The organism is Bacillus sp. FH, assembly GCF_052216825.1.
Lineage (GTDB): Bacteria > Bacillota > Bacilli > Bacillales > Bacillaceae_G > Bacillus_A > Bacillus_A paranthracis.
The window spans coordinates 2085001-2142386 of sequence record NZ_JBQOUU010000001.1; the positions used below are offsets into that span (position 1 = coordinate 2085001).

The following is a 57386-nucleotide window of genomic DNA, read 5'->3' on the forward strand; positions in this document are numbered from 1 at the left end:
AACCCAAACATTCACTGCATCGCTGAACTTCTTACTTCTGAACAAATACAAAATGCAACGAGAGCTGGCGTGTCAGAAATTATAGAAGGAAATAAATTAACGAGCTATGTATTTACCGCTTCTCTTTTATTCCCTTCCATTTCAGGTGTACTATTTTCACTTTACGACGAAATCTCTGATAATAAATTACAACTGATGGAGCTTCCTATGTCCTGCACCGGACAAACTTTTGCGAATTGTAGCTATACTCTTTTAAAGCAAAACATTCTCTTACTAGGTATAAAGCGCGACGAACAATATATGATTAATCCAGTTCATTCCTTTGTTCTCATTGAAAGCGACATACTCATTGTTATTCACCATTAGTAAAATGACGCTCTAATTCTTGCATGAGCACTTTCCCAATATTGATATATTTTCTTTTCACATCTCCATCTGGATCTTTCGGCTCAGCAAATTGATCCATTCCACTCGTTCCAGCTGTTAAAGTATTTACATGATCATCTAGTTCGTCTTGATATACGTGCGAAAGAATATACGGCGTTCCAAGACGAACTATTACGCCGGGTACATCTAGTTCTCCATCAATTGCTGTAAATGGCACTCGTAAAAATTGATAGCCGTCTTCTTCATCGATTTTATAATCAAAGCATCCTTTATCATAATCCCAATTGCCACCAATGCTATATCCGAGTGGCTTCATTATTTCTTCTAACTTATATAACGCATATGTACGTCCTTCTAAATTTGAATGAATCAGAATCAAGTCCATCCCTCCTAGACTTTTTCTTTAGCATACCCACTCTAGTTTGAATATACTGATGGACTTTTCGATGAAATAATAAAAAGCGGCCGGATCCGGCCGCTTTTTATTATTTTAAACGCTCTTCTAATTCTGCTTTTAATTCTTCAAATCCTGGTTTACCAAGTAAAGCAAACATGTTTTTCTTGTATGCTTCTACTCCTGGTTGGTCAAATGGATTTACGCCTAATAAGTAGCCGCTCATCGCACATGCTTTTTCGAAGAAGTATACAAGGTAACCAAATGTGTACTCATTTAATTCAGGAATATTTACGATTAAGTTTGGTACTCCGCCATCGCTATGTGCAAGTAGTGTACCTTCGTATGCTTTCGTGTTTACGAAGTCTACAGTTTCACCAGCAAGGTAGTTTAATCCATCTAAATCGTTTTCTTCTGATTCGATTGTTAGTTCATGTGTAGGTTTACCTACTTTTAGAACTGTTTCAAATAAGTCACGACGACCTTCTTGAACGTATTGACCTAATGAATGTAAGTCAGTTGAGAAGTTTGCTGAAGATGGGAAAATACCTTTTTGATCTTTTCCTTCACTTTCACCAAATAACTGTTTCCACCACTCAGCGAAGTATTGAAGTGCTGGCTCATAGTTAACAAGCATTTCAATTGTTTTTCCTTTATTGTATAGAGCGTTACGAACTACTGCGTATTGGTAAGCTGGGTTTTCTTCTAGTTCTGATGTACCGAAGTCCTCACGACCAGCAGCTGCACCTTTCATCATCTCTTCAATATTTAAGCCACTCACTGCGATTGGCAATAAACCAACTGGCGTTAATACAGAGAAACGTCCTCCAACATCATCTGGAATAACGAATGTTTCGTAACCTTCATTATCAGCTAATGTTTTTAATGCACCACGCGCTTTATCTGTAGTTGCATAAATACGTTTGCGAGCTTCTTCTTTTCCATACTTTTCTTCTAATAACTTACGGAAAATACGGAATGCTAGTGCTGGCTCTGTTGTTGTACCTGATTTGGAAATAACGTTAATAGAGAAGTCTTTGCCTTCTAGTACATCCATTAAATCTTTCATATAAGTGGAGCTAATGTTTTGTCCAACAAATAGCACTTGTGGAGTTTTACGTTGTTCTTTAGAAAGTGTGTTGTAGAAAGAATGGTTTAACATTTCAATTGCTGCACGTGCTCCTAGGTAAGAACCACCGATACCTACAACAAGTAAAATGTCAGAGTCATTTTTAATTTTTTCTGCGCATTTTTGAATGCGAGCAAATTCTTCTTTGTCATATTGAAGCGGAAGGTCTACCCACCCAAGGAAATCGTTCCCAGCTCCAGTTTTTTCGTGGATTGCGTGATGTGTTACTTTCACTGCATCACGTAAATAAGTGATTTCATGTTCACCGATGAAGGATAACGCTTTAGAATAGTCGAACGTTACATGTGTACTCATCTTTTTCCCTCCAATTATGGATATGTATTTCTGTATTCACTTTAGCGAAACTGAAGTTGTAAATCAAGCGATTCACCCCTTGTAAACGTAACCAATATATATTTTTTAAAAAAAGTTCATTTTTTGCATAAAAATTCGCATTTTTCGGTATAGATGTATATACATCCTATTCCGAACATTTTTTATGTATAAAAACAACATAACTACCCCATTCTATAAAAGAGTTAATTAACTCATCGCTTGCTCATGCTTCACAATTAAGGGGGGCTTTTTCATGAGTACTTTGCAACGTATCGCATTAGTCTTTACTGTAATTGGCGCTGTAAACTGGGGATTAATTGGGTTCTTCCAGTTTGACTTAGTGGCAGCCATTTTCGGTGGACAAAACTCAGCTCTTGCACGTATTATTTACGGCATCGTCGGTATTTCTGGGCTGATCAATCTTGGTTTACTCTTTAAACCATCAGAAAATCTTGGTACTCACCCAGAAACGAACGAAATTCGCTAGTCAGTATGTCCTTACTCACCTTCGACATACGAATATGATTGCATGCAATCATATTTGCAAATATATATCATAAGAAAAAGTAAAAGAGGAACGCTCATATGCGCTCCTCTTTTACTTTGTTAACTCAGACTCTTCAATCCATTCTGTTAGCTTTTCTCGCAGCGTATTAAATCCGTCCTTAGATGGATTCGGTATAAGAATCCGTCCTTGTTTTCTTTTCGCCGCTTTTAACGATAAACTCATTTTTCTGTGTTCTTCATCAATTGAAAGTACTTTTACTTCTACTGTATCGCCGACTTTTAAAAAGTCATGAATATCCTTTACATATCCATTTGTAATTTCAGATATATGCACAAGTCCTTGTGTTTCTGCATCTAACGCTACAAATGCACCGTAATCTTGAATCCCAGTCACTTTCCCTGTTACAACCACTCCTGTTGTATATTGTTCTGACATATGAAACACTCCCATACGTTTACCATTTTCTCTACAATTGTAGATAGCAAAGCAGATGATTTATTGTTAAATATCCGATTAGTTAATACGTACCGTAAGTAAAGCTACTCAGGATACGCATACCTTATATTAGTAAATTATACCACTATGACAGAGCTCATTCAAAATTCATGAAAAAATTTCCTTAAGTAAGTATAATTCTCCAATATTAGGATAGAATACTAACACATGGCTTTCTAGTATTCCCCCCCTTTTATGGACAAAACGTATTGTGTTTTGTCCTTTTTTTATTCTCTATAAACCGTTCCATTCTCTTCGTTGCTTCCATAAGCTGTTCAAGCGATGTTGCATACGAACAACGAATAAACCCTTCGCCACTTTCGCCAAATACACTTCCAGGTACAACAGCCACTTTTTCTTCTAATAATAACTGTTCTGCAAATTCCGCTGAAGATAGTCCAGTTGAAGAGATTGAAGGAAAGACATAAAATGCTCCGCCCGGCACGTGACACGTTAATCCCATTTCATTGAAAGATGTCGTCATAAAATTACGGCGTTTCTTATAGCTATCTCTCATCCGAATTACTTCATCATTCCCGGCACGTAACGCTTCAAGTGCTGCGAACTGAGACATCGTTGGGGCACACATCATAGAATATTGGTGAATTTTGAGCATTAATTCTGAAAAATGAACAGGAGCTGCAATCATACCAAGACGCCATCCTGTCATTGCAAATCCTTTTGAAAATCCCGAAATTAAAATCGTATGCTCGCGCATATTTTTAATACTCGCGAAACTTGTATATGCTTCGTCGTATACAAGTTCTGCATAAATTTCATCAGATAATACGATTAAATTGTACTTCTCAACAATCACTGCTATTTCTTCAAGCTCGGACTTGTTTAACATTGCACCTGTTGGGTTATTTGGTGAACAAAGTAAAATTGCCTTTGTCTTCGCTGTAATAGCTGCTTCAATTTGTTCTGGTTGTACTTTAAATTCATTTTCTAAAGTAGTCGCCACAGGAACTGGAACGCCTCCAGCTAATGTCACAAGCGGGGCATAAGAAACGAAACTTGGCTCAATAATGAGTACTTCATCATCAGGATTTATAATGGCGCGCATCGCTACATCTAACGCCTGACTTGCTCCAACTGTAACAATGATTTCATCGTTTGGATCATAAGAAACTGCAAATTGTTTTTTTAGATACTTTGCTATTTCTTGACGGAGCTCCAATAATCCTGCATTTGCTGTATATGACGTATATCCTTGTTCTAAAGAACGGATACATGCTTGCCTCACATTCCAAGGTGTAACGAAATCAGGCTCTCCTACTCCAAGCGAAATAACACCTTTCATATTTGCTGCTAAATCGAAAAACTTTCGAATACCAGATGGTTGTAAAGATTCCGCTGCTCTAGATAGTTCAAATTGCTTCATGGTGTCACCACAATTCGCTTATCATCATCGTTTTTTTCATAAATAATCCCCTCATGTTTATACTTCTTCAAAATAAAATGCGTTGTCGTAGAAACGACAGATTCAATTGTTGCTAATTTCTCAGAAACAAACATCGCCACTTCTCCCATTGTCTTTCCCTCTAATGTAATAGAAAGGTCATATGTCCCTGACATTAAATACACAGATTTCACTTCTGAATAACGATAAATTTGCTCAGCAACCGCATCGAACCCAACGCCGTGCTTTGGCGTAACTTTCACATCAATCATTGCCGTTAAACCTGTATGTTCTTTCACCTTCGTCCAATCGATATGTGTTACATAATCCACGATAATCTTTTCCGCTTCTAATTTTTCAACCATTTTCTTTACTTCTTCTACTTCTATATTTAACAGCTTCGCTAATGTATCTACAGATAATCGACTACTTTTTTCAAGACAAGCTAATAATTCTAATTCTTTTTCTGTCACCATATAAATCATCCTTCCTTTTCGTTTGTGTCTAAATTATACAAATAGCCTTTCCAGTTTGAAAAGAAGATTTTTTTAGTGAATTATGTCAAAATAAAGTGAAACTTTAATCCATGGAAAGGTTCACCCCATGGATTATTAGCCCGCTCCAATCGGGCTTGATCTCCCACCTCACTTCTTTGTCTCAACCGTCTTTTTAGGTGGGAGTCTTACTGCTCGTTAAAGCGGGGTAAAGTGAAACTTTACTCAGCAGAAAAATGCGTGATAAAGCGAAAGGGGATGGAACCGTGAAACCAAAAGTTTATATTGCTGAACCAGTTCCAACATTTGTAGAAAACTATTTATCAGAACACTGTGATTATGAAAAATGGGAGCAAAATGAGAAGGTACCTCGTGATATTCTACTAGAGAAAATACAAGATAAAGATGGTTTATTAAATTTTGGATCTGCTATTAATGAAGAATTATTGGGGGCGGCTCCTAACTTAAAAGTAGTAAGCAACATTTCTGTCGGTTACGATAATTTTGATTTACAAGCGATGGCAAAGCACAATGTCATCGGAACGAATACACCATACGTACTAGATGATACAGTAGCTGACCTCGTTTTCGCTCTTATGTTATCTGCTGGTCGCCGAGTTTGTGAGCTCGACTCCTACGTAAAAAACGGTGAATGGAATGCGGAAATTGGAAAAGAGCACTTTGGGCTAGATGTACACCATCGTACAATCGGCATTATCGGTATGGGCCGAATTGGTGAAGCTGTTGCAAAACGAGCGAAATTCGGATTTGATATGGATGTTCTTTATTATAACCGTCGCCGAAAAGAAGAAGCTGAACAAAAATTCGATGCTACATATTGTGATTTACAGACGCTTCTAAAGCAGTCTGACTTTATCGTTCTTCTTACTCCATTAACAGATGAAACGTACCATCTTATCGGAGAAAAGGAATTTTCATTCATGAAAGAAACAGCTATCTTCATTAATGCTTCTCGCGGGAAAACAGTAGATGAAGAAGCGTTAATCGATGCGTTAACAGAAAAGAAAATCTTTGCAGCAGGCATCGATACTTTTACACAAGAGCCGATTCAAAAAGACAATCCGCTCTTATCCTTACAAAATGTTGTGACCTTACCACATATCGGATCTGCAACATTAAAAACTAGGCAGCAAATGGCTATGACCGCCGCTGAAAATTTAGTTGCAGCGTTACAAGGAAAAACACCGCCTAATATTGTTCGCGGGTAATACTGAATATACGAAAGGCAAGATGACATCGTCATCTTGCCTTTTTTTGTTAACATATTTTTTTCTGCCTTGGAAATGATATGAACAAAAATCAATGGAGTGACAAAAAATGAATCACGAATCTACTTGTCCTTATTTCACTTTTTCCACTCGCGGCACTACTGTTCATTACGAATTGTATGAACATGAAAATAAAACAGAACGTCCTACTTTCGTACTCGTTCACGGCTTTTTATCTTCCTCATTCAGCTACCGCCGTCTAATACCTTTATTATCGAAAGAAGGAACAGTCATTGCTCTTGATTTACCACCGTTCGGGAAGAGTGATAAGTCTCATCTATTTAAGTATTCTTATCATAATTTAGCAATGATTATAATCGATTTAATTGAACACTTATCTCTCTCAAACATTGTGTTAGTTGGACATTCTATGGGCGGCCAAATTTCACTTTACGTAAACCGTATACGTCCTGAATTAATTTCAAAGACAATTTTACTATGTAGCTCTAGCTATTTAGCACGCGCAACTTTACCTTTACTGTACTCTTCTTATTTACCGTTCTTTCATTTATACGTAAAGAATTGGATTATACGGCGCGGCATTGTTCATAACTTAATGAATGTCGTTCATGATCATTCATTAATTGACGATGAAATGAAGGCCGGTTACTCTGCTCCTTTTTATGACAACCGTATATTCCCCGCTTTAACTCGTATGATACGAGATCGTGAAGGTGACTTACCTTCAACTGAATTACAAAAAATCGAAACACCTACGCTACTCATTTGGGGTGAAAAAGATCGGGTCGTCCCTGTACATGTAGGTCATCGTCTGCACAAAGATTTACCGAATTCGAAATTTATTTCTTACGAAAATACAGGGCATTTACTACCTGAAGAAAAACCGGAACATGTTTATGAAGAAATTATCACTTTTTCTGCGCAATAATATCAAAGAGGCTGTCGGAAATTCCGACAGCCTACAATGAACAACTTCCGCCTTCTTTTATTACAAGTAATTCCACAGCTAACTTCTCACATTTTTCAAGCGCAGGTACTTCCTCAAAAGACATAAAGTATATATGTTGAATCTTCTTTGCGATGTATTTCGAATCATCAAACACACTTGCGACGTTCACAACATCGCTCGCTTCTGTTTCATAAAACTCCGGTCCCATTTGAAACGGATCCCAATTCTTCACAACCTCTATCATCTTTTCATATGTACCCATTCGCTTCCCGCCTTTTCACTTTTTAATACTTTTCTTTATCCTATCACATCAGCTATTCTATAAGAAGAGAGAGAACTTTCATAACTTAACGGTTTTACAGAAGAAGGGGGCAAACTTATGCAACTATTTCATAAAGCAGTCAATCGCCGTGGAACTCATAGTACAAAATGGGATACATATAAAAACGAAGAACTTATCCATGCGTGGATTGCTGATATGGATTTTGAAGTACCACAACCAATTCAAGCTGCTTTAAAGAAACGTATCGAGCATCCTATTTTCGGCTATACACTTCCTCCCGAAAATATTGGCGATATTATTTGTAACTGGACAAAAAAACAGTACAACTGGGATATTCAAAAAGAGTGGATTGTCTTTAGCGCCGGAATCGTTCCAGCTCTTAGTACGAGCATACAGGCCTTCACAAAGGAAAACGAATCCGTTCTCGTACAACCACCTATTTATCCCCCATTTTTCGAAATGGTCACAACAAACAATAGACAATTATGCGTAAGTCCATTACAGAAAAAAAATGATACATATGCGATAGACTTCGAGCATTTGGAAAAGCAATTTCAACAAGGCGTCAAACTTATGCTTCTTTGCAGTCCTCACAACCCGATAGGTCGTGTTTGGACGAAAGAGGAATTAACAAAGCTTGGATCTTTATGTACCAAATATAATGTAATCGTTGTCGCAGATGAAATTCATTCCGATATTATTTATGCAAATCATACACATACACCGTTCGCTTCTTTATCTGAAGAACTAGCAGCGCGCACGATTACTTGTATGGCTCCAAGTAAAACATTTAATATCGCTGGATTACAAGCATCGATTATTATCATTCCAAATGAAAAACTCCGTCAAGCCTTTACATCTATCCAATATAGACAAGGCTTCCACGGATTAAATATATTTGCCTATACAGCGATGGTAAGTGCCTATACAGAATGTAACGATTGGCTAAATGAAATTCGATTATATATAGAAGATAATGCTCAATTTGCTTGTAAATATATGAAAGATCACATACCTACTCTTTCCGTAACGAAGCCAGAAGGTAGCTTTTTATTATGGATTGATTGCTCTCGCCTACAGCTTTCTCAAGATGAGCGCACTAAATTGCTCGAAGAAAAAGGAAAAATTATTGTTGAGCCTGGTGAGAAGTACGGATTAGGCGGCGAAGAACATATTCGAATTAACATCGGCTGTCCAAGGTCTGTTTTAGAAGAAATTTTAAATAGACTGCGCCATACGTTTTCATAATAAGAAAGGAGACTGTTTGGGACAGCCTCCTTTGTCAACTTTTGTCGGTAAGTCGATATATTTTAAAAATCGCCGATATATTTTGAGTTACGGTCGATATATTCCAATAATCGCCTATATATTTTAAGTTACAGTCGATATATTCCAATAATCGCTGATATATTTTCACTTACACTACACAAAAAAGCTACCGCGCACGGTAGCTTTTACTTTTTCTTCATATCCGACGCTTTTTTTACAATAACACCACAAGCAATTCGATCACCTGATTTACCTGTCGGTTGTGTCATGCCATCATCAGCGTTTTCTGTAATAATAATAGACGCTCCATCTTTTCTATGAATCGTCGTTTTTCCTTCTTCAAGCGTTATATGCGGCGCATCAATTTCTGCTTTAATCTTTCCAGAACCATCTGCAATTACGTTCGGTAAATCACCGTTTTCTGCACCCTTCGGATTGAGTAGTCCATGCTTTTTATCATCTGGATTAAAATGATTTCCAGCTGATTCAAAACGAGGTGCTTTACACTCTCCAATTTCGTGTACATGTAGTCCGTGCGGGCCAGGTGCGAAACCTTCCCCTTTAATCGTAATTTTCACTCCGCTTGTTTGCTGAGTTACTTTTGCAGTCCCCACTTCATCACCTGAAGCATTATGTAATTTCACGTCAATTTCTTTCGGCTTTCCTTGGTCACAACCTGCCATCAGAAATAGTAAACAACAACTGAAAAAAAGCCGTTTTTTCATTTTATTCCCTCCAAAATACATTCTGCCCTTAGATTGTCCGAGCATAGAGGGAAACATACAAAAATGAGTTACTGTTTCTTTTCAGCTAACAGCTTTTCTTCAACTTTCTGTAATCGATCTGCTTCTCGTTTTGATACACGAACGAACATACGCCATGTAGCAATCGCACCGATAATAAATAGAACACAAACAATCCCTGGAATAATATATTCTGTTTTATCTTCCGGAAAGTATAAAGGCATCATAACGAACACTCCTTAATTATAGGATTCGAAAAACATCAGAATTTTCTGTTATATACACTTAAATTATAGTTGAACCTATCCATATTCTCAAGGGGCGTTCCGAAAGCGAATGATTTCTTTGACTCCTTCTCCTACTTTCCTTACTATAAACTTGAGGTGAAAAATATGAGAGAAACATTTGAAATTGGCGAAATCGTTACTGGTATTTATAAAACGGGAAAATACATTGGCGAGGTTACAAATAGCCGCCCTGGCAGTTACGTCGTAAAAGTATTAGCTGTTTTAAAACATCCGGTGCAAGGTGACTTACATAACGTAAAACAAGCTGACGTACCATTTTTCCACGAAAGACGTGCTTTAGCTTTTCGTGAACAGACGAACATTCCAGAGCAAATGGTGAAGAAATATGAAGGAGAAATTCCAGATTACACAGATTCACTCAAATTAGCATTAGAAACTCAAATGAATTCATTTTCTGAAGATGATTCACCTTTTGCGGTTCGTAGTCTAGAAACATTAGAACAGTTAAAAAAGGACTACAAACTTTAAAAAAACAAAACGACCAAATTACATACTGTGCAATTTGGTCGTTACTGTGTACTCACTTTCTTTAACACTTTTGAAAAATCAACGAGTTCCCCTAATGTTGGAGGTGCTGGTTTCACTAAATACTCTTTATCTTTTTCTACTAATTTAAAAATATTATACGTCGTCATCGCATCATCTAGCGCACAATGATGCTTACCCGTCCCTACTTTTCCATACGCTTCAATCGCTTTCCACAATCCTGTTTGATTTCTCTCACCAAAAAACTTCTTATACTCAAGTGATAAATCACGACACTGTCCTTGGAAAGGAAAATCTACTCCCGCTTTTTCACAATTATGCTTCAACACTTTCATATCCATATTTCCCCACGTAACAATGGTCGGTTTACATCTCTTTTCATATTCTGCAAGTTTTTCAACGAGTTCTGGAAACGAAATTCCTTTATCTACGACTTCTTGTTTAATCCCTAAAAACTTCTTACATCGATCCGTTAAAGAAGGAAAAGTCTTCGGCCTAACATGAGCTGAATACGTATCTTCTACCTTACAGCCAACAACCGAAACGAGTCCTACCTCAATAATCTCCGGGAAAAATCCTTTTGGTTTTTTTCTGTGCTGGGGCATCGTAAACTCAAAATCCAAAAATAAAAATTGTTGTTCATTCATACGATCCCTTCCTTATCATCTTTGTCATTCCTTTCTATTTGACACTCCTACACGAACAAGCTCGAATGCTAATTCCATTTTAAATATTCAGATTGGATGTATCTTATATATATGTCAAATGCCCGCAAATATTTTTAAAAATAAGAAAAAGTAACCTTTGCAGAAAATATAACAAAATAAACCCTTTCATTTACATCCGACATTTTTCTACTTTATAATGACGTTATGTGTGTTTCATCTAGTTAATTTTTGACACACTAAGAAAAGTGAATGAAAGGAGATGAGAGTTTTGCACGAAACAACGCAAGAGCTCGCAAACTGGCAGTATTATTTTGCTATCGCAGTCTTTTTAATTACATATGCCATTATTATTTCTGAAAAAATTAATCGCGCTGTCATCGCACTTCTTGGCGCAGCACTCATGGTAATTATGGGGGTCGTTGATTTACACAACGCCTTTACGAAACATATTGAATGGGGGACGATTACACTACTCATCGGTATGATGATTTTGGTGAACATTACGAGTAAATCGGGTGTCTTCCAATACGTTGCCATTAAAGCGGCAAAAGGAGCGCAAGGAAATCCAATTAAAATTTTAATTTCCCTTTCCTTACTTACTGCGCTTGGTTCCGCGTTTTTAGATAACGTTACAACTGTACTTCTTGTTGTTCCAGTTACTTTATCTATTACGCGCATACTGCAAGTAAATCCTGTCCCTTATTTACTTTCTGAAATTATTTTTTCAAACATTGGGGGAACAGCAACATTAATTGGTGATCCACCTAACATTATGATTGGTTCTGCCAATAAGCATTTAGATTTCAATGCTTTCTTACTAAACTTAGCGCCAATCGTAATTATTATCATTGGTGTGACAGCGACAATACTTTACTTCATGTACCGCAAACAATTAATCGCTGATCCTGTACAAGTTAAAAAATTAATGAGTTTAGATGAAAAGCAATACATTAAAGATCCAGTATTAATGAAAAAATCTTTAACAGTACTTGGACTTACAATTGTAGGTTTCATGACTCATTCCATTTTCCACGTTGATGCAGCTATCATCGCTTTAACTGGTGCTACTGTACTTATGTTAATCGGTGTGAAAGAACATGAAATTGAAGAAGTATTCGCAAGTGTAGAATGGGTAACAATCTTCTTCTTCGCAGGACTATTCGTACTCGTTGGAGGACTTATCGACATCGGTCTTATTAAAATGTTAGCTCAAAAAGTAATTGGCATAACAGGCGGAGATATTTCTTACGCATCTATCCTTATTTTATGGGTATCTGGTATCGCCTCTGCAACAATTGATAACATTCCATTCGTTGCAACAATGATTCCTCTTATTAACGATATGGCTGTCGGATTAGGTTTATCACCTGCTGACGCACAAATCGACGTATTATGGTGGGCATTAGCATTAGGTGCTTGTCTGGGCGGAAACGGAACATTAATCGGCGCTTCTGCTAACGTAATTGTCGCAGGTATCGCAAGCCGCGAAGGACATAAATTTAGCTACATGGACTTCTTAAAAGTCGGTTTCCCAATTATGATCGTTTCATTAATCATTTCTCATATTTATATTTATGTACGCTACCTTATGTAGCACAAAAAGCGCTCTGATAACCAGGGCGCTTTTTTCATTACACATATTTAAATTAAACTTACTCGTTATACCTCACCGGCTCATTTCTGATAATGAACAAGTGAATCGGCAAGAACACTGAAAATGTGATGACATGAATAATTGTAAATAATATAGAGTTCGTTCCATATCTGTCTAAAATAGCGTAGATAAGATAAATAGACAACACAATGGATACAGCTGTTGCTATTAAATATAAAATTGGTACGAAATTAAAAATGAAACATGCGACATATATGCCGAATACTTTCCATCCTGCTTCTTCTTTCAAGAAATCGGGTAATTTATCTTTCGCTAAATCACCCCATATTTTACTATTTAAAAAAGGAATAAATGCTAGAACTCCATCCGTTGCACCGTCATTTTTCGCCATCGTATACAGTGCAAAAGCCGTTAACAAATACGCAATAACTGCCCAAATCAATATAACAAGAATAAACGCAAAACTAAGAGCAAAGAAACCTGCTAGTAAGCCTTGATCTTCCATCTTATCCTCTCCTCTCTACTCTCAACATATTTCATTGCATTGCAAGTTATGTTTTAAAATTCAACCAAACTCTCTGTATAATAATAGGAGTAACATAATAAGAGAGGAGAACAACCGATGCATCCATTTGTAAAAACATTACAAGAGCATTTCATAGCTCACAAAAATCCGGAAAAAGCAGAACCGATGGCACGTTATATGAAAAATCACTTCCCATTTCTCGGTATTCAAACACCTGAAAGAAGACAATTACTAAAAGACGTCATCCAAATACATACTCTCCCAGATCCAAAAGACTTCCAAATTATCGTACGTGAGCTGTGGGATTTACCAGAACGAGAATTTCAGGCAGCCGCACTCGATATGATGCAAAAATATAAAAAGCATATAAACGAAACGCATATTCCCTTCTTAGAAGAACTTATTGTAACAAAATCTTGGTGGGACACTGTCGATAGCATCGTCCCTACATTTTTAGGCGATATTTTTTTACAACATCCCGGATTGATTTCTGCCTATATTCCAAAATGGATTGCATCAGATTTCAGGCAGCCGCACTCGATATGATGCAAAAATATAAAAAGCATATAAACGAAACGCATATTCCCTTCTTAGAAGAACTTATTGTAACAAAATCTTGGTGGGACACTGTCGATAGCATCGTCCCTACATTTTTAGGCGATATTTTTTTACAACATCCCGGATTGATTTCTGCCTATATTCCAAAATGGATTGCATCAGATAACATATGGTTACAACGCGCCGCTATTTTATTCCAGCTAAAATATAAACAAAAGATGGATGAAGAACTTCTTTTTTGGGTTATTGGACAACTACATTCTTCGAAAGAATTTTTCATTCAAAAAGCGATTGGATGGGTCCTTCGTGAATATGCAAAAACAAAGCCCGATGTCGTTTGGGAATACGTGCAAAATAACGAGCTTGCCCCGCTCAGCAGGCGTGAAGCAATTAAGCACATTAAACAAAATTACGGAATAAATAACGAAAAAATAGGCGAGACTCTATCATAGATAGACGCGTTCCTCTATTGAGATTTAAAAAAGAACGTGTTAGAATATGTTCATTATTATTAATATAAGTAGCGATGACGGACTTATAAGTACTTGCACAAAAAGCGATTCAGGGATAGTGAAAGCCTGAAGCCGCAAGGAAACGGCAGTCTCGAGCAATACGTGATAAAGTGGATGCACCTTTTGTGTATCAACTAGGGTGGAACCGCGGGCAAACGCTCGTCCCTAGGCAATTAAGCCTTGGGATGAGCGTTTTTTTATGTTTTTCAAAGCATATACTGCTCGTTTCACAAGTTACCTGAGCACGTCATCGCCAATACGTTAACTTTCAAAAGGAGGATTTTATTATGTATTCAATGGAACAAGTAGTAAACTTAGCGAAACATCGCGGTTTTGTTTTCCCTGGTTCTGAAATTTACGGTGGTCTTGCAAACACTTGGGATTACGGTCCACTTGGAATCGAATTAAAAAATAACGTTAAAAAAGCTTGGTGGAAAAAATTCATTCAAGAATCTCCATACAACGTTGGTTTAGACGCTGCTATTTTAATGAACCCAAAAACTTGGATCGCTTCTGGTCACGTTGGTAACTTCAACGATCCAATGATCGACTGTAAAAAATGTAAAGCGCGTCACCGTGCTGACAAATTAATTGAAGATGCATTAGATGCAAAAGGCATCGAAATGGTTGTTGATGGTCTTACTTTCGACCAAATGGCTGACTTAATGAAAGAACATGAAGTAAAATGTCCTGATTGCGGTAGTGAAGAATTCACTGAAATCCGTCAGTTCAACTTAATGTTCAAAACATTCCAAGGTGTTACAGAGTCTAGCACAAACGAAATCTTCCTTCGTCCTGAAACAGCACAAGGTATTTTCGTAAACTTCAAAAACGTACAACGCTCTATGCGTAAAAAACTTCCATTTGGTATTGGCCAAATCGGTAAGAGCTTCCGTAACGAAATCACGCCTGGTAACTTCACATTCCGTACACGTGAATTCGAACAAATGGAACTTGAATTCTTCTGTAAGCCTGGTGAAGATTTAGAGTGGTTCGCATTCTGGCGTGAAACTTGTAAGAACTGGTTACTTTCACTTGGTATGACTGAAGAAAGCATGCGTCTTCGTGACCACGGTGAAGAGGAATTATCTCACTACAGTAACGCAACAACTGACATTGAATTCAAATTTCCATTCGGTTGGGGCGAACTATGGGGCGTTGCATCTCGTACAGACTTCGATTTAAAACGTCACATGGAACACTCTAACGAAGACTTTAACTATATTGATCCACAAACGAATGAGCGTTACGTACCGTACTGCATCGAGCCATCTTTAGGTGCTGACCGCGTAACATTAGCGTTCTTATGTGATGCATATGAAGAAGAGCAATTAGAAAACGATTCTCGTACAGTTCTTCGTTTCCACCCTGCTTTAGCACCATACAAAGCAGCGATCTTACCATTATCTAAAAAGCTATCTGAAGGTGCTACTGAAGTATTTGCAGAACTAGCTAAAGACTTCATGGTAGACTTTGACGAAACTGGTTCTATCGGTAAACGTTACCGTCGTCAAGACGAAATCGGTACACCATTCTGTATCACTTATGACTTCGACTCAGTTGAAGACAAAGCTGTTACAGTACGTGACCGTGACACAATGGAACAAGTGCGTATGCCAATTAGCGAACTAAAAGGTTTCTTAGAGAAGAAAATCCAGTTCTAATTATAAGAAAAAGAGGCTGCTCATTAGAGCAGCCTCTTTTTTTACTTTTCACGTTTTTCTTTAATTGCTACTGTACATCTTGAAATACATAATAAATCGTCATTCTCATCAATGATACGTACATCCCAAACCATCGTTGAGTTTCCTCTATGTATCGGTGTTCCGATTGCTGTTACAATTCCATCTTTCTTTGAGCGAATATGGTTTGCATTAATTTCTAGACCGAAGCAAATACATTTCTCTTGATCAATTAAATTGTATGAACCGACGCTTGCTACTGTTTCCGCTAACGCAAGAGATGCACCACCGTGTAAAAAACCAAACGGCTGATGTGTACGTTCATCAACAGGCATCGTAGCAACTACCTTATCTTCTGTCATCTCTAACAACTCAATTCCAAGCGAATCCATTAAAGTTTTTGCCATATCGTTTCCCCTTTCTCTCACTTTAATTAAATGTATAATTTTACCTATTTACTTTCAAACTACTTATAACACTTATATAAGGAGGTTTCACCTAAATGAAACAGAAATTTTTTATACTATCGCTTATGTTCTCCTTGCTGACTATTGTACCAAATTGTGCACTAGCAGCCAAAGCATCCAACCTGACAATCGATGTTCAGACTGTCACGCAAAAAGGTAAGAAACCTTATATAGAATATCAAATCAATAGGCCTTCGTTTCATAACTTTTCCGATTCTAAGTTTCAAAATAAGCTAAATTTCTATTACAAAAAATCTACTGAAAAATTTAAAACAAAATTAGAAAAAGACGCAAAAAAATATTATAAAGAAACAGAAGGATCTAGTACACCATTTCATCCGTACGTGGCGAATGTTGATTATAAAGTCTCCTTAAATAAATCACCTTTGCTCAGCCTATATTTGAATTACTATCAATATACAGGCGGAGCACACGGTCTTTATACGTGGAAGGCTAACACATTTGATTTAAAAGAAAAAAAGTTACTACACTTAGACGATTTATTTCAACAAGAAGATACATATAAAGACGTAATTCGTGCTGAGATTGTAAGACAAATTAAACAAAATGAAAGTATTTATTTTCCTGATGCAACTGAAAAAGTCATGAGCACGAAAAAGTTTCACTTCTTTTTAGAACCGAACAATCTCGTCATTTATTTCCCTTTATATGAAATTGCGCCTTATTCAAGCGGCATTCCACAATTTCGTATTCCATATACGTTGCTAAGAGAGTATTTGAAGCCTTCTTATCAAAATATTTTAATTGACAACAAGTAAATAGTTTCGCTACGATAATGTTAACTTAAAAACAACAGGAGGTTAACATTATGAGGAGATTTCATGTTTTAGATTTAGCATTAGCCGCCATGTTCGTCGCTCTTATGGCCATTGGTGCAAATATTGTATCTTGGGCACCATTCCTGCAAGTAGCGGGCATCCCATTATCTATGCAACCATTTTTCGCAATTTTAGCAGGGCTTCTTCTTGGAAGTAGACTTGGTGCATTATCAATGACTGTTTACATGCTAGTTGGAGTAGCAGGTGCACCAATCTTCGCTAACTTCAAAGCTGGATTTGGAGCACTTTTAGATCCTACTGGTGGCTTTATTATCGCATTTATTATCGTTGCTTACGTATCAGGAAAACTCGTAGAACAAAAGGAAAAACCAACATTTCGTACATTTGCAACTGCCTCTTTCACAGGAATCATTTTAACTTATATTATCGGTACTACTTACATGTACGGGGCAGTCAATCTCTTTATGGGCGGTAATATGAGCTATAAAGCTGCTTGGATGATTATGATGTGGTTTGCAGTAAAAGATATTGCATTTACAATTATCGGTGCTATTATCGCACCTCGCATATACTATGCTGTGCGTCGTTCTGCTTATCAGCATTCTCATTCGACGATTTCTTAATAAAAAAAGAGTTATTTCAGTTTACTGAAATAACTCTTTTTTTATTAAGACTCTTGATTGGCTTGTTCTTCTAAAATTTTCTTCATCATTGCAACCATGTCATCACGTAATTCTGGGTGTTGCAGTGCCATTTCGATTGTTGTTTGAACGAATCCTAGCTTTTCACCTACATCGTAGCGCTTTCCTTCGAAATCGTAAGCAAATACACGTTGAATTTCATTTAAGCTTTGGATTGCATCTGTTAACTGAATTTCGCCACCAGCACCAACATGTTGCTGATCTAAGAACATGAAGATTTCAGGTGTTAAAACGTAACGTCCCATAATTGCTAAGTTTGAAGGTGCTGTACCTGCTGCTGGTTTCTCAACGAAATTGCGAACTTGGTAACGACGTCCTTCCTGCTCTAACGGATCGATAATTCCGTAACGGTGTGTTTCATTTTCTGGAACCGTTTGTACGCCAATAACAGAAGAAAGCGTTTTATCATATTCTTCAATTAATTGACGTAAACATGGTTTTTCAGCTTGAACGATATCATCACCTAATAAAACAGCGAATGGCTCATCACCAATGAATTTACGCGCACACCAAACAGCGTGACCTAATCCTTTTGGTTCTTTTTGACGAATGTAGTGAATGTCTACCATTTTTGAAGAAGCCTGTACTTTTTCAAGTAACTCATACTTTTTCTTTTCTAATAAGTTTTGCTCTAACTCAAATGCATTATCAAAATGATCTTCAATAGAACGCTTCGTTTTACCAGTAACGATAATAATATCTTCGATTCCTGATTTTACTGCTTCTTCTACAATGTATTGGATAGTTGGTTTATCAACAATCGGTAACATTTCTTTCGGCATCGCTTTCGTTGCTGGTAAAAAACGTGTTCCTAATCCAGCTGCTGGGATTATCGCTTTTCTTACTTTTTTCATCACAAAATACCCTCTCTCCTGTCGGAATCAATAGCAATCATTTCCTACATAAAACAAAAGGGAGATTTCGCTCCCTTTTGTTCCTTACTACTTAAAATTACTTTATATTATAAACGATTCATAATATCTTCTTTAATAGTAAGTAACTTTTGTTCACTATTTTGTAAAGAACTATCTTTTACACCAAAGTAGAACTTAATCTTCGGTTCAGTTCCAGATGGACGTAGGCAGAACCATGAACCATCCTCTAATTGATATTTTAACACATTTGATTTCGGTAAGTGAATCTCTTCTTTATGTCCATCTTGTAAAGATGTAACGATGCTTGCTTTATAGTCTTCAACTGCCACGACTGTTAAGCCCGCTACTTCTTTCGGAGGATTTTCACGGAATGTTGCCATCATCTCTTGGATTTTTTCCGCTCCATCTTTTCCTTTTAGCGTTAACGATACAAGATCTTCACGGAAGAAACCGTACTTCTCAAACACTTCTAATAGACCATCGTATAACGTTTTACCTTGTGATTTGTAGTACGCAGCTACTTCACATGCAAATAGAACAGATTGTACTGCATCTTTATCACGGCAGAATGGGCGGATTAAATAACCATAGCTTTCCTCATAACCGAATTGGAATTCATATTGTCCGCTTTCTTCATACTGTCTAATTTTCTCACCGATAAATTTAAATCCAGTTAACGTATCAACTGTATCTAAACCGTATGCTTTCGCGATTGTACGACCAATTTCAGACGTTACGATTGTTTTTAATACGACACCGTTCTCTGGAAGCGTTCCGTTTTCTTTCTTTTGTGATAGTAAATAATCAAGCATTAATGCACCTGTTTGGTTACCAGTTAATACTTGGAACTCACCATCGTGATTACGAACTGCTACACCAAGGCGATCTGCGTCAGGATCTGTTGCGATTAATACATCCGCTCCTACCTTTTCACCGTCACGAATTGCATATTCAAATGCTGCATGCTCTTCTGGGTTCGGTGATTTTACTGTAGAGAAGTTCGGATCTGGTAACTCTTGCTCTTTTACAACTGTTACATCTGTAAATCCAACTTCTTTTAAACCACGGCGTACAGAAATATTTGATGTTCCGTGTAGTGGTGTGAAGACGATTTTTAAATCTTTGCCGGCCTTTTCCACCATTTCTTTATTAATAATGACATTGTTCAATTCTGCAGCATATGCATCATCGACTTCTTGTCCAATAATATGTAATAAACCGTCAGCTTTTAATTGCTCCACATTAGCAACCTCAACTGTTAACTCGTCTTCTACTGCGTTTACGTAGCTAATTAATTCATCAGCTTCTTTCGGAGGCAACTGTCCACCATCTTCACCGTATACTTTATAACCGTTATATTCAGGCGGATTATGACTTGCAGTAAGAACGATTCCACTCACTGTATGTAAATGACGAACTGCGAAAGAAAGCACTGGCGTTGGACGTAAGCTTTCAAACACATATGTTGTAATGCCGTGTGCACCTAGTGTAGCAGCAACTTCCATTGCGAACTCAGGTGACTTATGACGAGAATCATATGCTACAACAACACCGCGTTTTTTCGCTTCCTCACCTAACTTTTCGATAAAGCTTGCTAATCCTTTTGTCGCTTTACGAACTGTATATACGTTTAAACGGTTCGTACCAGCACCAAGTTCACCACGCATACCACCTGTGCCAAACTCTAGATTTTTATAAAAGCTATCCTCGATTTTCTTCTCATCTTGCTTCATATTTTCTAGCTGTTCTTTTAATTCTGCATCTAATTGTGCGTAAGAAAGCCAGCGATTAAATTCTTGTTTCCAATTCATTCTTCTCTCTCCTCTCGCTCGTCATACCTTTATTATATGAAAAAAACATGCTGTATCTCAATATTTTATAAAATCTAGCAGGATTTTACTAGGAATATTTGTATACACTATTGTTAAATACTCCACTAAAGGGAATGAGGATTATGCGCGAATGGGGCTTGTCAGAAGAGCTCAAAATACAAACAAAGCAAATGATTGAAATTGCTGAAAAAGAACTATCGATTATGAGGAGCGCAATCGATAAAGAAGACGAATGTATTTTATGCAAAATGGAAGATATTCATCATATGTTAGCAAATGTACAAACATTGGCAGCTACATACTATATTCAAGCATATTTATCACCTTATACGGAAAGTTCATCTTTTATTACGACAGCTATCCAACATTTAAGCGCCCGAAAACATGGCGCTCTTATCGTTGTGGAACGAAACGAGACGCTTGAAGCTTTCATTCAAACTGGAACGACATTAAACGCTCATTTAACCGCACCATTACTCGAATCAATATTTTATCCAGGTAACCCTCTTCATGATGGAGCCGTTCTCGTTAAAAATAATCATATTGTCTCAGCTGCCAATATTCTTCCGCTCACGAAAAACACAGAAGTTGATCCTGAACTAGGAACACGTCACAGAGCTGCAATTGGCTTATCAGAAAAAAGCGATGCCCTTATTTTAGTTGTCTCTGAAGAAACGGGCCGCACTTCCTTTGCTTTAAACGGAACGTTATATACGATTTCTTTATAAAGTGAAATTACACCGGCCGTAACACCACATATATCAATAAAAAAGGCTGTTCCAAAATGTAGGAACAGCCCTCTCTTACGATCTTATTCTTCGCCGAAACGTTCAACAAGCGTTGCAAGTGTACGTACCATTGCACCTGTTGCTCCAGCTGGACCTAAATCATGCGCTCCTGATGATTCAGATGTTCCAGCGATGTCTAAGTGTACCCAAGGTGTATCTTCAGCAAATTCACCCAGGAATGTACCAGCCATAACCGCATGTCCTTCGCGGCCTGGTGAGTTATTTAAATCAGCAAACTTACTGTTTCTCACGCGTTCTTTATCACGATCAAAAATCGGTAATTGCCAAATCGATTCATCTGTTTCCATAGATGCTTCTAGCACTTGCTCAAACAACTCTTCATTGTTTGTCATTGCACCTGTCGTATGATTTCCAAGTGCAACAATTACACCACCTGTTAATGTCGCAACATCAATTAAATAGTTTGCACCTAATTTTTTCGCATACGTAATACCGTCAGCTAATGCTAAGCGACCTTCTGCATCTGTATTTAATACTTCAATTGTTTTTCCGCTCATAGATGTGATTACATCGTCTGGCTTAAATGCGGTACCACTTACAACGTTATCCGTTGATGGAATAACAGCGATCACATTTTGCTCTGGGCGAAGTTCACCGATAATTTCCATCGCACCTAGTACAGCAGCAGCACCGCCCATATCACCTTTCATACCGACCATGCCTTCACGTGGTTTTAAAGAATAACCGCCTGTATCGTATGTGATTCCTTTTCCAACGAATCCAATAACATCTGTCCACTCTTCTTTTCCTTTATAAATAAGAGCGATCATTTTTGGTGGCTCTACACTACCTTGGTTTACTGCAAGTAACGCACCCATACCAAGCTCTTCCATCTCTTCTTTCTCAAGAACTTTATAATCCATATCATACTTCTCAGCTAACTCAACAGCATACTCAGCAAGCTTTGTTGCTGTTAATACGTTTGGCGGCATATTTACAAGTGTACGAGCTGAATTTGTTGCACGTCCATGTACGTAGCCAACTGTTAATGCCGCTTCAATTTCCTGTGCATCTTCCGCTGTAATAGCCGTAAACTTCTCTAACTCTACACGATCCTTTTTATCTGATTTATACGTTTGTAACTCATATGTACCAAGGCCTTGTACTTCTGCCGCAATATGAGCGACATCAATCGCGTCTAATTTCTCTGTTACGAAAGAATCAAGTAAGATTGCTGCATCTTGTACTTTTGCTGCTTGCAGTGTTTTAAACGTCTTACCAAGAGCCGAACGTAATGTTTCTGTCGTATAAGATTCTTTCTTACCTAAACCAACGAAATAATAACGTTTCACATCTGTTTTTCCTAAACTATGTACTTTTGAAATAGCTTTCTTCTTCGTAGAAAGTTCTTTCTCTTCTAATAAAACTTGTAATTGTCCTTCAAACGCTTTGTCCAGTTCTTGTACAAAACTACTCGTTTGCTCTTCTTCAAATAAGGCAACAATCACCGCTTCATGGCTTGCTAATTCTTTTTGTACGTAAAACATGTTCAGACCCCCTAAATTTCTCTACTCTATCTTTATTATAACTTTATTTTCGATAAAATGCGACAATTCTAACTTCTGTTATACCCTATATAAAATAAAAAAAGTCTAGCGTACTTACCACTAGACTATCTTTGTTTTAAATATTGACCACGAAACACTTGCATCGTCTCATCTTGGTTTAACATCGTTAACTCTTCTTCTGAAAACTTACCATTTCCTATCTTAACTACATATACATTTACTTTTTTCTTACCCCATTGGCTATAAACATCTTTCACTGTATCATAGTACAAATCAAGACGGTTTCCTTTTATTGCACCGCCCTTATCAGCTACTACACCATACCCATAACCTGGTACGAATAAGATTGTTCCAATTGGGAATACGCGTAAGTCTGCTGCAATTGTGGAATATAAATCCCTTTTCGCCTTAACACCTGAATATGTAATACCATACTCCGGATGTCCCGGCCTCTTACCAGTTGACTCAATTCCCGACGTATAACCTGTTGCAGTCATTTCAATTGAACGATATTTAGACCAGTCGTTTGCCTGCTCTAAAGCATTTATCACTTCTTTACTCGGAGCAACATTTCTCTTAACTTCTGCTGCATGTACTTCTTTTGCACTCGTTCCCTCATATTTCTTTACAATCTCTAATAAAGAAACTCCTGTGAAAGCATTCCATGTTACGCATAATGCAATTGCAAGTAAACAAGTCATCATAATGCGAATACAATATCGTTTTAACATTTTTATATGCCACACTCCTTCATCGTTAATCATTCCCTATACGATGAAAGAATATGCAAAAAAATAATCTCCAATTGCATTGGAGATTAAAACATTTGATATCCGCTTTTCCGAAGTTTCTTAATAACGATTCCCGCTAAAGCAGCACCAATCAATCCAGTAGATAAAATAAACACATCTGCTTGTCCTAAATGCGATACACTTGTCCCAAATGAAGAGAATGTTTCTTTTGGCTTTGAAAAATAATCCCACATACTCGCCTTATTAATAATAAGCATACAAACAATCGGATATACAATAACCATTACCCATGTCGCTCGCAATATCATGTTGAGTAAAAATCCAATTCCAAAAAACAAAATGAAAAATAACATCATTGAAATAAGTAATACCGGTATACTCACTCTTTCTCCCTCTCCTTCGTATGTGCCGTAAATACGTGATAGGCTGTATAACCAAACTGCTCTCCTGGATTTAATGTTTTGTCCATTTCAAGATGTAATTCTGATTGTCTTTCTAACAAATATGTAATAAGTACAGACGTATTTGGATCGTCCGCAATCGTATCTGGATGTAGAAACGCTACTTCAGACAATTCCTTCTCCTGTACAATAATCTCTTCCCCTTCAGGCTCCAAAAGGAAAATAATCATATTATCACTAATCTCATTGCGAATTACGCCCGATCTAACACCAATGATCCCCTTCACATGAGCGACAATACCTGTCTCTTCTAACACTTCACGTTTCACAGCTTCATCAACGGTCTCACCTTCATTTACAAAACCAGCCGGTAAAGACCATTTCCCCTTTAACCCACTGTATTTCTTCTTAACGAATAACCACCTGCCATCTTTTGTAGCTACTAGGCCACTGACAGCTAACCATACTTTTCCTCGCTTCTCCATGATGTCATACCCTCCTCTATTAGAACGGACAGAATATTCTTTCTTTTTATATATTATACTATATTTTTTAAATGAAAAAAGCAGAAACAGCTCTTAGCCGTTTCTGCTTTTTCTACTATATATTAAAAGAATTTTAATTTACCTTTTTTAAGAACTAATAAAGGTCCACCTAATAAGAATAGGTAACGGTTATCAATCACTTTCTTCATGAAGGAAGCTTTCCAACCTGTTAACTTTTTGCCCATAACAACGCCCATTGCATCGTCATGACCTAAAGAACATACAGATCCTTTATTGTCGAATACGAATTTCTTCATTTCGCCTTTACCACGAACTAACACAGTTAAGTTGTGCGCAATGTTGTAACCTTGTTGAATTGCGATTTGTGCTGTTGGTGGGTATGGACGGTTAATTTCTTCGTTAATGATTAACGCTGCGTCACCAACCATGAATACATCTTCGTATCCTGGAGCGTGCATGTACTCATCAACTTTTACACGTCCGCGCATTGCTTCAAAGCCAGACTCTTCCACAATACCGTTACCACGAACACCTGCAGCCCAAACTACTGTTTCAGACTTAATTAATTCAGTATCATCACCGTTTGCAACAATAATACCTTCTTCAGTTGCTTCTTTAATTGCTGTACCGATGCGGAATTCTACACCTTTTTTCTCAAGTTGTTTCACAGCGTATTCTACTAATGCTGGATCGAAACCTGGAAGTGCTGTTGGAGCAGCTTCTACACAGATAATACGTGCTTTTTCACGTGGTACATTGTACTGTTTGCAAAGTTCCGGAACACGGTTTGCAAGCTCACCTACGTACTCGATACCAGTAAATCCAGCACCACCAACAACGATTGTTACTAACTCATCGCGCTTTTCATCTGCATATTTAGCGAAGCTAGCTTCCATATGCTCACGAATTTGACGAGTTGCATTAATGTTAGCGATTGAGAATGCATGCTCTTTTAATCCTGTAATTCCGAATGTTTCTGATTCGAAACCAAGACCGATTACTAAGTAGTCATATTCTAACTCGCCGTCTTTTAAGATAATGCGTTTTTCAGCTGCTTTAATTTCTACTACTGTATCTTGTACAAAGTTCACTTTATTTGTATCAATAACGTCTTGAATATCTAGACAGATTTTTTCATCTTGTAATGTACCAGCTGCGCTCTCGTGTAACCAAGTCGCTTGGTAGTGATAGCTGTTGTTGTTTACTAACGTAATTTCAGCTTCATTTACAGATAATGCTTTTTGCAGACGAACAGTCGTAATCATCCCGCCATAACCTGCACCTAAAACTACGATTTTTGGAGTCTTCACCAAATCACAACCCTTTTCTTTATATAATAGTAATGAAAAATAATACCAAGTACTAAAAACTCTATTTGTCAAGAATGTGGAATTTATCACATTCTATATCATAACAAAACGCATTCAAAAAATCGTACGAATTTTGTCATAGAAATTTAACATAATACTTCCCTATATTAGTCGGTTTTATTCCAGAATTCAAGCGTCTGGAGAATTATCAATATTTTAAAATAACATAGCGTTTTCAAGGGTTTTTCAGCCTTTTTTTCATGTATTTTCCTTTCTGTATATTTTATACAATGTAAAAAACATCTATGCGAAAACTTACACACAATTCAGTCGTTTTCAGAAGTATTATGCACTCAAATATGCTATCATTTATTTGAAAGTGTCATCATTTGCAGGATTTTCGTGTACATATGAACAATATATGAAATCAATATCAAAATTCCATCTATAGGGGGAATGAAAGTGGCAGAAAATCAAAAAGTTTACGACATAACAATTATTGGTGGTGGGCCAACAGGACTATTCACAGCATTTTATGGTGGTATGAGACAAGCAAGTGTAAAAATTATTGAAAGCTTACCTCAGCTTGGAGGACAATTATCCGCGCTCTACCCTGAAAAATACATTTATGATGTAGCCGGATTCCCGAAAGTGCGCGCACAAGAATTAGTTGATAACTTAAAAGAGCAAATGAAGAAATTTGATCCAACCGTTTGTTTAGAAGAAGCTGTTGATACGCTTGAGAAACAAGCTGACGGTATATTTAAACTTGTTACGAATAAGCAAACTCACTATTCTAAATCAGTTATTATTACTGCTGGCAATGGTGCTTTCCAACCACGCCGCTTAGAATTAGAAGGAACAGCAAAGTATGAAAAGAAAAACTTACATTATTTCGTTGATGATATGAATAAATTTGCTGGTAAGCGCGTCGTAGTATTTGGCGGCGGCGATTCAGCTGTTGACTGGACAATGATGTTAGAGCCGATCGCTGACAAAGTTACAATCGTTCATCGCCGTGATAAATTCCGCGCGCATGAACATAGCGTAGAAAGCTTAATGAACTCTCGTGCAGAAGTAAGCACACCGTACGTCCCAGTAGAACTCATTGGTGATGACAAAATTGAACAAGTCGTTCTTCAGCATGTAAAAACGGAAGAAAAAATTATCATCGATGTTGATGACGTAATCGTAAACTACGGCTTCGTTTCTTCCCTTGGCCCAATTAAAAACTGGGGCTTAGATATACAAAAAAATAGCATTCTCGTGAACTCGAAAATGGAAACAAATATTCCTGGCATTTACGCTGCTGGTGACATTTGTACATATGAAGGAAAAGTAAAACTCATTGCTTGCGGCTTCGGTGAAGCACCAACAGCAGTAAACAATGCGAAAGCTTACTTCGATCCAAACGCAAAACTCCAACCGATGCACAGCTCTAGTATGTTTTAATATACAAAAATAAAGCTCCTTCCACGCATGGAAGGAGCTTTTCCTTTTATATCAGAAAACAAAAGCAAAATGAATCCGATACAAAATCGAACTCATTTTGCTTTTCATCTAAAAAGAATTATTGTTTTCTTCTTCTACCTAATACAAATAATACTCCGCCAACTAAGAATGAAATTCCCGCACCAACTGACATCATCCACGGAGACGCTGCCCCTGTTTTCGGTAATTCTCTCTCTACTTTTACTTGCGGCTCTTTAATTAATTTTTCCAATCTTACTTCCGGTTTCTCCAGCTTTACTTCTGGTTTCTTCGGATCTTCCAGTTTCACCTCTGGTTCTTTCGGATCTTCCGGTTTCACCTCTGGTTCTTTCGGATCTTCCGGTTTCACTTCTGGTTCTTTCGGATCTTCCGGTTTCACTTCTGGTTCTTTCGGATCTTCCGGCTTCACTTCTGGTTCTTTCGGATCTTCCGGTTTCACTTCTGGTTCTTTCGGATCCTCTGGTTTCACTTCTGGTTCTTTCGGATCTTCCGGTTTCACTTCTGGTTCTTTCGGATCTTCCGGCTTCACTTCTGGTTCTTTCGGATCCTCTGGTTTCACTTCTGGTTCTTTCGGATCTTCCGGTTTTACTTCTGGTTCTTTCGGATCCTCTGGTTTCACTTCTGGTTCTTTCGGATCTTCCGGTTTCACTTCTGGTTCTTTCGGATCTTCCGGTTTCACCTCTGGTTCTTTCGGATCTTCCGGTTTCACTTCTGGTTCTTTCGGATCTTCCGGTTTCACCTCTGGTTCTTTCGGATCTTCCGGTTTCACTTCTGGTTCTTCCGGTATCTTAAAATCTTCTTTTGTTTTCGGTAAAATTGTAATTGTAGGCTCAAGTGGCGGATTTATTCCATCATCCACTACCGCTCTATTTGTTATCCCTTTACTTGGTGCTTCTTTTACCTTCGCTTTAAAAACAATACTACGTTCTTTCATATCCACAATGTCTAGATATTTCACGATTACTTTTCCAAACTCCACTTTTAACTCTACTGGATTTGGCTCAGCACCTTCAAATCTAAGACTATCTTGCACGTATTCTAAACCAGCTGGAATTTCATCTTCTACCTTCACCTCGGCTACTTTACCGTTTTCTACCATATTTTTAAAGCTAATTCGGTATTCTACTTCTTCTCCTAGCTTCGGTTCTTTATTACTTACTGTCTTCGTTGCTTTTAACTGACCATCTTTATATTCTGGCTTTATTGTCGCTGTCGGTTCTATAACTAGATGGTTCGGATCATCCACATGAATAATCGCTTTATTTGTTATTTCCCCTCCAACTTTTACTGTTTCTTTTACCTTTACTTTAAAGATGATACTTCTTTCTTTCGTATCCATGATGTCTGGATACTTCGCTGTTACTTTTCCATTCTCTACTTTAAGCTCTGTTGGTACAGGCTTATCACCTATAGCCTCTAGACTATCTTTCACATATTCTAAACCGGCTGGAATTTCATCTTCAATTTTCACATCAACTAACTTCCCGCCATCTACTGTGCCGTTAAAAGTAATTCGATATTCAATTTCTTCTCCTAGCTTCGGTTCATGATTACTTACTTCTTTCCTTGCCTCTAGTTTCCCATCTTTATATTGCGGTGTGATTGGTATAAGTGACTCAACTGGCGGAGTCGTCGGATTATTATCATCAACAATCGCCTTGTTTACAATCTCTTTTCCTACTTGTACCGTCTCTTGTACTCTCACTTTAAAGATGATACTTCTTTTTTTCGTATCCGTAATTTCTGAATACTTTGCTGTTACTTTTCCATTCTCTACTTTAAGTTCCACTGGATGTGGTTCCGGCCCATCAGACTTTATACTATCTTGTACGTATTCTAAACCGGCTGGAATTTCATCTTCTACCTTTACCTCGGCTACTTTACCGTTTTCTACCGTATTTTCAAAGCTAATTCGATATTCTACTTCTTCTCCTAACTTCGGTTCATGATTACTTACTGTTTTTTCTGCTTGTAATGCACCATCTTTATATTGAGGCTGAATAGAGATATTCGGTTGCTCTGGTGGATTTATTGTATCTTCCACAATCGCCTTGTTCACAATCTCTTCGCCTACTTTAGCTTTTTCTTTCACTTTCACTTTAAAGACGATACTTCTTTCTTTCGTATCCGTAATTTCTGGATATTCCGCAAGGACGATTCCATTTTTCACTTTCACATACAACGGTTTCGGATTCTCTCCCTCGGCTCTTTCACTACCTTCTACAAACTCTAAGCCCGTTGGTAATTCATCCTTAATCTTCACCTTCGCTACTTTTCCATGCTCTACTACGTTACGGAAAGTAATTCGATACTCTACTTCTTCTCCTAATTTTGGAGCTGGATTATTTACTGTTTTCTCAGCTTTTAGTTTTCCATCTTTATACTCCGGCGTAATAATTGCTTCTGGTTTTTGCGGAGGATTCTTCGGATTATCATCATCCACAATTGCCGTATTCACAATTTTCTTACCGACTTTTGCTACTTCCGTTACTTTCACTTTAAAGATAATACTACGCTCAGCTGTATCAGTGATATTCTCATACTTCGCTGTAATTTTCCCAGCTTCTTCTTTTAACTCTACTGGATTTGGTTCATTACCTTCTGATTTTAAACTATCCTTCACATACTCTAAACCAGTTGGTAATTGATCCTCAATTTTCACCTCTGCTAGCTTTCCGTTTTCTACCGTATTTTTAAAACGAATTTGATACTCTACTTCTTCTCCTAGCTTTGGATCCTTTTTACTTACCTTTTTATCGGCTTTAACTTTACCGTCTTTATGTTGCGGTGTAATATCTACTTCTGGTCGCTCTGGTGGATTTTTTGTATCATCAACAATTGCTTTATTTACAATTGCTTTGTCCACTTCAACTGAATCTTTCACCTTCACTTTAAAGATAATACTTCTTTCTTTCGTGTCAGTAATATTTTCATACTTCGCGGTAACCTTACCAGCTTCTTCTTTCAACTCTACTGGCGCCGGCTCATCACCTTCTGCTTTTAGACTATCTTTCACATATTCTAAACCAGAAGGAATTTCATCTTCTATCTTCACCTCTGCCAGCTTTCCATCTTTCACCGTATTACTAAATGAAATGCGGTATTCGATTTCTTCTCCTAGCTTCGGTTTATCATTATTTACCTTTTTATGAGCAGCAATCTTACCTTCTTTATGTTGCGGTGTAATTTTTGCGGTTGGTTCAATTATAGGATGGTTCGGATCATCCACATGAATAATTGCTTTATTTGTAATAGCCTTTCCTATTGTAACTGATTCTTTCACCTTTACTTTAAAGACAATACTTCTTTCTTCCGTATCCATAATCTCTGCATACGTTGCAATTACCTTACCATTTTCTACCTTCAACTCCACAGGTTTTTGCTCTGCACCTTCTGCCTTTTCGCTTCCTTGTACAAACTCTAAGCCAGCTGGAATTTCATCTTCTATCTTCACCTCTGCTAGCTTTCCATCCTTCACCGTATTATTAAAAATAATTCGATATTCGATTTCCTCGCCTAGCTTCGGTTCGTAATTACTTACTTCTTTTCTTGCCTCAATTTTTCCGTCTTTATATTGCGGTGTAATCGGTACATAAGGCTCTTCTGGTACATTTTTTGTATCATCTATAATCGCCTCATTTACGATTTCTTCTCCCGCTTTTACGCTTTCTTTTACCTTCGCTTTAAAGACAATGCTTCTTTCCTCTGTATCTGTAATTGCTGGATACTTTGCTGTTACTTTTCCATTCTCAACTTTAAGTTCTACTGGTTTCGGTTTAGAACCTTCTGCCGTGATGCTGCCTTCTACATACTCTAAACCTTTTGGTAATGTATCCTTTATGTTTACCTCTGTTAGTTTCCCGTTTTCTACCGTGTTTTTAAAACGAATTCGGTATTCTACTTCTTCTCCTAGTTTTGGCTTATGATTATTCGCCACTTTCTCCGCCGCAATTTTACCATCTTTATATTGCGGCGTAATTTCCACATAAGGTTCTTTTGGCTCATTTTTTGTATCTACTACGATTGCCTTATTAACGATTTCCTTGCCTATTTCTGCTTCTTCTTTTACTTTCGCTTTAAAGACAATACTTCTTTCTTTTGTATCTGTAATTACTGGGTACTTTGCCATTACCTTGCCGTTTTCAAATTTCAGTTCTACCGGACTTGGTTTAGAACCTTCTGCTTGTAAACTGTTCTCCACATACTCTAGTCCAGCTGGAATTTCATCTTCTACTTTAACCTCTACTAGTTTTCCGTTTTCTACCGTATTTTTAAAGTTAATTCGGTATTCTACTTCTTCTCCTAATTTCGGCTTCTTATTATTTACAAATTTCTCAGCTTTCAGCTTACCGTCTTTATATTCTGGGGTAATCGTTACTTCTGAAGTCGTTGGATCTTTTGTGTCATCAACAACTACTTTATTGACAATTCCTTCTCCAACTTTGAAATCTTCTTTTACTTTCGCCTTAAAGACGATACTTCTTTCTTCTTTATCCGTAATCTCTGGATATTTGGCGATTACCTTTCCGTCTTTTACTTGCAGTTCTACCGGCCCTGGCTTAGATCCTTCTGCTTTCACACTATCTTTCACATACTCTAAGCCATTTGGTAAATTATCTTCTATTCTCACCTCTGCTAGTTTTCCGTTCTCTACCGTATTTTTAAAGCTAATTCGGTATTCTACTTCTTCCCCTAACTTCGGCGACGGATTATTTACTACTTTTTTCGCTTCAAGTTTTCCATCTTTATGCTGCGGTGTAATTTCTGCCGTCGGTGTTTCTGGCTCTTTTTTCGTATCATCAATAATTGCTTTATTGACGATTTTTCCACCAATTTTCACTTCATCTTTTACTTTCACTTTAAAGGTGATACTTCTCTCTTTTGTATCCGTAATCTCTGGATACTTCGCCATTATCTTACCGTTTTCAAATTTCAGTTCTACTGAATCTGTTCCGGCACCTTCTGCTTTCAAACTGTTTTCTACATACTCTAAACCTTCTGGTAAAGTATCTTCTATTTTTACCTCTGCTAGTTTTCCGTTTTCTACCGTATTTTTAAAGCTAATTCGGTATTCTACTTCTTCTCCTAACTTCGGTAATAGATTATTTACTACTTTTTTCGCTTCAAGTTTTCCGTCTTTATGCTGCGGAATAATTTCTGCTTTCGGTGTCTCTGGCGGATGTTTCGTATCGCTCACAATTGCTTCATTGACAATTGTATCGCTCACGTTACCTTTTACTTTCACTTTAAAAGTGATACTTCTCTCTTTTGTATCCGTAATCTCTGGATACTTCACCATTACCTTACCGTTTTCAAATTTCAATTCCACCGGATCCGGCTTAGAACCTTCCGCTTGTAAACTACCTTTCACGTACTCTAATCCATTTGGTAAATCATCTTCTATTATTACCTCCGCTAGCTTTCCATGCTCTACCGTATTCTTAAAGCTAATTCGGTATTCTACTACTTCTTCTAACTTCGGTGATCGATTATTTACAACCTTTTCCGCTTCAATTTTCCCATCTTTATACTGAGGAGTAATTTCTGCTTTTGGGTTAATTGGATCATGTTCCGTATCATCAACAATTGCCTGATTGACGATTTTCTCACCGACTTTTGCTTCTTCTTTTACTTTTACTTTAAAAGTAATACTTCTTTCTTCTATATCCGTAATCTCTGGATACTTCGCCATTACCTTCCCATTTTCCATTTTCAACTCTACTGGATTTGGTCCGGCACCTTCTGCTTTCAAACTATTTTCTACATACTCTAAGCCCTCTGGTAAAGTATCTTCTATTTTCACCTCTGCTAGTTTTCCGTTCTTTACCGTATTTTTAAAGCTAATTCGGTATTCTACTTCTTCTCCTAACTTCGGTGTTTCATTATTTACGCTTTTCTTTGCTTTAATTTTTCCGTCCTTGTGTAATGGCGTAATTTTTGCTTCTGGCTTTTTCGAATCTTTCGTATCATCAACAATTGCCTGATTGACGATTTCCTTGCCTACTTCCGCTTCTTCTTTCACCTTTACTTTAAAGATGATACTTCTTTCTTTCGTATCTGTAATATTTTCGTATTCAGCAATAACTTTTCCATCTTTCACATGTAACTTTACTGGAGCTGGTTTATCGCCTTCCGCCTTTTCACTACCTTTTACATACTCTAAACCGTTAGGGATTGTATCCTCTATTTTTACCTTTTCTAGTTTTCCGTTTTCTACCGTATTCTTAAAGCTAATTCGGTATTCCACTTCTTCTCCTAGTTTTGGTGATGGATTATCTACTATCTTAGCCGCATCAATTATCCCTTCTTTATATTGCGGGGTAATTCTTTCTTCCGGCTCAATTGCCGGATGTTTCGTATCATCAACAATTGCTTTATTAACAATTTCTTTGCCTACTTCTGCTTCTTCCTTCACTTTTACTTTAAAGACAATACTTCTTTCTTTCGTATCCGTAATATCGATATACTTAACTTTAACTACCCCAGCTTCAACTGTTAATTCTACTGGACCCGGTGCTTCCCCTTCAGCCTTAATGCTATTTTCTACATATTCAAGACCTTTTGGGATCGTATCTTCTACTCGCACCTCTGCTAGTTTTCCATTCTCTACCGTATTATGAAAACTAATTCGATATTCGATTTCTTCTCCTAGCTGTGGCTTTTCATTATTAACTACCTTTGTAGCAGCAATTTCACCTTTTTTACTTTGCGGTGTAATAACAACTTTTGCATCCACAGGATCATGTGTCGAATCTTTTGCAATTGCTTTATTTACAATTGCCTCCCCTACTTTTGCCGAATCTTTTACTTTTACTTTAAAAACAATACTTCTTTTTTCTGTATCCTTAATTTCTGGATACTTTGCAATTACTTTGCCATTTTCCATTTTTAGTTCTACTGGCTCTGGTTTGATGCCTTCAGCGTTCAAACTATCTTTCACGTATTCAACACCTGCAGGCAATGTATCTTCTACCAATACCTTTTCTAGCTTTCCGTTTTCTACCGTATTATGAAATGTAATGCGGTACTCCACTTCTTCTCCTAGTTTTGGTGTTTGATTCGTTACACTTTTATCTACATCTACTTTACCGTCTTTATAATCTGGCGTAACCTTTTCTTCTGGATGCTCAGACTGACCATTCGGATCGCTCACAACTGCTTTATTAACAATTGTTTCTCCTGCTTTTGCTTCTTCTTTTACTTTCACTTTAAAAATGATGCTTCGCTCTTTTGTATCCGTAATTTCTGGATATTTTGCGATTACCTTACCATTTTCTACTTTTAACTCTACTGGACTTGGTCCAGCACCTTCAGCTCTCTCACTGCCTTGAACAAATTCCAAGTTAGCTGGAATTTCATCTTCTATTGTAACGGCCTCTAGTTTTCCGTTTTCCACCGTATTGTTGAAGCTAATTTGATATTCAAATTCTTCTCCTAGCTTCGGATGCTTATTTGTTGCTTTTTTCTTTGCATTAATCTTGCCAACCTTATGCTGCGGTGTAATCTTTTCTTCTATATTCTTTGGTGGATTTGTTTTATCACTAACAATTGCTTTATTAACAATTTCTTCACCAATTTTTGCAGTTTCTTTTACTTTTGTTTTAAAAACAATACTTCTTTCTTCCATATCCGTAATTGCTGGATACTTTGCAATGATTTTTCCATTTTCAAATTTCAGTTCTACTGGCTCTGGCTGTACACCTTCAGCTTTCAAACTGTCTTTCACAAACTCAAGCCTACTCGGTAATTGGTCTTCAATCGTCAATACATCTAGACGTCCATCTTTGACTTTATTTTTAAATGTAATACGATACTCTACCTCATCACCTAACTTCGGTGATTTATTAGAAGCTATTTTTCTCGCTTCTATTTCTCCAGGAACCTCTTTTGGAATCGTAACCGTAACATTTGCATCGTCTTCACTCTCATACTTTATCTCGGCACTATCTTGTCCCTTTACAGCAACGACGTTTTTTACTGTTGTATTTAATTTTATAGATTCTTTCACTTTCACCTTAAATGTAAGAACGGCACTTTCCCCAGGCTTTAAAACACCACCGTCTTTAGCATCTGCTCCTTCACCAATACGGAAATCAATTTGATTATTTACAAACTCTGCTTCATCATCGCTTGTATCATCTGTTTTTTGTCCTGTATTGCTACCAGTAACATATTGAATTGATCCCGGGACATACTCTAATCGATCATCTAATTTATCAAATCCTTTTACATTAGATACCGGCGCTTGATTGTTCTTCGTATCATTTTTCACTTCAATTTGGTACGTAATCTCTTCGCCAGCTTTAACTTCCTTAATTTCTTTTCCGGCACTATCTAATGCCTTTTTATCTACTTGTAAGTTTGGCGCATTATGTTCTGTAACGAATGTAGCATTGTTTAATACGTAAATATCACCATAGCCACTATTTGCCCTAAAACGCATTTTTGCTTCTTTTAAATCATTTTTTACTTGATTCGGTCCTTCAAGATGATACGTATGAATATCAGTACTGAATGAATTTGTCCAATCCGGGTTATATCCTGGATATTTTTTTGTAACAAATTCATTCGTGCCGTCTACTTGCACTTCTGTCATAGAAGAATCATTTGCATCATTATCTTTACCATTAATGTTTTTTATTTTTATATATCCAGCGCCAAAATCGTATTCTCCATAATCATATGCATATCCATCTTTCTCAGCTGGATCACCTTGTGAAGAAAAATAACTAAATTTCGCCTTAAAAGCACCTTCTTTTGGCGTGTTTATTTTATTAATACTAATATCTGTCCAAGCTGCGCTTTTTTGAGAAACTAACCCTTCCCAAATCTTCATATCTTTTACGGTTTCTTTATAGTTTTCGTACACTAATATAAGATTCCAATTGCCCCAGTAATAGCCGCCACCTGTTACATCTTTAATTTGTGGTACATTCGCAACTGTCAACGTTTGAGAAATTCCTTGTTGTGCAATTACATTTGTTACATCCGCATATGCAACATAACCAGCACCAGCACCTGAGTAATTAGAAATAAAAGGTAAGCTATCCGCTTTTCGTATGCTATCAGCACTTACCTCTGCATATTCTTTATTACCCATTCTCATTTTGACTGGTTGCCTTACTTGATCCTCGGTAACTTTTCTATCAGCAATATTTCCCGGTAACCCCATTGCTGCTGTCCAAAATAGGTAGGCCTTTTTCACTTTACTTCCAGCGGGAATATTAGGAAAAGCTCCTGTTGACGAATTAAAAGTACTATCATCGTTATCAACGTCCACAGTCATTTTATTCGTCTTATACCCCATACTTTGTCTGCCATAATGATCAGTTGTCAAACCAAGTGTTACATTACCAGTCTGTACTAAATTACCAGCAGCAATTGTAGAATACAGCGGATCTCCAAACCCTTGCTTATCTCCTACTTGGATTTGAACCTTCGAAGCATTCTCTGACGCAGCTTGTACTTCTGCATTACTCTGCTTTGCTGCCTCTTTTTCTGGCTGTTTCTCAGCTTCAGTTACTGGTTGTTTTGGCAGTTCTGTTTTTAATGTAGATTTATTTTTATCTTCTGCAGATACTTTTAGCTTTTCATCAACTTTTTTAGTTGTACTATCAGCTGATGGACCTACTTCTTTCTTACTACTGTCAGGCTCATCATCAGCATTAGCTTCTACTTTTTCTTCAGAGGGAATCCCTTCAACATCAACGGACATGCTCCCTATTTGTACTTGATCTTTTTGCACACTAATCTTTTGTTTGTACTCTTTATTAAAATGCTGCTTGCGACTACCTTTTATTAACACCGTCATTTTTTCATGTGATTTTAAATCTCGAATTTTAAGATTAGAAGAAAGAAGCTTTCCTCCCTTATCTTTTTCTTCTACATAGAAATCAGCCACTTTATTTTCAGGTAACTTCTCTCCGTTTACTTTCACAGATTGCGAGAGGAACGTAATTTCATTTTCATTACTTTGTTTAAGCACCAATTCTTGAATTGGTGTATCTCCCGTATTTTCAATCGTATATTGAAATACGTGCTCCCTCTCAGCTACTTCTCCCCTATATATTTCAGCATTTACTTGCTCTGCCTTAATTCTTACATCATTTCCTTGTAACTCATCCCAGCTCTTCTTATGCATCTCTGCAAAAGCACTAGGTGAAGGCAAGGTGATGGATAGGAGAAGTGCGATTATTGTTACGACATTAAAACACTTCAACGATTTCTTCATATCTTGTACCTTTCTCCTTCCTATATATTTGCTATCCGTCTACTTATAGACGAAAACATAACAATATATATCCACTCGCAACAATCCGTCCTATGAAAATCTATCGTTGAAATCGTTATTTCAACAATATAAATCTCATAGAATATTACTATTTTAATTTATTAAAAATAGTATATATATCGGATACTCATATAAACCTCTACCACTTTTTACTTATAGTAAAAAGCCCCTATGATATAGGTTTATATAACAGTTTAAGGATACATAAAAATCTTAACATACTCCATAATCTATTTATACATACAATGATAAATTTACCATTTTTTACTTATCCCAGTTTGTTATGTATCATTGAAATTTTTTAAAAATAGTAACCGTTATATGTAAAAATATGTTATATTAAACAAGAACAAATGTTCTGTATAATAAGGGGGATATTTTAAAATGAAAGAACCTATCATCGTAAAAAAAGAAGCTTTCCAAGCAATCGGCATTTCGATTACGACGACCAACGAAAAAGAGGCATCTACTGAAGGGAAAATTCCCGGGCTTTGGAACCGGTACTTCCAAGAACAAATCATGCACCACATTCCAAATCAACAAACGAAAGAAACATTCGCTTTCTACTCAAATTACGAATCAGATGAAACGGGTACATATAAATACACAATTGGCATGCCTGTTTCTTCATTAGAAGACGTTCCTGAAAATATGACAACTTTAACAATACCTGCCGCTACGTATGCGGTATTTACAACGAGAAAGGGACCGGTTGCTGAAGTCGTTTGCGAGGCTTGGGAATATATTTGGAAATGGTCAAAGGAAAACAAACGTGCTTTTACAACAGACTTTGAGCTTTATGATGAAAGAGCGTTAGATCCAACTAACGTACAATTAGATATTTATATTGCATTAGCCTAAACGACAAAAAAGAAGATACCATTTGGTATCTTCTTTTTTGTCGTTAAATAGCCACTGTGCAAATCCAACATAATTGTCTACAATGAGAAAGTGCAGTATAGAAATATTAGAAACTGTATAAAGTGAAACTATACTCAGTGGTGGGGGGATTCATCCCCCACCACTGAGTATTAGCCCTCACCAATCGGACGTTTACGGGCAGTTAGTCTCCCACCTAACTTCTTTGCTCGAGCCCAATTTTGAGGTGGGAGTTTTACTGCCCGTTAACGCGGGATAAAGTGATTGTTAACAAGTTTTTTAGTTTAAATTTGTCACATAGAAAGGAAGCAATATGGAGGAACTACAACAAAATAAATCTGCTTTAGAAAGAAGCGGAAAACCGTTATTAAAAAATACGAATTTCCTTTTTCTTTGGGCAGCTACTCTTTTTTCAAGTTTCGCTTTAGCCTTTTTTACTTTTTCACAAACGTGGTACATAGCAAAAACATTAAACCTTGAAGCATCACTCGGTGTTGTTTTCGTAGCTCTTAGTGTTCCAAGGCTTATTTTTATGATTATCGGCGGCGCTGTAGCTGATAAATTCCCGAAAAAAAACATTATGTTTTATTCTAATATTGTTCGTGCTATTCTCGTCGCAACTATCCTTACATGGTTCATCGTAGGTGACGTAACACTATATACATTTGCTTTATTCGCTTTATTCTTTGGACTTGCTGATGCTTTTTTCTGGTCGGCTGATGGATCTATCTTGCCTGAACTTGTAGAAAAAAGCCGTTTAACACAAGCAAACTCACTTACACAAATGACAAACCAAGCATCGGTCATCTTAGGCCCTGTACTTGGCGGCATTCTTATTAAATTTACGAACTATGAAACGATTTTTTCGATTACAATTTTATTACTCATTGTCGCAGCCATACTCGTTCAAAAAATACAATTTACGATGCCAGAGCAGCAAAATACAGACAAAGGCATGTTTACTTCTATTAAAGAAGGAATTTTATATGTAAAGGAATCACCGTTTCTTTCAACTTTCCTTATTTGTAGCGCATTTTTAAACTTATTTTTAATCGGTCCGATGCAGGTCGGTTTCCCACTTTTCGTTAAAAATGTTCTACACGGTGACTCACTTCAATTCAGTTACTTAGAAGCGTCTGTAGGAGGCGGAATGGCAATAGGCGCAGTCATTGTCGGTTTAAAAAATATTAATCGTAGACGCGGTCTATTTTGCATTATCATGATGCTACTGTCTGGTGTTTTCTTCTTATCCATCAACTTTAGCACCGTACTTTGGCAAGCATTATTAGCTGGCATGTTTTACGGTATTACAATTGCAATGGCTATCGTTCCGCTTATGGCGATGATTCAATCGACAGTGAAAGAAGAAATGATGGGACGCGTAATGAGTTTACTTATGCTATCATCAATGGGCTTTATCCCGCTTTCTTATGCATTCACATCTATCGCGCTTGCAATAGGAATTCCAATCGTAACCGTTATGAAAAGTGGTGCAATCGCCGTTATCGTCTTCGTACTATTTGTAGCGATTCGTGTTCCAGTTGTAAGAAAGTTTGATTAACTACTTGGAGTCATGCATTTACGCATGGCTCCTTTTTAAACGGATCAAATAACGGTATCCCCTTACTTCTTCTCGCAGCTGCTCCCCATTCTAATCCAACCTCTAAAAATAAATCTCGCACTGTACTATATAAAAGAGCCTTAACATTTTTACGGATTTCTCCATATTTATACGCTCTCACAACACTTTTTACGCGCCAAATGAAATTTCCATACACTTCTTCATCAGCTAATATTTGCTCCAGTAAAACACCTTGCTCTAATAATCCGCTCTTTTTATAAGCAAGCTCCACCTTACTCCAAAATATATTAATCTTCTTCGGATTACTCGTCATCGGCAGAAGTGCATATATAAAAGGCTTCGGTATATCATGACGGCAATACGTCTCATCAAGCTCGTACGTTACTTTTCTATTCTCTTTTATTTGTGGAATGTTTTTAGAAAGAATTGTTTCCCCCTCATATTTTTGCCCCATTCCACTACAGCCAGCTGCATAATTCTCACTTTCACATGCGGACAATTTCATACGGTCATCCATGCGGTCAATTGCAGATGTAAGAAAAACATATAAGTTCGCACTATATCCGCCGCGTTTATGTCTTTCTTTCGTTGCAACACGCTTTATAATTCCTAATTCCTCTAACTTTGCAATGGAGCGGCGTACTGTACGAATACTTTTTCCAACATTCGTCGCAATCGTCTCCATTAACGGACAAGCAACCCCCACTGTTTTCTGTTTCTCATTCACTGCATACTTTCCTAAAAAATGAATAATGGTAGCATCTGTTTTATTCAATTGAAATCGGTAGCATTTCAAAACTTGTTTTTGATATGTATTAAACTCTTCTTTACTTCGAAATTCACTATATGGTTTCATTAAGTTATATAAGCTTCCCATTTTTATCACCTCATTTATAAGTAAGAGGCAGGAAGGGGATTTGGCGTGCTATTTAATATTTTTTTAGTGGAGATGAAAATATGATCGTAATTAGCGCTTGTTTAGGTGGTATCGCTTGTCGGTATGATGGAAATGACAATCTCGTTTCAAAAATAGGGGATTTGCTGCAACAAGAAGAGACACTCCTCATTTGCCCCGAAGTATTAGGAGGATTGCCAACGCCTCGTCCCTCAGCTGAAATTATTGGCGGGAATGGCGATGACGTTTTGGATGGAAAAGCGAAAGTGATGACAAAAGACGGTGAAGATGTCACGGAAGCTTTTGTAAATGGTGCTTATAAAGCATTAGAACAAATGAAAGATTTGCGCCCAGAATATATTATTTTAAAAGAACGCAGTCCCTCTTGTGGTAGTTCCACAATTTATACAGGAGAATTTAACGGGAATAAACAAACTGGTTACGGGGTAACAACTGCTTTATTCAAAAGACATGGATTTACAGTCATTTCAGAAGATGATTTTGAAAATATAAAAAGGAATTGACCCTGTTCGTCAATTCCTTTTTTCTTTCTTATTTTGCACCTAATTTTTCTTTCACTTTCGCAGGAAGCTCATCTTTCTTAACTTCTTCCCAAGCCGAAACACCTTTTTTATCTGAGTGGTATACGCGTAGGAATGCATCTTTACGTAAGTTTTTTTGAGCTGTGAATTCTAATTCTTTTTCTTTTCCATCTTTATCGAACCCTTTTAATTTATACTCAAAATATTTGTATGGCTCTCCGCTATCAGACTTCTCATTTTTTTCAATTCCATCAGCTGTGATTTGAACATAGTACTGATCTTTCCCCATACGGTTAATATCACAACCAACTAAAAGACTTGCGAATACAACTAAAATACTAAACAGTGCAATATATCTTTTCATTTCCTTCACCTCATATGTTTTTTCTTATATTGTTATCTTAAAGCCCAAAGCTTAAAGAAGAAATTCAAAAACATGACATGAACATTACACTTTTGTAAGATAATAATTATTGCTTCACTTTAGAAACCGTCATGCCGTCACCAATTGGCATGAGTACAGATTCTAAATATAGATGAGTTGCTACTACTTCATTATAAAAAACCTTAAGGGAAATGAATGAATCATCTCCCTTAAGGCTTTTTATCCTCTATCTCTTTACTGCCAATTTTTTATGTACCTATTACCGCCAATAACGTCTTTCACGCCACTTTCGCCACTTATCACGTAATTTCCTTATACCGTTTATTACACCTTCTATTATGCATTCTATTATAATATCTATCACAAGGTATCTTATACATCTAAAAATAGGACCTATAACGTACTTCAATATAAATTCAAAAATATTTTCCAGCATATATCCCCTCTTTCTACCCTTCAATTATAACTGGAAAAAGAATACTTAAAGCTCAAATAACTGATAAAGAAATTAGAAGTCAATATATGAAAAAGGATTTCTAAATGATGAAGTGAATATATATTTATTGTTCTCTAACTTTTGAACGAAAGTTTTTTTACATAAGTTTCATTCTGTCCTAATTTAAAGGTTTTGAGGGGAGAAATAATATGAATCCTATTTTATTAGATGTTCCGTTACAAATAGAAACAGACAGACTCATTCTTCGAGCACCACTTCAAGCAGGTGAAGGGAATGTAGTACATAAAGCTATTAAAGATTCAATTCATGAATTAAAGCAATGGTTGTCTCTATTCCAGTCAATTCCTACTGTTGAAGAAACGGAAAATCTTCTGAGAAATGCCCATATAGATTTTTTGAAAAGAGAAAGCTTTCGCTACCTTATCTACCATAAGGAGACGAATGATTTTGTTGGAACAGCTAGCCTTCACCGAATTGATTGGAATGTTTCTAAATGTGAAATTGGATACTGGGTTAACACACAATTTAGTGGCAGTGGATACATAACAGAAACAGTAAGTGCTTTAACAAACCTTGGATTTCAGTTATTCAAATTTAGAAGGATTGAAATACGATGTGAATGTAATAACACGAAAAGTCGTGCGATTCCTGAAAAACTAGGCTTTGAACTTGAAGGGATATTACGCAATGAAGATTTTTCAGCTGACGGCAAACAACTAACTGATACTTGTATCTATGCAAAGATACAGTAAAACTTTAATAAGTTCTTATCAATTGGACTTTTACACCAAAAGAAAAGACCTCCTTAACGATTGCACTCCATCGCTAAAAAGGTCTTTCTCTATTTCAACTAAAAACTTAGCACTCTTCTGGCTTACCAGCATTCGTCGCTGTACGGAAAGATGATCCACATCCGCATGATGCGATTGCGTTTGGATTATCAATTGTGAATCCGCCGCCAAGCATAGATTGTTTATAATCAATTTTTACTCCTTTAACAATCGGAGCACTTTCTTTATCGATAACAAATTCGACACCGAAAAACTCAAGAACTGTGTCGTCTTCTTTTGGTTCTACTTCAAATCCTAAGCCGTAAGAAAGACCACTACATCCGCCGCCGTGTACAGCAAGGCGCACGTACTTCTCTCCATCTTCAGCATCTTTTAACATATCTTTAATTTGAAAAGCTGCTTGTTCTGTTACTTCAATCATGAAATACACCATCCTTTCTGTTCTCGTTCTATTATACATCTTTACGCTTCTATCTTGTACTCATACACTCCGTGGCAAATTACTTCTGCTGGTCCTTTCATTAACACGTTGCCTTCTTCTGTCCATGCAATCATTAAATCGCCACCAGCTAAATGAACTGTAATTTCCTTACCACGTTCCATTTTTCCATTTAAAATAGAGGCTACAACTGCAGCGCACGCCCCTGTTCCGCAAGCTTGTGTTACACCAGATCCACGTTCCCAAACGCGGAAGTTCATCTCTTCCTCATTCAAAATCTCAATGAATTCAACATTTACTCGTTCTGGGAACATTTCATGTGTCTCAAGAACTGGTCCAAGTGTTGTAAGAGGTGCTTGTTCTACATCATCCACAAAAATAACTGCATGCGGATTTCCCATTGAAACAGCTGTAAATGCATAACGATGGTTATTGTATAAGAAGTTTTCACGAATAAATGGTGTTTCACCTTCGCCAAGCATCGGTATTTCTGCACGCGTTAAACGCGGTGCTCCCATATCAATTTTCGCTAACGTAACTTTCCCTTCTTCTACCGTTACTTCAGCCGTTACAATGCCAGCTAACGTTTCAATTGTGAAAACTGTATCTTCTACTAGTTTATGCTCATACGCATATTTCGCTACGCAGCGTAGACCGTTACCACAGCTCTTTCCTTCTGATCCATCATTATTAAACATGCGCATTTTCACCGGCGCTACGTCAGACGGACAAATTAAAATCATTCCATCTGCTCCAATACCAGTATTAATATTTGAAACCTTTTCCGCCACAAGAGCTAAATCTTCTTCAGGAATTTGTTCTTCAAACATATTTACATATATATAACTATTGCCAAGACCATGCATTTTTGTAAAAGAAAATTGGCTCATTTGTATTCACTCCAAAAATAATTTGTTATTTCAAGTATAAAATGCACGCTTTTAGAACACAATATGAATGTCCCCCGTTTCTCATATTTGACAACATTTGGCGATGAGCCATTCTTGCGCAAATTGTGTAAGAAAAAAGCCCTTCTAAAAAGGGCCTTTTTTATTTATATACAATATTATCCTCCCCTGCGAAATAAAATTTTATCTAATAGAAAAAGAAAAAGGTGCTGCCGATTGCAACACCTTAAAACATTGGATTTTCATCCAAATACTCATATACATTATTAACAAGTTCTTCTACTGTAGCCCCTTGTACCACTTCACCATTTACAAGAGCAAACGGTCCTTCAAAACAAATACCACAATATCCTAAACAACCATACTCCATTACATCTAAATTCGGATCTTTTTCTAATTTCTCTAAAGCGGCTTGTGAACCACTCGCAAGGTTACCTACACAAAATTCAATTAATGGTTTAATCAAAATTCTCCCCCCTGTACTACAAAACAAATTACTTTCTGACTTCATCTATAAGAAAAAAACTAAGCTGTTTCTTGTTGTTTTCATTACACCTTCTAAACTATTTAGTTACTTCATTATTTCACTTCAAAATAGATGATTCCTTCTATATAACATGCTATTTACGATGAAATGGTAACTAAATAATGCAGATCGTTTACTCTACTTTTCTTCTTATTGTACAACAGAGTATTCATTCATGCATTGTTATTTGTTCACAAATTCGATATAATTTGATTGAGTAAAGTCAAAATATTTTATTAATATAAAATTTTATGATTAGGGGATATTTCAACAGAAAAGGGGTAATCCATCATGAAACACCTCGTAATATTAGGTGGCGGCTACGGTGGAATGAGAATTCTGCAACGGCTACTTCCAAGCAACCAACTTCCGGATGATGTACAAGTGACATTAATCGACAAAGTACCATATCATTGCTTCAAAACTGAATATTATGCATTAGTTGCGGGTACTATTTCAGAAACGCATATTCGTATACCGTTTCCTGAACACCCACGCCTCAATATTCAATACGGCACAGTAACAAATATTGATCTCGAAGAAAAAGCTGTTCATCTCGATGGCGGCGAAGCAATCCAATATGATGATTTAATTATTGGACTTGGCTGTGAGGATAAATATCATAACGTTCCTGGGGCGAAGGAATATACACATAGCCTACAATCGATTGAACAAACACGTAAGACATATGAACAATTAAATAGTCTAGAACCAAATGCAACGGTAGCTGTCGTTGGTGCTGGATTAAGTGGCGTTGAAGTTGCAAGTGAACTTCGCGAAAGCCGTTCTGATTTAAAAATTTACTTATTTGATCGAAAAGATAGAATTTTATTCCCATATCCAGAGAAATTAAGTAGATATGTAGAAGAATGGTTCGTAAAACATAAAGTTACTATTATACGAAACTCTAACATTACAAAAGTAGAGCCAAATATTGTGTACAACCACGATGAACCACTTGAATGTGATGCAATCGTCTGGACAGCTGGTATTCAAGCAAATGAAGTTGTTCGAAACCTTCCAGTTGAACAAGATGGTAGCGGACGGGTTGTTTTAACAAAATATCACAATATTCCAAATAACGAGCACGTATATGTTGTAGGAGATTGTGCAGCACTTCCACACGCACCATCTGCACAACTTGCTGAAGGTCAAGGGGAACAAATTGTCCAAATATTATTAAAACGTTGGCATAATGAACCACTTCCTGACGAACTACCTGTCATTAAATTAAAAGGTGTTCTCGGCTCTCTTGGTAAGAAGCATGGCTTTGGTTTGCTAGCAAACCAACCATTAATGGGACGTGTACCAAGGTTACTAAAATCCGGTATCCTCTGGATGTACAAATATCATAACGGTTAATACTTTACAGGCTGTCTCCTAATTAGGCAGCCTCTCTTATTCGTTAAAATATAATTATCAGACACATCTTTCTCAATATGAATCATGATTTATTTTTCATTTTCATATTAAAAACTACCAATAAACAGTGTATGCTATTGATAAGTTGTTTTATTTCCTTTAAGGCCGAATTCATTCGGTCTTATTTTTTGTGTTGTAAATACTTTTACAGGAGGCATTTCATTTCACTTATGAACGTAACGAAACTAAATGATCGCATAGAAGCGAAGAAGAAAGAATTGATCTATCTCGTTGAAAAGTACGGATTCACTCATCATAAAGTAATTTCTTTCAGCCAAGAATTAGATCGTTTACTTAACTTATTAATAGAAATCAAGACGAAGAAAAAACGTTGCTCTTTATAACCGTTACCTTCTCTTTTTTGATACGATAGAACTAGAATCAGAAAGGAGCCATCTATGTTTATATTAAAAGACGTTACATATAAAGATATACTGCACATTCCTTATTTACAGATTCAAAAAGAAAAAATCACATGTATTATCGGCGAGAGTGGGAGCGGAAAAAGCACATTGCTCCGTATGTTAAATGATCTAAAATCTCCAACATCTGGAACAATTGAATATAACGGAAAGCTAATTTCTGATTATCCCCCTATTCAATTACGACGTGACGTAGTCATGCTTGGGCAAACGCCACCTATTTTCGATGGAACCATTAAAGACAATCTATTAATGGGACTTCGTCTTTCTGAAAAGCCATTTCCAAATGATGCTGCCTTGCGAAGTGCATTAACGACTGTTAGCTTGGAAAAAAATTTAGAAGACAACGCTGATTCATTATCAGGTGGCGAAAAACAACGACTTGCTTTTGCACGTATCGTACTTATGGATCCACCTGTCTATTTATTAGATGAACCAACTTCGGCGTTAGATAGCGATACAGAACGACGCGTTATGAAGCAATTCACTATGCTAGCAAAAGAAAAGAAAAAAACAGTCATCTTCATCACACACTCACAACAGCTTCCAGAAGAAATTGCAGACGATATTATTGAGATTAGTAAAGCAAACGGTGCAACTAGAAAGGAAGTGCTCTCAGTTGAAGGGCGTGATTGAACTCCAAATTTGGCAACTTGCCGCTGCATATATTTTCATTCTTATTTTAATTGGGCTTGTGAAGTTAAAAGGAATACCTCGCGAAAAACAAATCGCGCTCGCAACGTTCCGTATGACGATTCAGCTCGTACTCGTTGCCTATGTCCTTACATACGTATTTGAAAATAGTAATCCATTTTATACAATTGCTCTTATTACTTCTATTACTACCTTTGCAATTTTTAATATTTATAAACGAGTGAATATCCCAATGTCTAAAGAATTAAAACGAGTAGCCGCCCTTTCCATGGTAACCGGATCAATTGGGCCACTTCTACTATTTATCTTTGTTATTATCGGACATGATCCGTGGTACGCCCCGCAATATATCGTTCCGATTACCGGAATGTTAGTTGGGAATGCAATGACAGGTGTTTCTCTCGGTGCAAATACGTTCTTAAACAATATGAAATCGCAAAGAGGTCAAATCGAGGGGGCACTTATGCTCGGTGCAACACCGAAAGAAGCCGCTGCCCCGCTCATACGCGACGCTTTTGACTCCGCTATTTTACCAACGATCAATTCTATGGTCGGAATGGGAATTATAAGCTTACCAGGCATGATGACAGGACAAATCTTATCTGGTGTATCACCATTTACAGCCATTCAATATCAAATCGCAATTATACTCGGTATTTCAGGAAGTACCGCTTTTGCTGTCATTATCTTTTTACAGCTTGGATATAAAACATTCTTTAATAAGAGGTGTCAGTTGAAGGATATTGACTATGGTGGACGGTAATCTAGCTTTTTGCTCGGTAAATGATGCACCTTTCTCGGTGAGTGAAATTATATCGACGATTTTTCGAATATATGTATCATAACTCAAAATATATCAACGATTTTTGAAATATATCGACGATTCGACAAGGAATATCGACTTACCGACAAAAAATGACATAATAAAAAGAGGAGGCCTATACGCCTCCTCCTTTTATTTACTTACGCCTTCTTAACGAATTGTGATTTTAACTTCATAGCTCCGAAACCGTCGATTTTGCAATCAATATCATGATCGCCATCAACTAGACGGATACTTTTTACTTTCGTACCGATCTTCACAACTGAAGAAGTTCCTTTTACTTTTAAATCTTTAATGACAGTAACAGCATCGCCGTCTTGAAGAACGTTTCCGTTCGCATCTTTTACAACTTTTGCACCATCATTATTTTCAGCTTCTGCTTCTTGGCCCCACTCATGAGCACACTCAGGACATACGAAAAGAACGCCATCCTCATACGTATATTCTGAATTACATTTTGGACAATTTGGTAAAGTAGCCATAAATTCATTTCCTCCGTTCATTATTTATACGTAAAAATCAAAATTGATGTTTACATCTCGATAAATAAAATTTGTATAGCATTTCTATATAGTGCCATAGTCTCACGTTATTGACAAGCCTACCTCAAATTCTCATTTTTTATTGTATTTTACAAAATTTCAATTCGTATGGTGTTTCCAAGTAAAAAAGAAGAACCTTCACAAGATCCTCCTTTTCAAAATGAACGAGTTCTGACTAGAACCCCCAACCATTTTCTTCAATGTAAAATTGATATTCTTCTAACTCTTCTTCACTTAACTTCTTATTATTTTCATGTACTTCTTGCCATTCAAAATAGTCTTCACTAAAATAAACAGCAAATTTAATTTTCACGTTCTTCTTCTCTGCATAATCATAACCAGTAAATTCTACTACATCATAATCTTGTTCTTTCTTCACAAACTTCCAAGTTGGATTATCCGTCATAATCTCTAAAGTCACACCTTCACTACTTGAACGAACGACATTTTTAATATTTGGCTCAGTTGGTAAAAGTGAGAGTCCGAACATAGCTCCACCAAACACGATTCCAACTATAACCTGGAAACCAACCATACCAGCAAAACTAGCGCCACCCTTTGATTGTAAGTAATACGCCTTCTCATGATCTGGCATATCTTCTCCCTTATGTAATACACGAACAGCGTGCTTATAATATAAACGGTTTCCTTGCCATCCAGTAAATATCATCGTTCCTAACTGAAGAACTAAACTACATGTTAAATAAATCCCATCTGGAATATCTATAAAAGGAGTTACAATGATACTAGGTACCGCCAATAACGTAAGTATAATAAACAACTTATACATTTTACGATAAGCTAACCAAAAAGTTGGGAAGAAAAAGGCTACCCAATTCCACGTATTCCCTTGCGCTGGATTTTCTACTTTGCCCCATTTAAAGTCATAATAAGCTGTATTCTTTTGAACAACTTTATGTAACTCTTGCGGAGAAATTGTTTCTTGTAAAACAGTGTCCTTCACGTACATCATCCTTTTCTTCTTTCTACATACGTGTATTTTATAGAAAGAAAAAGAAAGAATCTAACAAGAAGTACATATATTTCATAAAAATGAACGGAAATCGAATATATTCCGACAATTTCTCGTTTATTATTCCATTTTTCTTTTTAATATATTAGAATACTTATGAATGATAGGTTTAATACACTAAGTTAATCATTTTGTATATTTGATAATAAAAATGTTTCACATGAAACTATTTATATTTTGTATTACCTTGCCTCTACACAATGCGTGTAAAGCCCTTTCTACCTACTACAAAATAGAAAAGACGCCCTTTTCAAAAGGGCGTCTTTTTATAGTTGAAAATTTACTAATAAATAAAATGAATTGTTTAATACATGAATTCCAATTGGAACGAGTAAATTGTTTGTTTTCTTATAGGTGTAGGCTAAACTTATGCCTATACCAAAAATATATAAAATACTCCCTACTGTAAGGGGATGCCCTAAAGTAAATATGAAAGCACTTATAACGGCACTACTAAGTGTAGAGAAGCGCTGAGATAATTTCATAAAAAACATACCTCGGAATACAAGCTCTTCCCAAATCGGCGCAAAAATCGTGAGTACAACTACATATAAAATGATTTCATTTTTAGTAGGCTCTATTACTATATTAGATTCCTCCACACGAAGCCCATGTGGTAAAACTAAATTTAATACCGCAAGATATATAAGCAGTACGATCATCGTCATTATTATTGTTACATAATGTTTTGAGTTATTGAATTGTATTGATTTTAGTAAATGCACACAGTAATTTCTTGCCGGTGCATACATTACAATAATCATACAAAACGTGAAGGGTGAAATGAGATGATTTACATACCACGGATATAATGAGGAGCCATATAAAAAGTTCAAATAACCAATTCCATACATGGTCCCAAAAATAATTACGATCATACCGATTACTTCTAGCATACTCATTTGTACATTCTTTTCTTCATATGTAACTAATTCCGTTTCCACCATATCCCCTCCAGTATAATTAAACCTTTTAAACCATTATATACCAAATTAAACGTAAAAAAAGACAATACACTCAACTGTATTGTCCATTTTCTTCCCTACCATTTCTCTCTACATGTTTCAATCAAATGCAGTAAGTACCTCTTCGTCATATCTGCCCTTCTCCACCTTGAGAGCATTCGCTTTTCTTTTGGATTTTGCCGTATTCTCGCTACTTCTTTTAATAAAAGCTCCCACTCTTCCGCTGAATGTTCTAATAAGTATTGCAATCCTCTATCTTTTGAAACGATTGTTTTATAATTTAGTGTATATAAAATGCGCCCCATCGTAACAACCGCTGATTCTACCCATTCTTCTATAAAGAATAAATATGGCTGCTTCGCCTTCCCACTCCAGTACTGTTCTACGTTGTATTTCATCGTATTTACTACATCATCCCACCTTATTTGGAACGAAAGGTCTTCTGCTTCTTTCCCGTTCACTGTAATACCTTGATTTTTCAATGTCCACCATGTGACTGCATTAATATCCCAATGTCCTATATTCGCCTTACCATCTGCACAATACACGTACTCATTCATTTCATCATTGTATTTTCCTAAATCAGCAAGCGGAATATACATACCATCCATTCTTTTCCCTAACGTACTACCACTAAGTTTCTTATGAAGCTCTACAAGTTGCTGTTTTTCAGCTTCATTCACGGGATCACTTATTACTGTGACAAAATCAACATCGCTCGTTTCTGCATGAAATGCACCGAGTGCGATGGATCCGTAAATATATACCCCGACTATTTTTTCATCTAAAAAAATTTCTTTCAGTCCTACTATGTACTGCTCCATCAACTGCTCTACTTCTTTCGGTAACGCATGCTTTACTACATTCTCCACATCTATCCCTCCAATAAAAAAAGCCTTTGCAAATTCGCAAAGGCTTCCTGCTTTATAAATATTTCTCGATTTCTTCGTAAACATCCTTCAAACGAGGATTTCCTTCTCCAACAATTTCTCCATTTACAAGAACGACCGGATAAAATAAATCTTCCTCTACTACGCGCTCCGCGAATGCTTTTTTATCTTCATCTTCTTGTTCTTCTTGAAAATCAATATACTCGAAATTAAATTTATTTTCTTGTCCTTCATATTTACGACCAATCGCCGCTTGTAGCCACTCAAACGTTTCTGTTGAAGATGGCATTCCAACGCAGCTCGCACAAATTACTTTCGTCCCATACACTTGCACATTAACCATTTCTTCTCCCCCACTTCTTGTTCTGACAGTATATTCAGATACCTTATTACATAAGCACATCATTTTACAAACTTATTCCATACCCCTATACTGAAAAAACACGTTGTAAACATGATAAAAAATTTCGGCAATAAAACAAGAACAGAAAAAATAGATTTTCCCCTCTATCTTGATTATAATAAAACTGATGAAAGGAGTCGATAAAAATGGAAAACCCACATATGCAAGAACAAGTACTAGAAGTATTAGATAAATTACGTCCATTCTTACTTCGCGATGGCGGAGACGTTGAATTAGTAGACATTGAAGAAGGTATCGTAAAATTACGCCTTATGGGTGCATGCGGAAGCTGCCCAAGTTCTACAATCACACTAAAAGCTGGTATCGAACGCGCATTACTTGAAGAAGTACCAGGCGTTATCGAAGTAGAACAAGTATTTTAATCTAAAAGCGGAAGCGGCTCGTTCAGAACAGGAGGTCATTGGAGCTCCTGACGAAGAGGCGCTTTTTGCCTCACAGGAAGGCGCGAAATGGCCGACTGTTCTAGCCACCGAACATTTTAGCCGCTAGAGCTAGATATTATCTAGCGGCTCGTTCAAAGCCACTTGCTAAAAGGAGACCAAATTTGGTCTCCTTTTTTATACAAATCACATTTATCCGTTAACATCATAAAGCAAAATTGGAAATCCTTCTCAAAAAATGCGATAATTGATACTATATAGTGAATCGTTCACACATATAAAGTAAAAAACATAGGGGGACGACACATGCCAAAAATGGGGAACACGTTTTTAACAATTCAAGAACTAGAAAAGAAAAAAGAGTATTTATTAGACCTTTCATCCGTTATACCGACATGGAATGCGAGCTATCAATGTTTATTTAAAGAAATCCAGCAAGAATTATTGAGTAAAGTAAATGAAAAAATCGAACAACATCAATTCATTTTAAATATATGTGCAGATCAACAGGTAGGGGCATAATGTATTACATACAATTGTGGTATATAAAAAAGAGACCTCAATCGGTCTCTTTTTTATATTTTTAAGACAGCCAATCTAATTTTCTAATCCCAAGCTTATCAACTGGTAAACGGAGTGAGCCATAAAAATGCTTCATAAATTGCTCAGAGCGGTTCACATCGTGTAAAATGGCTTCTAAACGATCTCTATACATGCTTTTTTGTTCTTCGTTTCCTGTTTGGTAATATCGTTCGACTGTTTCAAAATAGTGAAGCGGGAACAGGAGCCTTGCAAATAATAGGCGCCACCCAAATGAGGATAGCGAATAATTCCGTTCATAATCTGTAACAAATTGAACGATTGTTTGCTCCCAGTCTTTCTTTTTTTCAATCATCATATAGCGGATTAATTCTGCTATATCTCGAGTTGGGTGATCATACACCCAATCAAAAGGGAGTTTGAGACGCTTCGTTTGATGCCATAATAAAGGTGTGAATCGTTCTTGGCAAATGGTTGCTGCATCCGTTAGTTGCGGTGTGTCATCCATTTCTGTATCAACAACATATTGAATGGCATTTTCCGCAACTCCTAAGTAATACGGGAAGGATTCAATAAACAATTGATCGAATACGTCTGTAGGGTGGTTCATCACTTGTGATTGCCAAAACTTTTCTAATTGATCGAGCCTTTTTTCCCATAATGCTTTCCATTCACCAATGCGGCTTAGTTGCTCAATTTCTTCTGGAAAGAATGCACCTCGTTTATGGAATATAGAAAGCTCACTTCCTAATGACATAGCATGTCGTTCTAACGCGCGCATACCTTTTAATAAGCAGTAATTTTGTTCTTCTATCTCACTTACATAGTAGCCGTGTATAGTCGGAACGAAAGTCGCTACAGTTATATCCCCTTGCTGGTTCATATAATCACTGAGCTTTTTCATCTCTACAAGTACTTCTTCCTCCATTTCTCCAATTGGAACAAGTACATAAATTTTGTTGCGAATCCAAAAGCTTTTATAGGGGCCAAGGGGGATTAATTCTTTAACATGCATATGATAATGCTCATAAATATGATGAATCATCGCAGTCGCCACCTATGGTTTTTCTTTATATATATGAGCTTGTGCTCGCCTTTCATTCCTATGCACATGATAAAGCAACGAAACGTATACAAATACTAAAAAGAAAAAAAGGTGATAAACATGAAAGAATCAAATCAACTACAAGAAAGAGCATTGCAACTATTACAAGAACGCGGTGTAACAATTGATGATATTGCTGAACTTGTTCATTTTCTTCAAAAAAAATATCATCCAAATTTAGAGATGTCAGAATGCCGTTATAACGTTGAGCGTGTATTATCAAAACGTGAAGTACAAAACGCACTGATTACAGGTATCGAACTCGATGTTCTCGCTGAAAAAGGCATGTTAAGTGAGCCGTTACAAGATATCGTAAAACGTGATGAAGGCTTATACGGAATTGATGAAGTGATCGCACTTTCTATCGTTAATGTGTACGGCTCTATCGGTTTCACAAACTTTGGATATATCGATAAATTAAAACCTGGTATTTTAGAATACTTAAATGATAAATCAACTGGAAAGGTGCATACATTCCTTGATGATATCGTTGGCGGAATCGCTGCCGCTGCTTCAAGCCGTTTAGCGCACAGAGCTGAGCATTCGGAATAATAAAATATGAAAGACCGTCAGTGTCATACTGACGGTCTTTCATATTCCATGAGCATAAATTCTCTTCCGCGGCTCAAAAAAATGGGCCCTTGCTGAAAACCTATGTTTTTATATAGCGTAATCGCTCTTGTATTAAATGTTGCTACACTAAGTCGAAACGTTTTCGGCCTAAATTCTTTAACAGCAAATGCTATGCCAACTTGAAAAAACATTTTTCCCAGCCCTTTCCCTGTTAACGCCGGCTTCATGCCAAGTCCGATATCAATTACATCTTCTCCACCATATAAATGGGCATCTCGTCCCCCTGGCACTTGTGCATTTTCTCCAAAACAAAAATAGCCGATAAACTCCCCATTATCGTCACAGCAGCCATAATACGTCCCATCTAATAATTCTTCTATTACTTCTTCTTCGCCTGAAAAACTATACAAATGATAAGGTTCTTCATACGTCCACGTATTTATCTCATTTGCTTCTTCTACCGTTAACTTATGTATATCCATCCTTCTCTCCCCTTATCAAATATTCTCTATATACTCATTCATTTTTCGTGCCTCATTTCCCTCTAATTGAAATATGCACAATTGCATACGCACGCCCACGGAACAAATGGTACAATTCATTTGAATCGCTGTTGCTACACTTCTTGATCAAAGAAAAGGCGTTAAAACGGATATTAGCGCCTTATCAAACTCAAGCAATTGGCACATTTTGTCATCTTGAAAGACACTCGAAAGAGTGTCTTTTTTTCTATACCTTACAAGGACTTACTCATTTCAAAGCATAAGCACATAAAATAATGTAACTCTTTACATGCATGAATTCTTTTCTAAAAGTTATGCAGTAGACTCAAAATAAAAAAGCACTCTTGGCTAGAGTGCTTTTTACTTTCAAATCAGGAGGTTACATATATGGATAGTACTCTCGTATTTAACTTCGGCATTGGTATTATCATTATTTTATTTGTTTTCTTTGTTCTTTGTATGAGTGGTGTGTAGAAAGACGATTTGAGGCGTCTTTTTATACATATGTATTACTTGACTTTCATAAAAGAAGTAACAATAATGGTTACAGAGAAACCATTCACATATCACAAATAGGAGGAAGAACAATGAAACATGTAATCGTTTATGCACACCCAAATACAGAAAGCTTCAACCATGCGATTTTAGAAACGGTAAAAAGTGAATTAGAAGAAAAAGGTCATGAAGTACGCGTTCGCGATCTATATGAATTAAACTTCAATCCAGTATTAGGCGCTTCCGATTTCATCTCATTTTCTCAAGGAAACACACCAGCAGATATTAAAGAAGAGCAAGAGCATATCTCTTGGGCTGATAGCATTACATTTATTTATCCAGTTTGGTGGGCGGGACTTCCTGCTATTTTAAAAGGATACGTTGACCGTGTATTTAGCCACGGCTTCGCTTATGCTTACGGTGAAAATGGCATCGAGAAGTTATTAAGCGGTAAAAAAGGATTATTATTATCTACAATGGGAAATACGAAAGAGGCATACACAGCAGGCGGTATGTTTGACGCAATGAAAAAAACAGCTGATGTTGGTATTTTTGAATTTACAGGTATTGAAACAATTGAGCATACATTCTATACAAGTGTTCCTTCTGTAGATGATAGTGTGCGTAAACAATATCTTGAAGAGGTTAAAGATGTTGTGAATCGTGCATTTTAAATAAAATTATATCAGCGATTTTTTTAATATATCAGCGCAACTCAGATTATATCGGCGATTTTCTAATTATATCAGCGCAACTTAAATTATATCGGCGATTTTCTAATTATATCGACTTACAGACAAAAAACGACACTATTCACAACTGAATATTAGAAAAAAAGCTGCTCCAAAGTTTGGAACAGCTTTCTTCATTACATCTTCTCAATCCACTCCGTCAAGTTATGCACAACTTGCGTCGGTTGAACTTCGTATTCTGTTAACTTCTCCACAGTTGTGACTCCAGTGTGGACAAGAAGCGTATGCATACCAGCATTGATTCCTGCTAAAATGTCTGTGTCGTAGTTATCCCCAACCATTAAGGCTTCATTTTTTTCTATGCCAAGCACTTTTAAAGCTTGTTCCATAATGATTGATTCTGGTTTTCCGATAAAGATCGGATCCACACCTGTTGATACTGCTACAACTGATGTTAATGAACCGTTACCTGGTAATAATCCGCGCTCAGTCGGAATGGCAATATCTCCATTTGTAGAAATAAACGTTGCGCCGTTACGCACAGCAAGACAAGCTTTTGCTAATTTTTCATATGTGATGTCACGATCTAAACCGACAACAACGAAATCAGGATTTTCATCCACAAGTTCAAATCCTTTTTCCACAAGCGCATCATGTAAGCCTTCTTCACCAATCATATATACAGTTGCGTCTTGTTTACGTTCGTAAATGAAGTTTGCTGTTGCCATACTCGTTGTGAATACTTGCTCTGCTTTCGCTGGAATATCGAAACGAACAAGTTT

At 36.8% G+C, this 57386-nt stretch carries 56 protein-coding genes and 3 pseudogenes (2 of these 59 only partly in view); 26 read left to right on the plus strand and 33 right to left on the minus strand.

The genetic code is table 11. The annotated features are described in order from the left end of the window. Positions 1-366, plus strand: the 3' portion of a protein-coding gene (locus ACTT1L_RS11140; RefSeq protein ID WP_000842331.1) for a potassium channel family protein. Its footprint begins 630 nt before the window's first position; only the last 366 of its 996 coding nucleotides appear in the window; the start codon falls outside the window, past its left edge; it ends in the stop codon at positions 364-366. On the opposite strand, the gene ACTT1L_RS11145 is transcribed toward ACTT1L_RS11140, so the two are convergent. Together ACTT1L_RS11145 and ACTT1L_RS11150 are read right to left on the minus strand one after the other, a co-directional pair. Further along, the gene (locus ACTT1L_RS11145) at positions 353-766 is read right to left on the minus strand and encodes a YugN-like family protein (RefSeq protein ID WP_442821910.1); all 414 of its coding nucleotides are present in this window, start codon (positions 764-766) and stop codon (positions 353-355) included. The genes ACTT1L_RS11140 and ACTT1L_RS11145 overlap by 14 nt on opposite strands. 106 nt (positions 767-872) lie before the next feature. Continuing rightward, positions 873-2225 carry a glucose-6-phosphate isomerase gene (locus ACTT1L_RS11150; protein WP_000103660.1) on the minus strand — a complete coding sequence of 451 codons (1353 nt, stop codon included), beginning with the start codon at positions 2223-2225 and terminating at the stop codon, positions 873-875. A gap of 274 nt (positions 2226-2499) precedes the next feature. Here ACTT1L_RS11150 and ACTT1L_RS11155 point away from each other — a divergent pair, with 274 nt between their 5' ends. Next, positions 2500-2733: a DUF378 domain-containing protein gene (locus ACTT1L_RS11155; RefSeq protein ID WP_000105788.1), complete on the plus strand. Its 234-nt coding sequence runs from the start codon at positions 2500-2502 to the stop codon at positions 2731-2733. Positions 2734-2844: 111 nt separating this feature from the next. Here the strand turns inward: ACTT1L_RS11155 and yugI are convergent, their stop codons facing one another. The 3 genes from yugI to ACTT1L_RS11170 form a co-directional block, all read right to left on the minus strand. Continuing rightward, positions 2845-3189, minus strand: a complete 345-nt coding sequence (yugI, locus tag ACTT1L_RS11160; protein WP_000003767.1) for a S1 domain-containing post-transcriptional regulator GSP13 — start codon at positions 3187-3189, stop codon at positions 2845-2847. A 253-nt stretch (positions 3190-3442) separates the two neighbouring features. Next, positions 3443-4633 carry an aminotransferase gene (locus ACTT1L_RS11165; protein ID WP_000808516.1) on the minus strand — a complete coding sequence of 397 codons (1191 nt, stop codon included), beginning with the start codon at positions 4631-4633 and terminating at the stop codon, positions 3443-3445. Then, the gene (locus ACTT1L_RS11170) at positions 4630-5127 is read right to left on the minus strand and encodes an Lrp/AsnC family transcriptional regulator (protein ID WP_000255699.1); all 498 of its coding nucleotides are present in this window, start codon (positions 5125-5127) and stop codon (positions 4630-4632) included. Before ACTT1L_RS11170 ends, ACTT1L_RS11165 begins: the two co-directional genes overlap by 4 nt. 254 nt (positions 5128-5381) lie before the next feature. Here ACTT1L_RS11170 and ACTT1L_RS11175 point away from each other — a divergent pair, with 254 nt between their 5' ends. Then, on the plus strand, positions 5382-6374 hold the full coding sequence (locus ACTT1L_RS11175; protein WP_074544014.1) for a 2-hydroxyacid dehydrogenase: 993 nt from the start codon (positions 5382-5384) through the stop codon (positions 6372-6374). 109 nt (positions 6375-6483) lie between these two features. Then, positions 6484-7323 (plus strand): alpha/beta fold hydrolase, encoded by an 840-nt coding sequence (locus ACTT1L_RS11180; RefSeq protein ID WP_442821911.1) that lies wholly within the window; start codon positions 6484-6486, stop codon positions 7321-7323. A gap of 31 nt (positions 7324-7354) precedes the next feature. On the opposite strand, the gene ACTT1L_RS11185 is transcribed toward ACTT1L_RS11180, so the two are convergent. Then, positions 7355-7606 carry a YugE family protein gene (locus ACTT1L_RS11185; RefSeq protein ID WP_000537636.1) on the minus strand — a complete coding sequence of 84 codons (252 nt, stop codon included), beginning with the start codon at positions 7604-7606 and terminating at the stop codon, positions 7355-7357. A gap of 117 nt (positions 7607-7723) precedes the next feature. Here ACTT1L_RS11185 and ACTT1L_RS11190 point away from each other — a divergent pair, with 117 nt between their 5' ends. After that, positions 7724-8875 (plus strand): MalY/PatB family protein, encoded by a 1152-nt coding sequence (locus tag ACTT1L_RS11190; RefSeq protein ID WP_163072413.1) that lies wholly within the window; start codon positions 7724-7726, stop codon positions 8873-8875. 206 nt (positions 8876-9081) lie between these two features. Here ACTT1L_RS11190 and sodC read toward each other — a convergent pair whose 3' ends face one another. Together sodC and ACTT1L_RS11200 are read right to left on the minus strand one after the other, a co-directional pair. Then, a complete protein-coding gene (gene sodC / locus ACTT1L_RS11195; protein ID WP_000746504.1) occupies positions 9082-9621 on the minus strand; it encodes a superoxide dismutase [Cu-Zn] in 540 nt (179 codons plus the stop codon). Positions 9622-9689: 68 nt separating this feature from the next. Next, a complete protein-coding gene (locus tag ACTT1L_RS11200; RefSeq protein ID WP_000982758.1) occupies positions 9690-9866 on the minus strand; it encodes a hypothetical protein in 177 nt (58 codons plus the stop codon). Positions 9867-10031: 165 nt separating this feature from the next. Between ACTT1L_RS11200 and ACTT1L_RS11205 the strand changes: the two genes are divergently transcribed. Beyond that, a complete protein-coding gene (locus ACTT1L_RS11205) occupies positions 10032-10415 on the plus strand; it encodes a kinase-associated lipoprotein B (RefSeq protein ID WP_001209341.1) in 384 nt (127 codons plus the stop codon). Positions 10416-10456: 41 nt separating this feature from the next. Here the strand turns inward: ACTT1L_RS11205 and kapD are convergent, their stop codons facing one another. Beyond that, on the minus strand, positions 10457-11080 hold the full coding sequence (gene kapD / locus ACTT1L_RS11210) for a 3'-5' exonuclease KapD (protein WP_001005369.1): 624 nt from the start codon (positions 11078-11080) through the stop codon (positions 10457-10459). A gap of 289 nt (positions 11081-11369) precedes the next feature. Here kapD and ACTT1L_RS11215 point away from each other — a divergent pair, with 289 nt between their 5' ends. Next, a complete protein-coding gene (locus ACTT1L_RS11215; RefSeq protein WP_000545225.1) occupies positions 11370-12695 on the plus strand; it encodes an ArsB/NhaD family transporter in 1326 nt (441 codons plus the stop codon). A gap of 58 nt (positions 12696-12753) precedes the next feature. On the opposite strand, the gene ACTT1L_RS11220 is transcribed toward ACTT1L_RS11215, so the two are convergent. Beyond that, complete coding sequence (locus tag ACTT1L_RS11220) at positions 12754-13221, minus strand: hypothetical protein (RefSeq protein ID WP_000390057.1); 468 nt, start codon at positions 13219-13221, stop codon at positions 12754-12756. 117 nt (positions 13222-13338) lie between these two features. Between ACTT1L_RS11220 and ACTT1L_RS11225 the strand changes: the two are divergent. From ACTT1L_RS11225 to ACTT1L_RS11235, 3 genes and pseudogenes are all read left to right on the plus strand, one after another. Then, a pseudogene (locus tag ACTT1L_RS11225) lies at positions 13339-13563 on the plus strand (DNA alkylation repair protein); the annotation flags it as partial. Between the two features lie 200 nt (positions 13564-13763). Further along, positions 13764-14252: pseudogene (locus ACTT1L_RS11230) on the plus strand (DNA alkylation repair protein); the annotation flags it as partial. Positions 14253-14599: 347 nt separating this feature from the next. Further along, positions 14600-15976 carry a glycine--tRNA ligase gene (locus ACTT1L_RS11235; protein ID WP_000287154.1) on the plus strand — a complete coding sequence of 459 codons (1377 nt, stop codon included), beginning with the start codon at positions 14600-14602 and terminating at the stop codon, positions 15974-15976. Positions 15977-16017: 41 nt separating this feature from the next. Here ACTT1L_RS11235 and ACTT1L_RS11240 read toward each other — a convergent pair whose 3' ends face one another. Further along, positions 16018-16401, minus strand: a complete 384-nt coding sequence (locus ACTT1L_RS11240) for a hotdog fold thioesterase (RefSeq protein WP_001140608.1) — start codon at positions 16399-16401, stop codon at positions 16018-16020. 95 nt (positions 16402-16496) lie between these two features. Here ACTT1L_RS11240 and ACTT1L_RS11245 point away from each other — a divergent pair, with 95 nt between their 5' ends. Together ACTT1L_RS11245 and ACTT1L_RS11250 are read left to right on the plus strand one after the other, a co-directional pair. Beyond that, complete coding sequence (locus ACTT1L_RS11245) at positions 16497-17240, plus strand: DUF3298 and DUF4163 domain-containing protein (RefSeq protein ID WP_000810359.1); 744 nt, start codon at positions 16497-16499, stop codon at positions 17238-17240. 50 nt (positions 17241-17290) lie between these two features. After that, complete coding sequence (locus ACTT1L_RS11250; RefSeq protein WP_001252157.1) at positions 17291-17884, plus strand: biotin transporter BioY; 594 nt, start codon at positions 17291-17293, stop codon at positions 17882-17884. A gap of 44 nt (positions 17885-17928) precedes the next feature. On the opposite strand, the gene galU is transcribed toward ACTT1L_RS11250, so the two are convergent. Further along, positions 17929-18816, minus strand: coding sequence for a UTP--glucose-1-phosphate uridylyltransferase GalU (galU, locus tag ACTT1L_RS11255; protein WP_061131951.1), 888 nt, complete (start codon positions 18814-18816; stop codon positions 17929-17931). Between the two features lie 107 nt (positions 18817-18923). Next, positions 18924-20648 carry a phospho-sugar mutase gene (locus ACTT1L_RS11260; protein WP_071742205.1) on the minus strand — a complete coding sequence of 575 codons (1725 nt, stop codon included), beginning with the start codon at positions 20646-20648 and terminating at the stop codon, positions 18924-18926. A gap of 143 nt (positions 20649-20791) precedes the next feature. Here ACTT1L_RS11260 and cdaS point away from each other — a divergent pair, with 143 nt between their 5' ends. Then, the gene (gene cdaS / locus ACTT1L_RS11265; protein WP_074543974.1) at positions 20792-21397 is read left to right on the plus strand and encodes a sporulation-specific diadenylate cyclase CdaS; all 606 of its coding nucleotides are present in this window, start codon (positions 20792-20794) and stop codon (positions 21395-21397) included. Positions 21398-21480: 83 nt separating this feature from the next. Here cdaS and pepA read toward each other — a convergent pair whose 3' ends face one another. The 5 genes from pepA to ACTT1L_RS11290 all read right to left on the minus strand — a co-directional run bounded on the left by pepA (position 21481) and on the right by ACTT1L_RS11290 (position 25955). Beyond that, the gene (gene pepA / locus ACTT1L_RS11270) at positions 21481-22965 is read right to left on the minus strand and encodes a cytosol aminopeptidase (RefSeq protein ID WP_061131738.1); all 1485 of its coding nucleotides are present in this window, start codon (positions 22963-22965) and stop codon (positions 21481-21483) included. Positions 22966-23090: 125 nt separating this feature from the next. Then, positions 23091-23717 carry a 3D domain-containing protein gene (locus ACTT1L_RS11275; protein ID WP_000920101.1) on the minus strand — a complete coding sequence of 209 codons (627 nt, stop codon included), beginning with the start codon at positions 23715-23717 and terminating at the stop codon, positions 23091-23093. A gap of 86 nt (positions 23718-23803) precedes the next feature. Then, positions 23804-24121: a YuiB family protein gene (locus ACTT1L_RS11280; RefSeq protein ID WP_000027014.1), complete on the minus strand. Its 318-nt coding sequence runs from the start codon at positions 24119-24121 to the stop codon at positions 23804-23806. Then, positions 24118-24624 (minus strand): NUDIX hydrolase, encoded by a 507-nt coding sequence (locus tag ACTT1L_RS11285; RefSeq protein WP_000415311.1) that lies wholly within the window; start codon positions 24622-24624, stop codon positions 24118-24120. The genes ACTT1L_RS11280 and ACTT1L_RS11285 overlap by 4 nt, the downstream gene beginning before the upstream one ends. A 122-nt stretch (positions 24625-24746) precedes the next feature. After that, the gene (locus ACTT1L_RS11290; RefSeq protein ID WP_000856615.1) at positions 24747-25955 is read right to left on the minus strand and encodes an NAD(P)/FAD-dependent oxidoreductase; all 1209 of its coding nucleotides are present in this window, start codon (positions 25953-25955) and stop codon (positions 24747-24749) included. A 462-nt stretch (positions 25956-26417) separates the two neighbouring features. On the opposite strand from ACTT1L_RS11290, the gene ACTT1L_RS11295 reads away from it, so the two are divergent. Further along, positions 26418-27407, plus strand: a complete 990-nt coding sequence (locus ACTT1L_RS11295) for an NAD(P)/FAD-dependent oxidoreductase (protein ID WP_000829779.1) — start codon at positions 26418-26420, stop codon at positions 27405-27407. Positions 27408-27525: 118 nt separating this feature from the next. Here the strand turns inward: ACTT1L_RS11295 and ACTT1L_RS11300 are convergent, their stop codons facing one another. Further along, positions 27526-37677, minus strand: a complete 10152-nt coding sequence (locus tag ACTT1L_RS11300) for an isopeptide-forming domain-containing fimbrial protein (protein ID WP_442821912.1) — start codon at positions 37675-37677, stop codon at positions 27526-27528. A gap of 444 nt (positions 37678-38121) precedes the next feature. On the opposite strand from ACTT1L_RS11300, the gene ACTT1L_RS11305 reads away from it, so the two are divergent. Next, positions 38122-38598 (plus strand): GyrI-like domain-containing protein, encoded by a 477-nt coding sequence (locus ACTT1L_RS11305; protein WP_076873561.1) that lies wholly within the window; start codon positions 38122-38124, stop codon positions 38596-38598. Positions 38599-38929: 331 nt separating this feature from the next. Further along, a complete protein-coding gene (locus ACTT1L_RS11310) occupies positions 38930-40177 on the plus strand; it encodes an MFS transporter (protein WP_163072411.1) in 1248 nt (415 codons plus the stop codon). A 10-nt stretch (positions 40178-40187) separates the two neighbouring features. On the opposite strand, the gene ACTT1L_RS11315 is transcribed toward ACTT1L_RS11310, so the two are convergent. After that, on the minus strand, positions 40188-41075 hold the full coding sequence (locus tag ACTT1L_RS11315) for a helix-turn-helix domain-containing protein (protein WP_163072410.1): 888 nt from the start codon (positions 41073-41075) through the stop codon (positions 40188-40190). 80 nt (positions 41076-41155) lie between these two features. Between ACTT1L_RS11315 and ACTT1L_RS11320 the strand changes: the two genes are divergently transcribed. After that, a complete protein-coding gene (locus ACTT1L_RS11320) occupies positions 41156-41617 on the plus strand; it encodes a DUF523 domain-containing protein (protein ID WP_000635515.1) in 462 nt (153 codons plus the stop codon). 28 nt (positions 41618-41645) lie between these two features. Here the strand turns inward: ACTT1L_RS11320 and ACTT1L_RS11325 are convergent, their stop codons facing one another. Then, a complete protein-coding gene (locus tag ACTT1L_RS11325) occupies positions 41646-41999 on the minus strand; it encodes a YxeA family protein (RefSeq protein ID WP_000833137.1) in 354 nt (117 codons plus the stop codon). 106 nt (positions 42000-42105) lie between these two features. Continuing rightward, positions 42106-42195, minus strand: a pseudogene (locus tag ACTT1L_RS11330) (methyltransferase); the annotation flags it as partial. 470 nt (positions 42196-42665) lie between these two features. On the opposite strand from ACTT1L_RS11330, the gene ACTT1L_RS11335 reads away from it, so the two are divergent. After that, positions 42666-43229 carry a GNAT family N-acetyltransferase gene (locus tag ACTT1L_RS11335; RefSeq protein ID WP_442821913.1) on the plus strand — a complete coding sequence of 188 codons (564 nt, stop codon included), beginning with the start codon at positions 42666-42668 and terminating at the stop codon, positions 43227-43229. A gap of 106 nt (positions 43230-43335) precedes the next feature. Here the strand turns inward: ACTT1L_RS11335 and ACTT1L_RS11340 are convergent, their stop codons facing one another. The 3 genes from ACTT1L_RS11340 to ACTT1L_RS11350 form a co-directional block, all read right to left on the minus strand. Next, positions 43336-43689, minus strand: a complete 354-nt coding sequence (locus ACTT1L_RS11340) for a HesB/IscA family protein (RefSeq protein WP_000573822.1) — start codon at positions 43687-43689, stop codon at positions 43336-43338. A gap of 41 nt (positions 43690-43730) precedes the next feature. Then, positions 43731-44597: a diaminopimelate epimerase gene (gene dapF / locus ACTT1L_RS11345; protein ID WP_000077385.1), complete on the minus strand. Its 867-nt coding sequence runs from the start codon at positions 44595-44597 to the stop codon at positions 43731-43733. A 244-nt stretch (positions 44598-44841) separates the two neighbouring features. Further along, entirely contained in the window at positions 44842-45081 is a 240-nt protein-coding gene (locus tag ACTT1L_RS11350) for a YuzB family protein (RefSeq protein WP_000595026.1), read from the minus strand. Positions 45082-45432: 351 nt separating this feature from the next. Between ACTT1L_RS11350 and ACTT1L_RS11355 the strand changes: the two genes are divergently transcribed. From ACTT1L_RS11355 to ACTT1L_RS11370, 4 genes are all read left to right on the plus strand, one after another. Further along, positions 45433-46503: an NAD(P)/FAD-dependent oxidoreductase gene (locus ACTT1L_RS11355; protein WP_000682073.1), complete on the plus strand. Its 1071-nt coding sequence runs from the start codon at positions 45433-45435 to the stop codon at positions 46501-46503. A 230-nt stretch (positions 46504-46733) separates the two neighbouring features. Continuing rightward, the gene (locus tag ACTT1L_RS11360) at positions 46734-46907 is read left to right on the plus strand and encodes an aspartyl-phosphate phosphatase Spo0E family protein (RefSeq protein WP_001103328.1); all 174 of its coding nucleotides are present in this window, start codon (positions 46734-46736) and stop codon (positions 46905-46907) included. Between the two features lie 54 nt (positions 46908-46961). Continuing rightward, positions 46962-47621, plus strand: coding sequence for an ABC transporter ATP-binding protein (locus ACTT1L_RS11365; RefSeq protein ID WP_442821914.1), 660 nt, complete (start codon positions 46962-46964; stop codon positions 47619-47621). Then, the gene (locus ACTT1L_RS11370; protein ID WP_074543867.1) at positions 47605-48402 is read left to right on the plus strand and encodes an ABC transporter permease; all 798 of its coding nucleotides are present in this window, start codon (positions 47605-47607) and stop codon (positions 48400-48402) included. Before ACTT1L_RS11365 ends, ACTT1L_RS11370 begins: the two co-directional genes overlap by 17 nt. A 200-nt stretch (positions 48403-48602) precedes the next feature. Here the strand turns inward: ACTT1L_RS11370 and phnA are convergent, their stop codons facing one another. The 5 genes from phnA to ACTT1L_RS11395 all read right to left on the minus strand — a co-directional run bounded on the left by phnA (position 48603) and on the right by ACTT1L_RS11395 (position 52235). After that, positions 48603-48944 carry an alkylphosphonate utilization operon protein PhnA gene (phnA, locus tag ACTT1L_RS11375; protein WP_000212737.1) on the minus strand — a complete coding sequence of 114 codons (342 nt, stop codon included), beginning with the start codon at positions 48942-48944 and terminating at the stop codon, positions 48603-48605. 235 nt (positions 48945-49179) lie between these two features. Next, on the minus strand, positions 49180-49974 hold the full coding sequence (locus tag ACTT1L_RS11380) for a DUF2628 domain-containing protein (RefSeq protein ID WP_071742166.1): 795 nt from the start codon (positions 49972-49974) through the stop codon (positions 49180-49182). 329 nt (positions 49975-50303) lie between these two features. Continuing rightward, entirely contained in the window at positions 50304-50981 is a 678-nt protein-coding gene (locus ACTT1L_RS11385; protein ID WP_240814370.1) for a CPBP family intramembrane glutamic endopeptidase, read from the minus strand. Between the two features lie 98 nt (positions 50982-51079). Beyond that, the gene (locus ACTT1L_RS11390) at positions 51080-51874 is read right to left on the minus strand and encodes a nucleotidyltransferase domain-containing protein (RefSeq protein WP_002170368.1); all 795 of its coding nucleotides are present in this window, start codon (positions 51872-51874) and stop codon (positions 51080-51082) included. A gap of 52 nt (positions 51875-51926) precedes the next feature. Next, positions 51927-52235, minus strand: coding sequence for a YuzD family protein (locus ACTT1L_RS11395; RefSeq protein ID WP_000248590.1), 309 nt, complete (start codon positions 52233-52235; stop codon positions 51927-51929). 206 nt (positions 52236-52441) lie between these two features. Between ACTT1L_RS11395 and ACTT1L_RS11400 the strand changes: the two genes are divergently transcribed. Beyond that, positions 52442-52678 carry a NifU family protein gene (locus ACTT1L_RS11400; RefSeq protein ID WP_000431159.1) on the plus strand — a complete coding sequence of 79 codons (237 nt, stop codon included), beginning with the start codon at positions 52442-52444 and terminating at the stop codon, positions 52676-52678. 324 nt (positions 52679-53002) lie between these two features. Then, positions 53003-53218, plus strand: coding sequence for a hypothetical protein (locus ACTT1L_RS11405; RefSeq protein WP_061536059.1), 216 nt, complete (start codon positions 53003-53005; stop codon positions 53216-53218). 61 nt (positions 53219-53279) lie between these two features. On the opposite strand, the gene yutH is transcribed toward ACTT1L_RS11405, so the two are convergent. Beyond that, the gene (gene yutH, locus ACTT1L_RS11410) at positions 53280-54281 is read right to left on the minus strand and encodes a spore coat putative kinase YutH (protein ID WP_061131748.1); all 1002 of its coding nucleotides are present in this window, start codon (positions 54279-54281) and stop codon (positions 53280-53282) included. A 120-nt stretch (positions 54282-54401) separates the two neighbouring features. On the opposite strand from yutH, the gene ACTT1L_RS11415 reads away from it, so the two are divergent. Further along, positions 54402-54893 carry a phosphatidylglycerophosphatase A family protein gene (locus tag ACTT1L_RS11415; protein WP_000665103.1) on the plus strand — a complete coding sequence of 164 codons (492 nt, stop codon included), beginning with the start codon at positions 54402-54404 and terminating at the stop codon, positions 54891-54893. Positions 54894-54916: 23 nt separating this feature from the next. Here the strand turns inward: ACTT1L_RS11415 and ACTT1L_RS11420 are convergent, their stop codons facing one another. Continuing rightward, positions 54917-55396 (minus strand): GNAT family N-acetyltransferase, encoded by a 480-nt coding sequence (locus ACTT1L_RS11420; protein WP_000351171.1) that lies wholly within the window; start codon positions 55394-55396, stop codon positions 54917-54919. Positions 55397-56004: 608 nt separating this feature from the next. On the opposite strand from ACTT1L_RS11420, the gene ACTT1L_RS11425 reads away from it, so the two are divergent. Beyond that, positions 56005-56586: an NAD(P)H-dependent oxidoreductase gene (locus ACTT1L_RS11425; RefSeq protein WP_000683422.1), complete on the plus strand. Its 582-nt coding sequence runs from the start codon at positions 56005-56007 to the stop codon at positions 56584-56586. Positions 56587-56780: 194 nt separating this feature from the next. Here ACTT1L_RS11425 and ACTT1L_RS11430 read toward each other — a convergent pair whose 3' ends face one another. Further along, on the minus strand, positions 56781-57386 hold the 3' portion of the coding sequence (locus ACTT1L_RS11430; RefSeq protein WP_000276467.1) for a TIGR01457 family HAD-type hydrolase. 159 nt of this gene lie beyond the right edge of the window; 606 of the gene's 765 nt are visible here — the last part of the coding sequence; the start codon falls outside the window, past its right edge — the gene reads right to left on this strand; the stop codon is at positions 56781-56783.

What these genes read in the sequence shown, in the direction of transcription:
- ACTT1L_RS11150 (WP_000103660.1), bottom strand. Translation starts at nt 2,225, where the DNA reads ATGAGTACACATGTAACGTTCGACTATTCTAAAGCGTTATCCTTCATC.
- ACTT1L_RS11155 (WP_000105788.1), top strand. Translation starts at nt 2,500, where the DNA reads ATGAGTACTTTGCAACGTATCGCATTAGTCTTTACTGTAATTGGCGCT.
- yugI (WP_000003767.1), bottom strand. Translation starts at nt 3,189, where the DNA reads ATGTCAGAACAATATACAACAGGAGTGGTTGTAACAGGGAAAGTGACT.
- ACTT1L_RS11165 (WP_000808516.1), bottom strand. Translation starts at nt 4,633, where the DNA reads ATGAAGCAATTTGAACTATCTAGAGCAGCGGAATCTTTACAACCATCT.
- ACTT1L_RS11170 (WP_000255699.1), bottom strand. Translation starts at nt 5,127, where the DNA reads ATGGTGACAGAAAAAGAATTAGAATTATTAGCTTGTCTTGAAAAAAGT.
- ACTT1L_RS11175 (WP_074544014.1), top strand. Translation starts at nt 5,382, where the DNA reads ATGCGTGATAAAGCGAAAGGGGATGGAACCGTGAAACCAAAAGTTTAT.
- ACTT1L_RS11180 (WP_442821911.1), top strand. Translation starts at nt 6,484, where the DNA reads ATGAATCACGAATCTACTTGTCCTTATTTCACTTTTTCCACTCGCGGC.
- ACTT1L_RS11185 (WP_000537636.1), bottom strand. Translation starts at nt 7,606, where the DNA reads ATGGGTACATATGAAAAGATGATAGAGGTTGTGAAGAATTGGGATCCG.
- ACTT1L_RS11190 (WP_163072413.1), top strand. Translation starts at nt 7,724, where the DNA reads ATGCAACTATTTCATAAAGCAGTCAATCGCCGTGGAACTCATAGTACA.
- sodC (WP_000746504.1), bottom strand. Translation starts at nt 9,621, where the DNA reads ATGAAAAAACGGCTTTTTTTCAGTTGTTGTTTACTATTTCTGATGGCA.
- ACTT1L_RS11200 (WP_000982758.1), bottom strand. Translation starts at nt 9,866, where the DNA reads ATGATGCCTTTATACTTTCCGGAAGATAAAACAGAATATATTATTCCA.
- ACTT1L_RS11205 (WP_001209341.1), top strand. Translation starts at nt 10,032, where the DNA reads ATGAGAGAAACATTTGAAATTGGCGAAATCGTTACTGGTATTTATAAA.
- kapD (WP_001005369.1), bottom strand. Translation starts at nt 11,080, where the DNA reads ATGAATGAACAACAATTTTTATTTTTGGATTTTGAGTTTACGATGCCC.
- ACTT1L_RS11220 (WP_000390057.1), bottom strand. Translation starts at nt 13,221, where the DNA reads ATGGAAGATCAAGGCTTACTAGCAGGTTTCTTTGCTCTTAGTTTTGCG.
- ACTT1L_RS11235 (WP_000287154.1), top strand. Translation starts at nt 14,600, where the DNA reads ATGTATTCAATGGAACAAGTAGTAAACTTAGCGAAACATCGCGGTTTT.
- ACTT1L_RS11240 (WP_001140608.1), bottom strand. Translation starts at nt 16,401, where the DNA reads ATGGCAAAAACTTTAATGGATTCGCTTGGAATTGAGTTGTTAGAGATG.
- ACTT1L_RS11245 (WP_000810359.1), top strand. Translation starts at nt 16,497, where the DNA reads ATGAAACAGAAATTTTTTATACTATCGCTTATGTTCTCCTTGCTGACT.
- ACTT1L_RS11250 (WP_001252157.1), top strand. Translation starts at nt 17,291, where the DNA reads ATGAGGAGATTTCATGTTTTAGATTTAGCATTAGCCGCCATGTTCGTC.
- galU (WP_061131951.1), bottom strand. Translation starts at nt 18,816, where the DNA reads ATGAAAAAAGTAAGAAAAGCGATAATCCCAGCAGCTGGATTAGGAACA.
- ACTT1L_RS11260 (WP_071742205.1), bottom strand. Translation starts at nt 20,648, where the DNA reads ATGAATTGGAAACAAGAATTTAATCGCTGGCTTTCTTACGCACAATTA.
- cdaS (WP_074543974.1), top strand. Translation starts at nt 20,792, where the DNA reads ATGCGCGAATGGGGCTTGTCAGAAGAGCTCAAAATACAAACAAAGCAA.
- pepA (WP_061131738.1), bottom strand. Translation starts at nt 22,965, where the DNA reads ATGTTTTACGTACAAAAAGAATTAGCAAGCCATGAAGCGGTGATTGTT.
- ACTT1L_RS11275 (WP_000920101.1), bottom strand. Translation starts at nt 23,717, where the DNA reads ATGTTAAAACGATATTGTATTCGCATTATGATGACTTGTTTACTTGCA.
- ACTT1L_RS11285 (WP_000415311.1), bottom strand. Translation starts at nt 24,624, where the DNA reads ATGGAGAAGCGAGGAAAAGTATGGTTAGCTGTCAGTGGCCTAGTAGCT.
- ACTT1L_RS11300 (WP_442821912.1), bottom strand. Translation starts at nt 37,677, where the DNA reads ATGAAGAAATCGTTGAAGTGTTTTAATGTCGTAACAATAATCGCACTT.
- ACTT1L_RS11305 (WP_076873561.1), top strand. Translation starts at nt 38,122, where the DNA reads ATGAAAGAACCTATCATCGTAAAAAAAGAAGCTTTCCAAGCAATCGGC.
- ACTT1L_RS11310 (WP_163072411.1), top strand. Translation starts at nt 38,930, where the DNA reads ATGGAGGAACTACAACAAAATAAATCTGCTTTAGAAAGAAGCGGAAAA.
- ACTT1L_RS11315 (WP_163072410.1), bottom strand. Translation starts at nt 41,075, where the DNA reads ATGGGAAGCTTATATAACTTAATGAAACCATATAGTGAATTTCGAAGT.
- ACTT1L_RS11320 (WP_000635515.1), top strand. Translation starts at nt 41,156, where the DNA reads ATGATCGTAATTAGCGCTTGTTTAGGTGGTATCGCTTGTCGGTATGAT.
- ACTT1L_RS11325 (WP_000833137.1), bottom strand. Translation starts at nt 41,999, where the DNA reads ATGAAAAGATATATTGCACTGTTTAGTATTTTAGTTGTATTCGCAAGT.
- ACTT1L_RS11335 (WP_442821913.1), top strand. Translation starts at nt 42,666, where the DNA reads ATGAATCCTATTTTATTAGATGTTCCGTTACAAATAGAAACAGACAGA.
- ACTT1L_RS11340 (WP_000573822.1), bottom strand. Translation starts at nt 43,689, where the DNA reads ATGATTGAAGTAACAGAACAAGCAGCTTTTCAAATTAAAGATATGTTA.
- dapF (WP_000077385.1), bottom strand. Translation starts at nt 44,597, where the DNA reads ATGAGCCAATTTTCTTTTACAAAAATGCATGGTCTTGGCAATAGTTAT.
- ACTT1L_RS11355 (WP_000682073.1), top strand. Translation starts at nt 45,433, where the DNA reads ATGAAACACCTCGTAATATTAGGTGGCGGCTACGGTGGAATGAGAATT.
- ACTT1L_RS11360 (WP_001103328.1), top strand. Translation starts at nt 46,734, where the DNA reads ATGAACGTAACGAAACTAAATGATCGCATAGAAGCGAAGAAGAAAGAA.
- ACTT1L_RS11365 (WP_442821914.1), top strand. Translation starts at nt 46,962, where the DNA reads ATGTTTATATTAAAAGACGTTACATATAAAGATATACTGCACATTCCT.
- phnA (WP_000212737.1), bottom strand. Translation starts at nt 48,944, where the DNA reads ATGGCTACTTTACCAAATTGTCCAAAATGTAATTCAGAATATACGTAT.
- ACTT1L_RS11380 (WP_071742166.1), bottom strand. Translation starts at nt 49,974, where the DNA reads ATGTACGTGAAGGACACTGTTTTACAAGAAACAATTTCTCCGCAAGAG.
- ACTT1L_RS11395 (WP_000248590.1), bottom strand. Translation starts at nt 52,235, where the DNA reads ATGGTTAATGTGCAAGTGTATGGGACGAAAGTAATTTGTGCGAGCTGC.
- ACTT1L_RS11400 (WP_000431159.1), top strand. Translation starts at nt 52,442, where the DNA reads ATGGAAAACCCACATATGCAAGAACAAGTACTAGAAGTATTAGATAAA.
- ACTT1L_RS11405 (WP_061536059.1), top strand. Translation starts at nt 53,003, where the DNA reads ATGCCAAAAATGGGGAACACGTTTTTAACAATTCAAGAACTAGAAAAG.
- yutH (WP_061131748.1), bottom strand. Translation starts at nt 54,281, where the DNA reads ATGATTCATCATATTTATGAGCATTATCATATGCATGTTAAAGAATTA.
- ACTT1L_RS11415 (WP_000665103.1), top strand. Translation starts at nt 54,402, where the DNA reads ATGAAAGAATCAAATCAACTACAAGAAAGAGCATTGCAACTATTACAA.
- ACTT1L_RS11420 (WP_000351171.1), bottom strand. Translation starts at nt 55,396, where the DNA reads ATGGATATACATAAGTTAACGGTAGAAGAAGCAAATGAGATAAATACG.
- ACTT1L_RS11425 (WP_000683422.1), top strand. Translation starts at nt 56,005, where the DNA reads ATGAAACATGTAATCGTTTATGCACACCCAAATACAGAAAGCTTCAAC.